Origin of the sequence: Burkholderia sp. 22PA0099 (assembly GCF_047497165.1) — a bacterium.
GTDB lineage: Bacteria > Pseudomonadota > Gammaproteobacteria > Burkholderiales > Burkholderiaceae > Burkholderia.
Genome location: NZ_CP163165.1, coordinates 4118010 through 4173537 on the forward strand (window position 1 = coordinate 4118010; position 55528 = coordinate 4173537).

The window sequence follows — 55528 nt, forward strand, 5'->3', positions numbered from 1 at the left end:
GAGCTTGTCGCCGAATTGATCGGCGTCGGAGGCGCGCACGCTGGCGAGGATCTGCTGCGAGAAGCCGGCGATGCGCGTGCCTTGCGCGGCGCCGAGCTGATCGATTTCCTCGATCGACATCAGGCGGTCGAGATCGACGAGCGGTGTGGCCGGCTGCGCGGGCGCGATGGCCTGGGCCGGCGCAGGTGTGATCGCAGTGGCTGGAGACGGCGACGGGGAAAGGCTCGGGCTGACCGTGGTGGACGGCTTGTCTTCGAACAGCGGCTTCATTTTCTGGTTCCCCGTTTCCCGTGTCGTGCTTCATGGCTGCCCGATTTCGGCAGCATGCCTCGTGCGAATAATCGAATTCCGCGACGCCCGCTCGCGCTCTCTCGCGGCGGTGGAATGCGGACGATAAAGGCCTGAAAGGCTGCCGTCAAGGCCAGGCTTTCGGTTTTCCAATCGATTTGGAGGCGGATTGTCGGGGAGAAGGGTGAAGGGGGCGTGACGGTGGGTGGGGTGGGGCGCGGCGGCTGGTCGGGAGGCGCGCGATTGCGGATGCTTGTCTCGATAATGAGGCGGGATTCGATACCGGTGGTGCTCGCTATTCCGTCATTCGTTATTCGCCATTGAAAATGCCGAATAAAAAAGCGGCCTCCATTGCTGGAGGCCGCTTTCTACTTCTGAACTGGTGCCGGCTGCAGGACTCGAACCCGCCACCTGATGATTACAAATCAACTGCTCTACCAGATGAGCTAAGCCGGCGTAGCCGCGGATTCTACCTCATTTCACGATCTTGAGGCGGGGTCGATTGCTCTTTCCCGCAGCCCCGCCTTCATCGTCCGGCGACGACGCAGGCACGTCCGCGCCTTCCGACGGCTCGTCCGAATCGCGCACCACTTCGGCGATCACCGGCGCGGTGGCGGCCGGCACCGCTTCGTCGGCGTCGTCCTCCACCGTCGTCTCGCCCGGCTCGTCGGCCGTCAAGTCCACCTGGAACGCCATGCCCTGCCCGTTCTCGCGCGCATAGATCGCCAGCACGTTGGCAACCGGCACTTCGAGCTTGTGCGCCTTGCCCGAGAATCGGGCGGTGAATTCGATCCATTCGTTGCCCATCTGCAGCGCGGTGGTCGCCTCGAAGCTGATGTTCAACACGATCTCGCCGTCGCGCACATACTGCCGCGGCACGCGCGTGGAATTGTCGACGCGCACCGCGATGTGCGGCGTGTAACCGTTGTCCGTGCACCATTCGTACAGCGCGCGCAGCAGATACGGCTTCGTGGAAGTCTCTTGCATCACAGTCCTCGTACAAGGCATGCGCGCGGCGGCACTGCCGGGCGCATGCCGATGGCCGCTGGCCGTTTAACGACGCATCACCTTTTCCGACGGCGTCAGCGCTTCGATATAGGCCGGGCGGCTGAAAATACGCTCGGCGTACTTCATCAGCGGCGCAGCGTTCTTCGACAGCTCGATGCCGTAGTGATCCAGGCGCCACAGCAGCGGCGCGATCGCGACGTCGAGCATCGAGAATTCCTCGCCCAGCATGTACTTGTTCTTGACGAAGATCGGCGCGAGTTGCGTCAGGCGATCGCGGATCGCGAGGCGTGCCTTCTCGTGGTTCTTCTCGGCGGCCTTGCCCTTCTCGTTTTCGAGCGTGCTGACGTGAACGAACAGCTCCTTCTCGAAATTCAGCAGGAACAGGCGCGCACGCGCACGCTGCACCGGGTCGGCCGGCATCAGTTGCGGGTGCGGGAAGCGCTCGTCGATGTACTCGTTGATGATGTTCGACTCGTACAGGATCAGGTCGCGTTCGACCAGAATCGGCACCTGACCGTACGGATTCATCACGGCGATATCTTCGGGCTTGTTGAACAAGTCCACATCGCGAATCTCGAAGTCCATGCCCTTTTCAAACAGCACCAGCCGGCAGCGCTGGGAGAAAGGACACGTCGTGCCCGAATACAGAACCATCATGATTAACGTTTCCTAATAAAAGCCGAGGGCCGGCACGCAGACAAACCTGCCAGCAGGTTTGCCCTTGCACCGGCCCCACGCCGGTCTTGGCGTGTTTACTTGATATCTTTCCAATACGCGGCGTTAAGCCGCCACGCGAAAAAGGTCAGGATGCCCAGGAACAGCAACACCCAGACGCCGATGCGTTTGCGCGTTTGCTGTTCGGGTTCGGCCATCCATCCCAGGTACGCGACGAGGTCGGCCACGGCAGCATCATAATCCACCGGCGAGAGCGTTCCTTGCGTGACCTGCGTATAACCGACGAGCTTGCGAACCTTCTCGCCACTCTCCATGTCGGTCGTTTCCTCGTATTTCGGCGTGCGCTGACCCTGCAACTGCCAGAGCACGTGAGGCATGCTGACGTTCTCGAACACCGCATTGTTCCAGCCGGTCGGCCGCGTGTCGTCGCGGTAAAAGCTGCGCAAGTACGTATAGAGCCAGTCGCGGCCCCGAGCCCGCGCCTCGACCGAGAGATCGGGCGGGGTTACGCCGAACCAGCGTTTGGCGTCGTCGGGGCGCATCGCGACGCCCATCGTATTGCCGACCTTGTCCGTCGTGAACAGGAGATTCGCCTCGATCTCCTTCTGGGAAATGCCCAGATCCGTCAGACGGTTGTAGCGCATCAGGTTCGCGCTATGGCAATTCAGGCAGTAGTTTACAAACAATTGCGCGCCATGTTGCAGGGCAACGAGATTTTCCGCGTTATCGGGCGCCCGGTCGAGCGGAATATTGGCCTCGTCGGCCCGCGCCGCCGCACCGCCCAGCACCAGCCATGCGGCGCCGATCAGCAGCAAGGCCTTCCACATCATTCTGATCATGGTGTTCTCCTCGCTCGCATTAATGGGGCCGGAAAGTGATGCGCTCGGGTGGACGTTTGAACGTGCCGAGCGGGGTCCAGAGCGGCATGCCGAGGAAGAATGCGAAGTAGATCAGCGCGCAGCCCTGCGCGATCAGCGTGCGCGCAGGCGACGGCGGCTGCGTGCCGAGGAACGCGAGCGTCAGGAACGCCAGCACGAAGATGCCGAGGAACACCTTGTGGAACGTCGGCCGGTAGCGGATCGACTTGACCGGGCTGCGGTCGAGCCAGGGCAGGAAGAACAGCGACACCACCGCCGCGCCCATCACCACCACGCCCCAGAACTTCGATTCGGTCAGCCCCATGAACACCACCACGGCGGCGGCCAGCACCGGCAGCCCGAGCCGCCATTTGCCGCGCGCGCGCCACAGCGCGGTTACGCCTAGCAGCGCGATCACCACCATCAGCACGATCTTGAACGGGTCGGTAGTGGCGCGCAGCATCGCGTAGAACGCCGTGAAGTACCACACCGGGGCGATCTCGGGCGGCGTCTGCAGCGGGTTGGCCGGCACGAAGTTGTTGGCTTCGAGGAAGTAGCCGCCCATCTCCGGCGCGAAGAACACGATCAGCGCGAAGATCATCAGGAACACGCACACGCCGAAGAAATCGTGCACCGAGTAATAGGGATGGAACGGGATGCCGTCGAGCGGGATACCGCGTTCGTCCTTGTGCTCCTTGATTTCGACGCCGTCGGGGTTGTTCGAGCCGACCTCGTGCAGCGCCACCAGGTGCGCGACCACCAGTCCGACCAGCACCAGCGGGATCGCGATCACGTGGAACGCGAAGAAGCGGTTCAGCGTGACGTCGGACACCACGTAATCGCCGCGAATCCACAGCGACAGATCGGGGCCGATGAACGGGATGGCCGAGAACAGGTTGACGATCACCTGCGCGCCCCAGAACGACATCTGCCCCCACGGCAGCAGGTAGCCGAAGAACGCCTCGGCCATCAGGCACAGGAAGATCGCGCAGCCGAAGATCCACACCAGCTCGCGCGGCTTGCGGTACGAGCCGTACAGCAGCCCGCGGAACATATGCAGATACACCACCACGAAGAACATCGACGCGCCGGTCGAATGCAGGTAGCGGATCAGCCAGCCCCACGGCACCTCGCGCATGATGTACTCGACCGAGGCGAACGCGAGCGTCGCATCGGGCTTGTAGTTCATCGTCAGGAAGATGCCGGTGACGATCTGGTTGACGAGCACCAGCAACGCGAGCGAGCCGAAGAAATACCAGAAGTTGAAGTTCTTCGGCGCGTAGTACTCGGTCACATGCTTGCGCAGCGTCGAGGTGAACGGGAAGCGCGCGTCGATCCAGCCGATGAGCCCTGTCGTGGAGACATTCTTGTTGTCGGTCGCCATCACGCTTCTCCTTTCTCGTCCTTGCCGATCAAGACCGTGTTGGCCGAGGTGAACATGTAAGGCGGAATATCGAGGTTCTGCGGCGCGGGCTTGTTCTTGAAGACGCGCCCGGCAAGATCGTAGGTCGAGCCGTGACAGGGGCAGAGGAAACCGCCCGGCCAGTCGTCGGGCAGGTTCGGTTGCGGGCCGGGGTTGAAGCGCGAGGTGGGCGTGCAGCCGAGGTGGGTGCACACGGCCATCACGACGAGGATGTTCTTGCGGTCGGCGCGCGAGCGGTATTCGTTCTCGCAGTACTCGGGCATCGGCATCGAGTACGTGGCCCGGCTTTGCGGGTCGGCCAGCTCGGGGTCGGCCTTCTTGACGTCGGCCAGCATCGCATCGGTGCGGTTCAGGATCCAGACCGGCTTGCCGCGCCACGCCACGGTGACGAGATCGCCCGGTTTGAGGCCGGAGATGTCGACCTCGACCGGCGCACCGGCGGCCTTGGCCTTGGTGGATGGCGCCAGCGAAGCCGCGAACGGGATGACCGTGGCGACACCCCCCACTCCGCTCGCCACGGAGGTCGCAATCAGCCAGGTACGGCGGCCGCTGTCGACGCGTTTCTCTTCTTTATCTCGCATCTCACGCCCCACTTCTGAGTTGGATTCACCGTCATGACTTCGCATATCGCCGATAGTGTGCGCGTTCGGCCTCGGCATTTTCAAGGCCTGAAACCCGATATTGCGCAGAAGTCATTGATCGGCAAGGGTTTTCACCCATCGCCGAACGGTGTTTTTCAATCAGTTATTAAGCGGATGCTTCATAAATGGAAACGGTGCGTCGCCGCAATTCGGCGGCCTCAGACCGGGTTCGGCACGTCGATGAACGTGTGTTCGAGGCCGAAGTGTTCCGCCAGATGGCGGCCGAGCGCCTGGATGCCGTAGCGCTCGGTGGCATGATGCCCCGCCGCAACGAAGGCCACGCCGCTTTCGGCGGCCGCGTGCGTGACGAATTCGGAGGCTTCGCCGGTCAGGAACACGTCGGCGCCGGCATCGATGGCCGCGTCGAAATAGCTCTGCGCGCCGCCGGTGCACCAGGCCACCCGGCGCAGCCGCTGATCCATGTCGCCGAGCACGAGCGGCGCGCGGCCGAGCGTCTGCTCGACCTTGGCCGCGAAGTGTTCGAGCGAAACGTCCATCGGCAGCGTGGCCAGCCAGCCGAGGTCGTGATCGCCGAAGCGCGTATCGGCGATCAGGCCGAGGCGCTCGCCGAGCTGCGCGTTGTTGCCGAGTTCGGGATGCGCGTCGAGCGGCAGATGAAACGCGAACAGGTTCAGGTCGTTGGCGAGCAGCAGTTTCAGGCGCTGGTACTTGCGGCCGGTGATCTGCGGCGCTTCGTTGCGCCAGAAATAGCCGTGGTGCACGAGCACGGCATCGGCACCCCATTCGAGCGCGCGTTCGAGCAGGGCCACCGAGGCAGTCACGCCGGTGGCGATCCGTTCGATGCGGCGCCGCCCCTCGACCTGCAGGCCGTTCGGGCAGTAGTCCTTGAACCGCGTAATGTCCAGGGTATTGTTCAAGTACAATTCGAGTTCGATCCGGTCCATATATTTCCCCTAATCTCTTCAAATGCTTAGACGCTTCTGGCTGTTCTTCGCTCAGGCTGTGACGGTTCTGCTCGCGCTGATGTTCATCGTCGCGACCCTCAAGCCTCAGTGGTTGCAGCGCCAGGGGCAACTCGGCAAGCAGCTCGCCGCGCCGATCGTGGCCCTGCGCGAAGTCGCGCCCGGCGTGGGCGGCGCGCCCGCGCAAGCCTCGTATGCCGATGCGGCGCAAAAGGCGATGCCGGCCGTGGTCAACGTGTTTTCGAGCAAGGATGGTTCGCTGCCGCCCGACCCGCGCGCGAAAGACCCGCTGTTCCGGTATTTCTTCGGCGATCGCAACCCGCGCCACCAACGGGAAGAACCGGCATCGAACCTGGGCTCCGGCGTTATCGTGAGCCCGGAAGGTTACATTCTAACTAACCAGCACGTCGTCGAAGGCGCCGATCAGATCGAAGTGGCGCTGGCCGACGGCCGCACCTCGACGGCCAAGGTCATCGGCAACGATCCCGAAACCGATCTCGCCGTCCTCAAGATCAACCTGACCAACCTGCCGACCATCACGCTCGGCCGCTCGGACAAGGCGCGCGTCGGCGACGTGGTGCTCGCGATCGGCAACCCGTTCGGGGTAGGCCAAACCGTCACGATGGGGATCATCAGCGCGCTGGGGCGCAATCACCTCGGCATCAACACGTTCGAGAACTTCATTCAGACCGACGCCCCGATCAACCCGGGCAATTCGGGCGGCGCGCTGGTCGACGTGAGCGGCAACCTGCTCGGCATCAACACCGCCATCTACTCGCGCTCGGGCGGCTCGCTCGGCATCGGCTTCGCGATTCCGGTCTCCACGGCGCGCACGGTGCTCGAAAGCATCATCACCAGCGGCGCGGTCACGCGCGGCTGGATCGGCGTCGAGCCGCAGGATCTCACGCCCGAGATCGCCGATTCGTTCGGCCTCGCGCAAAAGTCGGGCGCGATCGTGGCCGGCGTGCTGCAGGGCGGCCCGGCCGACAAGGCCGGCATCAAGCCCGGCGACATCCTGACCACCGTCAACGACGAGCCGATCACCGACACCACCAAGCTGCTCAACACGGTCGCGCAGATCAAGCCGGGCACGCCGACCAAGGTGAGCGTGGTGCGCAAGACGCGCAGCTTCGATCTGACGGTGGTGATCGGCAAGCGTCCACCACCGCCGAAACAGGCCTCGGACGATCAGAACAACGAGGAAGAGGAATAAAAAAGGCAGCCCGCGAGGCTGCCTTTTTTACGCACCCGGCCAGGCCGGGCTGCCCTGTCAACCCGCCGCTTCCGATCCTTCGTCCTTCACGACGCGCTTGTCGCCGATGAAGATGCGCGCCGCGATCAGGCCGACTTCGTAGAGCACGATCAGCGGCAGCGCCAGCATCAACTGCGAGAACACGTCCGGCGGCGTCACCACCGCCGACACGACGAACGCGCCGACGATCACGTAAGGCCGGATTTCCTTGAGCTTCTTGATCGACAGCACGCCCATGCGCACCAGCAGCACCACCACCACCGGCACCTCGAACGTCACGCCGAACGCGAGGAACATGCCGAGCACGAAGCTCACGTAGTTGTCGATGTCGGTGGTCATTTCCGCGCCGAGCGGCGCGTTGTAGTGCGCCATCACGCGGAAGATGGTGGGAAACACCACGAAGTACGCGAACGCCATGCCGCACAGGAACAGGAAATAGCTGCTGCCGACGAGCGGCATGACGAGCCGTTTCTCGTGCTGGTACAGCCCCGGCGCCACGAAGGCCCAGATCTGGTACAGCACCACCGGCAGCGCGATCACCAGCGCGACGAGCATCGTGACCTTCATCGGCACGAAGAACGAGCCGGTCACGTCGGTGACGATCATCTTGCCGTCGGCCGGCAGGTTCTGCATCAGCGGCCGCGCGAGCAGCCGGAAGATGTCCGGGGCCCAATACACCAGCCCGACGAACACCACGAACACGGCGGCGCCCGCCCGGACCAGGCGGGTGCGCAATTCGACGAGATGGGAAATGAAGGTTTCTTCCCGGGCTTCTTCCGGGTTGTGCAGGGGGTCGCTCACACCGGCCCTCGGTTCGAGTGATGGGCGCGCTTCATCGTGCTGAATCAGAAGAAACGCGTGGGACGGCGCAGGCTGTCGGGCTGATGACGCGCGACGCGCGCGGCGCCCGACTGCACGTGGGTGCGGCGCGTGGTGGCGCGCTTGTACCAGGCGGGCGTCGCCGTCTGCTTGACGCGCCAGTTGCGGCGCTTCGGCGTGAACGTGGTGCTGACCGAGCTGCCCTGCCAGAACGGCGCGGCGCCGTCCGGCTGGACCGAAACCGGCTCCGACGAGGTGCCGGCATCACCGGAAACCGCCGTGCTCCACGCTTCGTTGAGATCCTGCTCGTGCTGCCGCAGGTTGTCGTGAATGGTGTTTTCGACGTTGCGCGCCGCGCTTTCGAAGTCCGTCTTCATGGTGCGCAGCGCATCGAGTTCGATCTCGCGCGTCACCTCGGCCTTCACTTCGTTGATATAGCGCTGCGCGCGCCCGAACAAGGCGCCTGCCGTGCGCGCGACGCGCGGCAAGCGCTCGGGGCCGAGCACCACCAGCGCGACGACGCCGATCAGCGCCATCTTCGAAATACCGAGATCGAGCATCGTGCCGTTTCGTCAGGTCGTGGCTTACGCCTTGTGCGAATCGGACGAGCGCGATGCTTCCTTCGCGTCGACGTCGACTGAACCGTTGCGCGGCAGCTGCTGGCCGTCGGCCGACGGTTCGCCTTCCTTCATGCCGTCCTTGAAGCCCTTGACCGCACCGCCCAGATCGCCGCCCAGATTGCGCAGCTTCTTGGTGCCAAACACCATCACGACGATCAGCAAAACGATCAGCCAGTGCCAAATACTCAATCCGCCCATGATGCAACTCTCCTCAACCTCGCCGCCAATGGCGGCGTCAACTGCCGGCGGCGCCGGCCTCTTTCCCGAAGCGCGGCGGCACACGATGCGCCGCCACTCCGATCTGCTGATGCGTTCCGTCGACTCTTGTTGTGTTACCGCGATGCTGCCTTCTGCTGCTTTTTACTGCCTTCACTGCGTGACGGCCCGCTTCGAGCCGGCCCGCTTCCAGGAACCCGGCCCGGCGAACCGGCGCGCATGCCGATGATAGACCGCCAGACCGCTCACCGGCCCGAGAATGAATCCGGTCCGGAACCCGGTTTCGCCACCAGGGCTCAGAACCACGCCTTCGGATCGAGCGGTTTCTCGTCGTACAGGTACAGCCAGCCCTTGATGATACGGTACAGGCACCAGATTCCCGCCGCACCAAGAATGAAAAAGCCGACCACCACGAACACCAGCAGGAACCCGATCGCCGCCAGGATCAACGCGCGCCAGAACGTGCGGATCTGCCACTCGAAGTGCGCCTGGTAATGCGTGCCGACCACATCCTCGCGCTTCACGTAGTTGATGATGATCGCCACCAGCGCCGTGAAGCCGCCCGTGAAACCCTGCAGCGCATACAGAGCGTACAGCACATGCGTCAGGGTCTTCAGCGAACGCTCGCGTTCTCCGGCGGACCGGCCACCCGGAAAATTCACCGGCGCCGGCACGCCGCCCGGCTGGACTGATGGTTCGGTCATGATGCTACCCCTCTCAGATGACATGACTGATGCATGCGGCAAGCCCGTTCAGCCGCCGTCGTTTTCCTCGCGTTCGCGGCGCTTGCGCAGCGCCTTTTCCTCGAGGCCGGACAACCCTTCGCGACGCTCCAGCTCGGCCAGCACGTCGGCCGGGCTCAGGTCGAAATGCGACAGCGCCACCAGGCAGTGGAACCAGAGATCGGCCACTTCGCCAACCAGCGCGGTGGGTGCGCCACCTTGACGCACGTCCTTGGCGGCCAGCACCACTTCGGTCGCTTCCTCGCCGATCTTCTTGAGCACCGCATCATCGCCCTTGTGGAACAGACGCGACACATAGGATTGCTCGGGATCGCCGCCCTTGCGGCTGTCGATCACGGCCGCGAGGCGCAGCAGCGTGTCGTTGGTGGTTTGCGTCATTTGTAGATGTGCTCGGGATCTTTCAGCACCGGCTCGACGGCGACCCAGTCGCCGGCCTCCGCCGTGCCTTCGAATTTCTGGAAGAAGCAGGAATGACGGCCGGTGTGGCAGGCGATGCCCGACACCTGGTCGATCTTCAGCAGCACGACGTCCTCGTCGCAATCGAGGCGCACTTCGTGCACGTGCTGCACGTGCCCCGATTCCTCGCCCTTGAACCACAGACGCTTGCGCGAGCGCGAGTAATACACGGCGCGGCCGGTTTCGACCGTCTTCGCGAGCGCTTCGCGGTTCATCCACGCGAACATCATCACGTCGTTGCTGCCCACTTCCTGGGCGATCACCGGCACCAGGCCGTTGTCGTCCCAGCGCACCTTGTCGAGCCAGGCGGGCAGCGCCGCCGCTTGGGGTTTCGTCGTCATGACAGTCTCACCGGAATGCCGCGATCGGCCATGAAGCGCTTGGCTTCGCCGACCGTGTGTTCGCCGTAATGGAAGATGCTCGCCGCGAGCACCGCGTCGGCATGGCCTTCGACGATGCCGTCGGCCAGATGCTGGAGGCCGCCCACGCCGCCCGAAGCGATCACCGGCACCGGCACGGCGTCGGACACGCCGCGCGTGAGCGCCAGGTCGAAACCGGACTTGGTGCCGTCGCGATCCATGCTGGTCAGCAGGATCTCGCCCGCGCCGAGTTCGGCCATCTTGCGCGCCCATTCGATCGCGTCGAGGCCGGTGGCCTTGCGCCCGCCGTGCGTGAACACTTCCCAGCGCGGCGTTTCGCCGTCGGCCGACACGCGCTTGGCGTCGATCGCGACCACGATGCACTGCGAGCCGTACTTGTTCGCCGCGTCGGCCACGAGCTGCGGATTGGCCACGGCCGACGAGTTCATGCTGACCTTGTCCGCGCCGGCGTTCAGCAGGCGCCGCACGTCCTCGACGGCGCGCACGCCGCCGCCGACCGTCAGCGGAATGAACACCTGCGAGGCCACCGCTTCGATGATCGGCAGGATCAGGTCGCGCTGGTCGGAGGTGGCCGTGATGTCGAGGAACGTCAGTTCGTCCGCGCCTTGATCGTCGTAGCGCCGCGCGATTTCGACGGGGTCGCCCGCGTCGCGCAGTTCGACGAAATTGACGCCCTTCACGACGCGCCCGGCGGTGACGTCGAGACAGGGGATGATGCGTTTAGCTAGAGCCATGATGGTGCACGATTGCCGCTGGTAAGGCCGCCCGCGCAGGCGGGCGGCTCGGGCGAGGACGCAGCGCGGCGGCCGGCGGCACGCCGCCCGCGCTCGCGAGTCAGGCGTCGTCGAGTTCGCCGTTCAGTTCGTCGGCACGCTTTTGCGCCACCGAGAAATCGAGATCGCCGGAGTAGATCGCGCGGCCGCAGATCACGCCTTCGATGCCCTCGCTCTCCACGTCGCAAAGCTGCTCGATGTCGTTCAGGTTCGACAGGCCGCCGCTGGCGATCACCGGAATGCCGACCGCTTGCGCGAGCTTCACGGTGGCTTCGATGTTGATGCCCTGGAGCATGCCGTCGCGGCCGATGTCGGTGTAGATGATCGATTCGACGCCGTAATCCTCGAATTTCTGCGCGAGGTCGATCACTTCATGGCCGGTCAGCTTGCTCCAGCCATCGGTGGCGACCTTGCCGTCCTTCGCGTCGAGACCGACGATGATGCTGCCGGCGAACGCGGTGCAGGCATCCTGCAGGAAGCCCGGGTCCTTCACGGCGGCGGTGCCGATGATCACGTAGGACAGGCCCGCGTCGAGGTACTTCTCGATCGTCTCGAGGCTGCGGATGCCGCCGCCGAGCTGCACGGGGATCTCGTCGCCGACTTCGGCGAGGATCGCCTCGATCGCCTCGAGGTTCTTCGGCTTGCCCGCGAAGGCACCGTTCAGGTCAACCAGATGCAGACGCCTCGCCCCGAGATCCACCCATTTGCGGGCCATCGCCGCAGGGTCCTCGGAGAAAATCGTCGCCTGGTCCATATCGCCCTGTTTGAGGCGCACACACTGACCGTCTTTAAGATCGATGGCCGGAATCAGCAGCATAGCTATCGGGAGTCGTCTGAAAAAATGGAGGGTTGGCGCGCCGTAACCGGGCCGGGTGAGCCGGGCCGGACGGCGACGCTTGCTAGTTTAGTACAAGTCTTTCAGGGTTTTGACGCCAACGCCCCGCGCGACAGGCATTCGAGGCCCCGCCGGCGTGGCTTCGGCGCGACGTTCACGGTTTCCAGTGGACGAAATTGCGATACAGGCGCAGGCCCACCTCGGCGCTCTTCTCCGGGTGAAATTGGGTCGCGAAGATATTGTCGCGCGCCACCGCCGACACGAACGGCTCGCCGTAGGGTGTTTCGCCGGCCGCATGCGCGCGGTCGGCCGGCACCACGTAGTAGCTGTGCACGAAGTAGAAGAACGCCTCGTCGGGCACGCCGCTCCAGAGCGGATGCGCGAGCGTCTGGCGCACGCGGTTCCAGCCCATCTGCGGGACCTTGTAGCGCGAGCCGTCGTCCTGCAGCTGGCCGGCCAGATCGAAGCGCAGCACCTTGCCCGGCAGCAGGCCGAGGCCCGGCGTGTCGCCCTCGGCGCTCCAGTCGAACAGCATCTGCTCGCCCACGCACACGCCGAGCAGCGGCTTGCTGCGCGAGGCCTCGATCACGGCCTCCTGCAGGCCCGATTCACCGAGGCAGCGCATGCAGTCGGGCATCGCGCCCTGGCCCGGCAGCACCACCCGGTCGGCCGCGCGGATCTGCTCGGGGCGATCGACGATCGCCACCTCGGCCAGCGGCTCCGCCTTCATCAGCGCCTGGGCCACCGAACGCAGGTTGCCCATCCCATAATCCACAATCGCAATCGAAGTTTTCATTTCAGTGCAGGCAGTAACGCCTTCAGTCCGTCGACGATGAATTCCACCGCCAGCGCCGACAGCATCAATCCCATCAGCCGCGTCGCAATATTAATGCCGGTGCGGCCGATCCAGTTCGCGATCGGCTCGGCGAGCCGCATCGCGACGAAACAGAGGCCCGCGATCACCGCGCCGATCGCGATCAGCCAGAGCCGCTCGTACCAGTGCGCGGCGTTGGCCGAATAGATGATCACCGTGCTGATCGAGCCGGGGCCGGTCAGCAGCGGAATCGCGAGCGGCACCACGGCGATGCTGTTCTTCGATTCCGCCTCGTCGCGCTCCTCGGGCGTGGAGCGGGCGTTGCCCATCTGCGCGTTCAGCATGTTGATCGCCATCAGCAGCATGATGATGCCGCCGCCCACTTCGAGCGAGCCGACCGAAATCCCGAAGAAGTGGATGATCTGCTGCCCGAGCAGCGTGGTCACCACGATCACGCAGAACACCGAAACCGCCGCCACGCGCACCGTCCGGCGCCGTTCGTCGTCGCTTTGCGACGCCGTCAGGCTCAGGAAGAACGGCACCGCGCCGAGCGGGTTGATCAGCGCGAGCAGCGAGATGAACGATTTGAGCAGATCCATGTGCGGGTCGTGCGGGACGTGCAGCCTCGTCGGCGGCGTGCCGGCACGCGGGGCGGCCCTGCTTCAGCCGCGCCGCCGCGCACCGGGCGGGTTCTCGATCAGAGGCTGCCCTTGGTCGACGGAATCTGGCCGGCCGCGCGCGCATCGAGCTCGGTCGCCATCCGCAACGCGCGACCGAACGCCTTGAACACGGTCTCGAGCTGATGGTGCGCGTTGATGCCGCGCAGATTGTCGATATGGAGCGTGACGCCGGCGTGGTTCACGAAGCCGCGGAAGAATTCGATCGACAGATCGACATCGAACGTGCCGATCCGTGCGCGCGTGAACGGCACGTGGAATTCGAGGCCCGGACGGCCCGAGAAATCGATCACGACGCGCGACAGCGCCTCGTCGAGCGGCACGTAAGCATGGCCGTAGCGGCGGATGCCCTTCTTGTCGCCGACGGCCTTGGCGATCGCCTGGCCGAGCGTGATGCCGACGTCTTCCACCGTGTGGTGGTCGTCGATATGCGTGTCGCCGTGCGCTTCGATGTCGAGATCGATGAGACCATGGCGCGCGATCTGGTCGAGCATATGGTCGAGGAACGGCACGCCGGTCGCCAGCTTCTGCTGGCCGGTGCCGTCGAGATTGATCGACGCACGGATCTGCGTTTCGCTCGTATTGCGAACGACTTCCGCCACACGCATGGTGATTCCTTGAAATGGCTGGGTAAAGGGGGCTGGAAGGTACCGGCGGCGGGCGGTCCGCTCAGCACAGCACCTGTTGCAACGCCGCGAGCAGCGCGCGGTTCTCGTCAGGAGAACCAACCGTCAGCCGTACGCAATTGGCGAGCAACGGATGCATTTTACTCACGTTTTTAATCAAGACCCGCTCGGTCAGCAGCGTATCGAACACGGCGGCGGCGTCCGGCACCCGCACCAGCACGAAATTGCCGGCGCTCGGGAACACGGTCGTGCCGGGCAGCGCGGCCACCGCCGCCATCAATTGCTCGCGGGCGGCGCGCAATTCGGCGGCCTGCGCGTCGAGCACATCGAGGTGATCGAGCAGGTAATCGACGGCCGCCTGGGTCAGCACGTTGACGTTGTACGGCGGGCGGACCTTGTCGAATTCCGCCAGCCAGCGCGGCGCGCCGGCCAGATAGCCGAGCCGGACACCCGCCAGGCCCAGCTTCGACAGCGTGCGCATGACCACCACGTTGTCGAACTCCGGTACCCGCGCGAGCCAACTGCGGCCGGCGAACGGCTGGTAGGCCTCGTCGATCACGACCAGGCTGCCGGTGGCGGCGGCGACGATCCGCTCGATGTCCGCGTCGGCGAACAGCGTACCGGTAGGGTTGTTCGGGAACGCGAGGTGGATCAGCGCGGGACGGTGCGCGGCGATCGCCGCGAGCATCGCCTCGATATCGAGGGACATATCCTCGCGCAGCGGCACGCCGACGAAATCGAGCCCGGCGAAACGCGCGTACTGCTCGACCATCACGAAACCCGGCACCGGCATCAGCACCGAAGCGCCCGGCTTGGCGCAGGCCACGCAGAGGATGTTGATCAATTCGTCGGAGCCGTTGCCGAGCATCAGTTCGCAACCGGCCGGCACGGCCATCGCGGCGCGCAGCTTGTCGAGCAGCGCAGCCGGCCGCGGGGCCGGATAGCGGTTCAGCGCGACCTGCGCCAGATGCGCGCCGAGCCCGGCCGCCAGCGGCGCCGGCAACGTGTACGGGTTCTCCATCGCGTCGAGCTTCACGAAGCCGGTGGCGTCCGGCACCGGATAGCTCGTCATCGCGAGCACGTCGGGGCGAATGATGTCTTGTGGCGTCGTCATGATGTGCGCGGCGTGCAGCGCGCCGCCCTGTCTGCCTGGGGCCGCGCGGGAATCGGCGCGCGTTCCGGGGGGTTGCGGATCTTTTGGTGATTGCGGTTGTTGCCGATCGGACGGGCCGGGCGAATCGCTCACCGGCCTCGGCCCGTCGGCGCCGGCGCATCGAACACGGCGAGCGCCGCGCCGCCGGCCCGGCCGGCGCGACTGCGCAACGGTGTCAGTGGTTGCCGTGGTTGCGCATCCGGTATTCGGCGGCGCGGGCGTGGGCCTGCAGGCCTTCGCCGTAGGCGAGTTCCGAGGCGATCTCGCCGAGCGTCTGCGCACCGTCGGCGCTGACTTCGATCAGGCTCGAACGCTTGATGAAATCGTAGACGCCGAGCGGCGACGAGAAGCGCGCCGTGCGCGAGGTGGGCAGCACGTGGTTCGGGCCGGCGCAGTAATCGCCGAGGCTTTCGCTGGTGTAGCGGCCCAGGAAGATCGCGCCGGCGTGGCGGATATGCTTGCCCCACTGCTGCGGTTCGAGCGCCGAAATCTCCAGGTGCTCGGGTGCGATATCGTTGGCGATACGGCAGGCCTCCGCCATGTCGCGCACCTTGACCAGCGCGCCGCGGCCTTCCAGCGAGGCGCGAATCACGGCCTCGCGCGGCATGGTCGGCAGCAGTTCGACGATCGCCTTCTCGACGCGCTCGATGAAGGCGGCATCGGGGCACAACAGGATCGACTGCGCGAGTTCATCGTGCTCGGCCTGCGAGAACAGGTCCATCGCGACCCAGTGCGGATCGGTGGTGCCGTCGCAGATCACGAGGATTTCGGACGGGCCGGCGATCATGTCGATGCCGACCGTGCCGAACACGCGGCGCTTGGCCGACGCCACGTAGGCGTTGCCGGGGCCGCAGATCTTGTCGACGGCCGGCACCGTGGCGGTGCCGTAGGCCATCGCGGCCACGGCCTGCGCGCCGCCGATCGTAAACACGCGATCGACGCCGCCGAGATACGCCGCGGCCAGCACCAGGTCGTTGACGACGCCGTCCGGGGTGGGCACCACCATCACGATTTCACCCACGCCGGCCACCCGCGCCGGAATCGCGTTCATCAGCACCGACGACGGATAGGCGGCCTTGCCGCCCGGCACGTAGAGGCCGACGCGGTCGAGCGGCAGGACCTTCTGGCCGAGCACCGTGCCATCGGATTCGGTGTATTGCCAGCTATGGCTGCCGCACTCGATCTTCTGCTTCTCGTGATAGCCGCGCACGCGGGCGGCGGCCGCCTCGAGCGCCGCGCGGCGCTTCGGCTCCAGCCCTTCGAGCGCCGCTTCCAGCATGTCTTGGCGCAGCTCGAGCGCGGCCACGCTGGTGGCGTTCAGGCGATCGAAGCGGTTCGTGTAATCGAGCACCGCGGCGTCGCCGCGCGCCTTCACGTCGGCCAGGATGCCGGCGACCGAGCGTTCGATCGCCTCGTCCTCGCCCGCCTCGAAGGCGAGCACCGCGCGCAGGTCGGCGTGGAAGCCGTCGTTGCTGGAATCGAGCTTGCGAATCTTGATGGACATGATGCTTTCCGTTCGAGTAATGCGCCGGGGGCCTGAACGCGTCAGGCCGCGACCTGCTTCGACGCGCGTTCGAACGCGTCGAGAATCGGCTTCAGCGCGGCGCGCTTCAGTTTGAGCGCGGCCTGATTCACCACGAGGCGCGACGAAATCGGCATGATTTCCTCGACCTCGACCAGATTGTTGGCTCGCAGCGTGCCGCCCGAGCTGACCAGGTCGACGATCGCGTCGGCCAGGCCGACCAGCGGCGCCAGCTCCATCGAGCCGTACAGCTTGATCAGGTCGACGTGCACGCCCTTCGCGGCGAAATGCTCGCGCGCCACCTGGGTGTACTTGGTCGCCACGCGCAGCCGCGCGCCCTGGCGCACCGCGTTGACGTAGTCGAAGCCGGCCTGCACCGCCACCGACATGCGGCAGCGCGCGATGTTCAGGTCGATCGGCTGGTAGAGCCCGCCGCCGCCGTGCTCGATCAGCACGTCCTTGCCCGCCACGCCGAAATCGGCCGCGCCGTATTCGACATAGGTGGGCACGTCGGTGGCGCGCACGATGATCACGCGCACGTTCGGATCGTTGGTCGGCAGAATCAGCTTGCGCGACGATTCCGGATCCTCGGTCACTTCGATGCCCGCGGCCGCCAGCAGCGGCACGGTTTCCTCGAAGATGCGCCCTTTCGACAGCGCGAGGGTCAGCGGTGCGTTCATGCGGGACTCCCGGTGAGGCGGCGCACGTCGGCGCCCACTGCATTCAGCTTGGTTTCCATCCGATCATAGCCGCGATCGAGGTGGTAAATGCGGTCGATCACGGTCTCGCCGTCGGCGCACAGGCCGGCGATCACGAGGCTCGCGGAGGCGCGCAGGTCGGTGGCCATCACGTTCGCGCCGGACAGGCGCGGCACGCCGGTCACGAGCGCGGTGTTGCCGTCCACCACGATGTCCGCGCCGAGCCGGTTCAGCTCCTGCACGTGCATGAAACGGTTCTCGAAGATGGTTTCGACCACGTGTGCGGTGCCCGAGGCGACCGCGTTCAGCGTCATGAACTGCGCCTGCATGTCGGTCGGGAACGCCGGGTATTCCGAGGTGCGGATGGCGACCGCGCCGGGGCGGCGGTCCATCGTCACGCGCAGCGTGTCGGCGCGCTCGTCGAGCACGGCGCCAGTGTCGCGCAACTTGCCGAGCACCGCGTCGAGCAGGTGCGCGCGCATGCCGCGCAGCGTGACATCGCCGCCGGCCGCCGCCACCGCGCACAGGAACGTGCCGGCCTCGATGCGGTCGGGCACCACGGCGTGGCTCGCGCCATGCAGCCGCTCGACACCCTGGATCGTCAGGCAATCGGTGCCGATGCCGTCGATCTTCGCGCCCATCGCCACCAGCAGGTTCGCGAGGTCGGTCACTTCGGGCTCGCGCGCGGCGTTCTCGATGACGGTTTCGCCGTCGGCCAGCGCCGCGGCCATCAGCAGGTTCTCGGTGCCCGTCACGGTGATCATGTCGGTGACGATGCGCGCGCCCTTCAGGCGCGTCGCGCGGGCCTCGATGTAGCCGTGCTCGATGGTGATCTCGGCGCCCATCGCCTGCAGGCCCTTGATGTGCTGGTCCACCGGCCGCGCACCGATCGCGCAGCCGCCCGGCAGCGACACCTTGGCGTAGCCGAAGCGCGCCACCAGCGGGCCGAGCACCAGGATCGAGGCACGCATGGTCTTGACCAGCTCGTACGGCGCGACCGGCTCGGTCACGTCGGCGGCGTCGAGCACCACGCGCGCGCCGTCCACCTCGCTCTTCACGCCCATGCCGGCCAGCAGCGCGAGCATGGTGCGCACGTCCTGCAGATCCGGCACGTTCTCGAGCGCGAGCGGCTCGGCGCTGAGCAGGCTTGCACAAAGGATCGGCAGCGCGGCGTTCTTCGCCCCCGACACCTGGATTTCGCCGACCAGCCGCCGGCCGCCGGTCATCACGAGCTGTTCGCCGTGCGCCTGCCCGATCCGGGCAACGGCCGGGCTCGCGGTCGCGACGTGTCTGACCGCGTCGCGTTCGTTTACTGAAACTTGCACGAAGTTCGTCCGTTCTTTATGCGTTCTGCCATTCGGCGGGCGTCAGCGTCTTCATGCTGAGCGCGTGGATTTCCTGCTTCATGCGGTCGCCGAGCGCCGCATAGACGAGCTGATGGCGCTGGATCAGCCGCTTGCCGTCGAATTCGGCCGACACGATGGTCGCGAAGAAATGCTGGCCGTCGCCTTCGACTTCCAGATGCGAGCAGACGAGACCACCCGCGATGTATTGCTTGACCTGTTCGGGAGTCGGCAACATGAGAAAAGCTCCAGTCGATATCAGTGGCGCAGCTTGTAGCCGGAGGCGAGGAGCCGCATCGCGATCAACGCGAGCAGCACGAAGAAGCCGGCCACAATCGCGAGGCTTTCGAACGGGTTGATGTCGGCGATGCCGAAGAACCCGTAGCGGAAGCCGTCGATCATGTAGAAAAACGGATTGAGACGCGAAATCTCGCGCCACAGGGGCGGCAGCGAATGCGTCGAATAGAACACGCCCGACAGGAACGTGAGCGGCATGATCAGGAAGTTCTGGAACGCGGCCAGTTGATCGAACTTCTCGGCGACGATGCCGGCGATCAGGCCGAGCGTGCCGAGAATGGCCGAGCCGAACAGCGCGAACAGCACGATGAACAGCGGCGAGGCGAAGCCGATGGGGATGAACCACACGGTCACCACGAACACCCCGAGGCCCACCGCCAGCCCGCGCACCACGGCCGCCAGCACGTAGGCGCCGAAGATATCGGCGTAGGACAGCGGCGGCAGCAGCATGAACACCAGGTTGCCGGTGATCTTCGACTGGATCAGCGACGACGAGCTGTTGGCGAACGCGTTCTGCAACACGCTCATCATCACCAGGCCCGGCACCAGGAAGCTCACGTACTCGACGCCCGGATACACGTTGACGCGGCCCGACAGCGCATGGCCGAAGATCGTCAGATACAGCAGCGCCGTGACGACCGGCGCGAGCACGGTCTGGAACGACACCTTCCAGAACCGCAGCATTTCCTTGTAGAACAGCGTGCGAAACCCGCTCATGCCAACCCCTCGACCACATCGGCTCCGTTCATCACCTGGACGAACACGTCCTCGAGGTCGGCCTTGCGCACCTCGATCTCCTCGAACCCGCAGCCCGCCGCGCGGCAGGCCGACAGAATGCGTTCGACCTCGTCGTAGTTGTTGAGCCGCAGCAGATGCTCGCGCGCGCCGGACGGCGCCGGCTCGCTCGCGAGCGTACGCAACTCGGCCGGCAGCTCGCCCTGCGACAGCCGCAAGTAGAGCTGCAGGCCGGCGAAGCGGCGCAGCAGGGCATCGGTGCGTTCGAGCGCCACCACCTCGCCGCGGCGCAGCATGGCGATGCGGTCGCACAGCGATTCGGCTTCCTCGAGGTAATGGGTGGTCAGCACGATCGTGTGACCTTCGCGGTTCAGGCGCGAGATGAACTTCCAGAGCGTCTGGCGCAGTTCGACGTCGACCCCGGCGGTCGGCTCGTCGAGCACGATCACCGGCGGCCGGTGCACCAGCGCCTGCGCGACCAGCACGCGGCGCTTCATGCCGCCCGACAGCGCGCGCATGTTGGTGTCGGCCTTCTCGGTGAGATCGAGATTGGCCATGATCTCGTCGATCCAGTCGTCGTTGCGGCGCAGGCCGAAATAGCCGGACTGGATGCGCAGCGTTTCGCGCACGGAGAAGAACGGATCGAACACCAGCTCCTGCGGCACCACGCCGAGCGCGCGGCGCGCCCCGCGGAAATCGGTGACGACATCGTGGCCGCGCACCGAGATGCTGCCTTCGTCGGCGCGGGCAAGCCCGGCCAGGATGCTGATGAGCGTGGTCTTGCCTGCGCCGTTCGGACCGAGCAGGCCGAAGAATTCGCCCTCCTCGACGGACAGGCTGACGCCCTTGAGCGCCTGAAGCGACTGATAGCGCTTCTTGACGTTACGGATTTCTATGGCTGACATGACTGAGCGCGACGAACGAGCGCCGCGATGCCTGATTCTGGTCGTAAAACGGATGGGGAAAAACGGGGGCCGATTGGATGCCCCGCAAAACGGTTGATTATAGGGCAAACCGGCAGGGCGGTCCGGGGCGGCGAACCCGCAGCGGACCGGCGCCACCGCGCGCATCGCTGCGGCGGGGCGTGGCTCGGGCGAGCGTCAATGTCGCCCGGTCAGGAGGGTGTCGATGCCGTAGGCGTGCGCGAGGCTGGCGAGCTTCGGCGGCAAATTGAGGATGTCGAGATTCGCCCCGCGCGCCTGCACGGCGCGCTGCCAGGCGAGCAGCACCGCCAGCGCGGCCGAGTCGAACTGCGCGAGGGCCGCGCAGTCGACCACGGTGGCGCCCGAGGCGATCCGGCCGAGCCCGTCGTCGAGCGCGGCCTTCGCGCTCGCGTGGGTCAGCGTGGCGCCGGTGGCGAACTGGCTCACGATGCCTTGCCGTTGGCCAGTTGCTGGTTGCGTTGCGTCAGGAACTGGATCAGCCCGTCCACGCCGCTTTGCTGGATCTTCTCGTTGAACTGCTGCTGGTACGTCTGGATCAGCCAGGCGCCGAGCACGTTCAGGTCATAGACACGCCAGCCTTGCTGCGACTTGTACAGACGGTAATCGATCTGCGCCGGCTGGCCGTTGGTCTGCGCCAGCGTGCGGACCACCACGTCGGTGGCGCCCGGATCGGCGCGGAACGGCAGGTATTGGATCTGCTGATCGGCCTTCAACTGCGCGATCGCGCCCGAATAGGTGCGGATCAGCAGCATCTTGAACTGATCGATGACCTGGGCCTGCTGATCCGGCGTGGCGGCGCGCCAGCTGCGCCCCATCACGAGCTGCGTGGTGCGGCGGAAATCCGTGTACGGCAGGATGTCGCGATTGACGATATCGGTGATCTTGCCGATGTCACCAGGCTTGATCGATTGCGTGCGAACCTCGTTGAGCACTTGCTCGGTCGCGGTCTTGATGAGCGCCTGCGGGTTCGACTGGTCGACCTCGGCATGGGCCGCGCTGCCGAACGCGAGGAAGGCGGCGGCGACGGGGATCAGAAAAAACTTTTTCATGAGCGTGTCCTGCGAAGTGAACGGTGCGTCATTTTGCACCGGCAACGGGCTGCACGTTGCATCCGTCGCCGTCACAAACGTTTCTGGCTGTAACGAACCGGGGCCGGATCAGTGAAGACGCAGGCTCGGCCAACGGAAGCCGTTCGGCGACGGCGGCACCACGTTCTGCGCCGGCACGTGGGTGGCGCTGGCCGGATTCGGCTGCTCCGCCGTGGCGTCCGAGGCATTCGACGCAGGTGCGGCGGCAGCCGCCGAAGCGCCCGAGGCCGGCGTCGCGCCGTCGTCCGGTACGTCGTACTTCGGCAGCGCATCGCCGTAGTCGGGCACGGCTGCCGCCGCCCGGCCGCCGGGGCCGCCCGAGGCGGAGATCAGCGACTGGCGGCGTTGCAGGTAGGCGTTGCGCACGAACGAATACTTGTCGATCGCGGCCGCGTCGAGCACATCGCCCGCGCCGAGCAGGTTGGCGCGCGTGTTCAGCAGGTTCACGCCGAACAGGCCCCAGCTCAGCGAATCGGGGTTCACGTAGGTGAGCGGATTGCCGACGTAGTCGACGGCCAAGCCCGCCGTATCGCGCACCGTGCTCGGTCCGAGGAGCGGCAGCACGACGTACGGGCCGGCCGGCACGCCGTAGTGGCCGAGCGTGATGCCGAAGTCGCTCGAGTGCTTGGGCAGCTTCGCGACGGTCGCCACGTCGAACAGGCCGCCGACACCGAACACCGTGTTGATCACCACGCGCATGATGTCGCCCACGCCGTCGGCGATGCGCAGCTGCGCGAGGTTGTTGGCGGCGATATACACGTCGCCGATGTTCGAGAAGAAATTCGTCACGCTGTCGCGGACCGGCCCCGGCACCACCCACTGGTAGCCCTTCGCGGCGGGCTTCAGCGCATAGGTGTCGATCGTGTCGTTGAACTTGTACATCGTGCGGTTGAAGCCTTCCATCGGATCGCCCTTGGTGGGCGTCTGGACGGTGGCGCAACCGCTCATCGCGGCGAAGACCGCGGCGGCCAATGCCGCGTTCCTGAGGCGCATGGTCTGCATGGTTAAGTTCCCTCTTCTCTTTTGTCTTGTTTCGTCGTGGGGAGGATGGCGCCGCCTACTGCGCGCTCGCCCCCGAGGCCGCGGCCGCCGCCGGCGGCTTCGCACCGCCCGCATCCGCCGCCTTGCTGTATAAAAATTGTCCGATCAGGTTTTCCAGCACGATCGCGGATTGCGTCATCGTGATCGTATCGCCTGCTTTCAGCATTTCCGTGTCGCCGCCCGGCTCGAGCCCGATGTACTGCTCGCCGAGCAGGCCGGAGGTCAAAATTTTCGCGGACGAATCCTTCGGGAATTCGTACTGCTTGTCCACGTCGATCGTGACGACGGCCTGATAGGTATTGGTGTCGAAGCCGATCGCGCTGACCCGGCCGACCACCACGCCCGCGCTCTTGACCGCGGCGCGCGGCTTGAGGCCGCCGATATTGTCGAACTTCATCTTGACCGGGTAGGTTTGCTGGAACGACAGCGAACTCATGTTGCCGACCTTCAGCGCAAGGAACAGCAGGGCCAGGAAGCCCACCACCACGAACAGGCCGACCCAGAAGTCGAGAGCAGTCTTTTTCATCGTCATCTCTGAAATGGCCGACTCAGCTGAACATCAGCGCAGTCAGCAGGAAATCGAGGCCGAGTACCGCGAGCGACGCGTACACGACGGTTCGGGTGGTCGCGCGCGACACGCCTTCCGGCGTCGGCTTCGCTTCGTAACCCTGGTAGAGCGCCGTGAAGGTGACGGCGAAGCCGAACACCACGCTCTTGAGCACGCCGTTGCCGACGTCGGACCAGACGTCCACGCCACCCTGCATCTGCGACCAGAACGCGCCCGGATCGACGCCGATCAGGATCACGCCCACCACGTAGCCGCCGAGCACGCCGACCGCGCAAAAAATCGCCGACAGCAGCGGCATCGCGATGATGCCGGCCCACAGGCGCGGCGCGATCACCGTCTTGATCGGATCGATCGCCATCATTTCGAGCGCGGTGAGCTGCTCGCCGGCCTTCATCAAGCCGATTTCGGCCGTCAGCGAGGTGCCGGCGCGGCCCGCGAACAGCAGCGCGGTGACCACCGGCCCGAGCTCGCGCACCAGCGAAAGCGCCACCAGCAGGCCGAGCGACTGCTCCGCGCCGTAACGGTTCAGCGTGTAGTAGCCCTGCAGGCCCAGCACGAAGCCGACGAACAGGCCCGACACGGCAATGATCACGAACGAATAATTGCCGAGGAAGTGGATCTGTTTCGTGACGAGCCGCGGCCGGCGCAGCAGGGCGAAGAATTCGAACACGAGGCGCACGAACAGCCGGGAGGCATAGCCCGTGCGTTCGAAACCGCCGATCACGTAACGACCGATCGCGCTGATCATCGGCGCCCTCCGCCAAGGCCGAAATCCGCGTCGAGCGGCGGACTCGTGTAGTGAAACCGGAACGGGCCGTCGGGCACGCCGTCGATGAACTGGCGCACGCTCGGCTCGGTCGAGGCGCGCAACTGGTCGGGCGTGCCTTCGGCCAGCACGCCGCCGTTGCCGAGGAAGTAGACGTAATCGGCGATCGCGAACGATTCCGGCACGTCGTGCGTGACCAGGATCGAGGTCGCGCCGAGCGCCTCGTTCAGCGTGCGGATCAGGTTCGCGGTGATGCCGAGCGAGATCGGATCGAGGCCGGCGAACGGCTCGTCGTACATGATCAGTTGCGGATCGAGCGCAATTGCGCGGGCCAGCGCGATGCGGCGCGCCATGCCGCCCGATACCTCGGACGGCATCAGGTCGCGCGCGCCGCGCAGGCCCACCGCGTTGAGCTTCATCAACACCAGATCGCGGATCAGCGGCTCGGGCAGGTCGGTATGTTCGCGCAGCGCGAACGCGACATTGTCGAATACCGACATGTCGGTAAACAGCGCGCCGAACTGGAACAGCATGCCCATCTTGCGGCGCAGCGCGTAAAGGCCGTCACGCGATTGCGCGCCGAGATCGGCGCCATCGAACAGCACCTGGCCGCGCCGCGCGCGCACCAGGCCGCCGATCAGCCGCAGCACGGTCGTCTTGCCGCACCCGGACCCGCCCATCACCGCGACCACTTGGCCGCGCCCGAAGCGCAGGTTCAGATTCGACAGCACGAGCCGATCGCCGTAGCCGAAATCGACATCGCGAAGTTCCAGCAGGGACTCGGAAGGGGAGCTCACGGAGCTGTCAATCCTGTTACACAGAACGCCGAATTATAGGGCCTGCCTTGGATTGATGCCTGCAAGGTGTGCAGCGCGGCAATTTCCGCATCTGGGTAATCGTTACTCGATGTAACGGCGCGGCGCTCGGCGACGGCCGCCGCGACGCCCAGCACGGCTGGACGGGCGGCCGAAAGCCTTGCCGGGCACGGATTCCGGGGCGCCCGGCAGCGCCGGCCCGCAACGCTGCGTTGCGGCAATCACGGTAATCATAAGAAGAAACGGCGCGCCGCCCGCCGACGATCGCGCCCCGTAGCCGATCAGCGCGGAAAGCAGGCGTCGAGCGCCGCCACGGCCGCGCGCGGATCGTCGGCCGCGGTGATCGCGCTGACCACCGCGACGCTGCCCACGCCGGTGGCGATCACGGCCGGCAGCCGCTCGGCGCTGACGCCGCCGATCGCCACCAGCGGCGCGCGTCGGCCGGCGAAGCGCGCATAGCGTGCAATCCGCGCGAGGCCTTGCGGCGGCGCGGCGACGGCCTTGGTCGCGGTGGCATACACCGGGCCGAGCGCCAGATAGCTGGGCCGCATGCGCAGCGCCACCAGCATCTCGTAATAGCCGTGGCTCGACAGCCCGAGCCGCAGCCCGGCCGCGGCGATCGCGCCGAGATCGGCCGTCTCGAGGTCTTCCTGGCCGAGATGCACGCCGTACGCGCCCGCCTCGATCGCCAGCCGCCAGTGATCGTTGATGAACACGCGTGCGTCCGGGTAACGGCGGCCGGCCGCCACGGCGCGCGCGATTTCCGCGGCGAGCTGATCGGGCGTGGCGCCCTTCACGCGCAATTGCACGGTGCGCGCGCCGTAATCGAGCACGCGCTCGACCCATTCGGCCGACGGCACCACCGGATACAGCCCGAGCCGGGCCGGACACGGCGCGAACGCCGGTTCGGGCGCGGCCGGCGCGCCGGCGATCGACGGAAAACGGGCCGGATCGACCGGCCACGGATCACCCTCGCCCGCCGGGCCGTTCTCGTCCCCGTCGCGCCAGGCGAGCGCCAGCACCAGCGCATCGTGCGGCGCGAAGCCGCAGTCGACGAACGCGGCCAGCGCGGCGATCCAGTCGTCGGCCAGCGGCGCGGCAGCGGTCAGCGCGTAGCGCGCCTGCGCGGTCCTGAGCGTGGTATGCCGCTCGTCGATCTCGATCACCGCACCGCCCGCCGCGATCAGCGCGGCCGCGCGCGCGGCACCGGCTTCGGCTTCGGCATCGCGCGCTGTCGCCACGAGCAGGTCGCCCGCCTGCGAGTGTTCGGGTGCCGCGACACAGATTCGCGCCGGCTCGCTGCGCGCCGGCCACTCGCCGAGCCGCGCCCGAATCCGCTCGGCTGCTGCGGCGAGTTCGTCGGCCGGCGGCCAGAACAACGCGGCAAAACGCGAGGCGGGCGTGGCGGAGGTGGCCGTCATTGCGCGCCTCCGTCGTGGTGCCAGAACGGCATGCCGACCACCGGCGTGCTCGCGTGCGCGGTTTCGCGCGCATCCATCGGGCCGGCCAGATACGCGGCACGCCCCGCCTCGACGCCCTGTGCGAACGCGCGCGCCATGATCTCGGGATGCGTGGCCTGCGATACGGCCGTGTTCAGCAGCACGCCGTCGAAACCCCACTCCATCACCTGGCACGCATGCGACGGCACGCCGAGCCCGGCATCGACGATCAGCGGCACGTCCGGCAGCCGCTCGCGCAGCACGCGCAGCCCGTACGGGTTGATCACGCCCTTGCCGGTGCCGATCGGCGCCCCCCACGGCATCAGCGCCTCGCAGCCCGCGTCGAGCAACCGGCGGCCGATCACGAGATCCTCGGTGCAATACGGCAGCACCTTGAAACCGTCCTTGACGAGCAACGCCGCCGCCTCGATCAAGCCGACCGGGTCCGGCTGCAGCGTGTAGTCGTCGCCGATCAGTTCGAGCTTGATCCAGTCGGTCTCGAACACCTCGCGCGCCATCTGCGCGGTGTTGACCGCCTCGGCCACCGTCTGGCAGCCGGCCGTGTTCGGCAGCAGCGGCACGTCGTGACGCTTGAGCCGATCGAAGAAGCCGGCCTCGGCGGTGCCGGCGGTCATCTGCCGACGCAGCGCGACCGTGACCATGCCGGGCTTCGAGGCGGCAATCGAATCGGACAGCGATTGCAGCGACGGATAGCGGGAGGTACCGAGCAGCACGCGGCTCTGGAACGTGGTGCCGTACAGCGTCAGCGAATCGGGGGGAGCAAGGAGCGTCATGAGGAAGTCCTGTAATGGCGCGCGGCTCAGCCGCCCGCGACGGGATGCACGACGTCGAGCCGGTCGCCGGCCGCCAGCGCGTGCTGGGCGTGGCGCGTGCGCGCGACGAACGCACCGTTGACGGCCACCGCGAACGGCGGGCGGGCCTCGTAGGCGGCGAGCGCGTCGGCGACGGTCGCGCCGTCGGGGAGCGTCAGCGTCTGTTGATTGATCTGGATGTCCATGGCGGGATTCGGTAGGTCGGGGGCGGCGCCTTACGCATGCGCCGCGTCGGTCTGGAACAGGTCCGGCCAGCACGCGGCGGCACGCCAGGCGGCGAAGGCGTCGGCATCGGCGCGATGCAGGCCCGGCGCGCCGCCGAACCACGCCTGCACCCACTCGACGGCGGCTTGCGCCACCTCGGGCGCGATCATGAAGCCGTGCCGGTAGAGGCCGTTGACGGCCAGCGTCGCCTCGCCGCAACGGACGATCGCCGGGCGGTGATCCGGCAGCGTCGGCCGGCATTGCGAGCCGAGTTCGAGGATGCGCGCCTCGCCGAATGCCGGATGCACGGAAAACGCGGCACTGAGCAATTCGAGCGCCGAGCGCACGCTGACAGGCGACATGTCCTCGCCTTCCACCTCGGTCGCGCCGATCACGTACAGATCGTTCTGCTTCGGCGCGATGTAGAGCGGGTAGCGCGGATGCAGCAGCCGCACCGGCCGCGTCAGGCCGATGCCGGGCGCATGCACACGCGCGACTTCGCCGCGAATCCCGCGCAGCGCCGGCAGCACCGGCTTCGCACCGAGGCCGCGGCAATCGATCGTCAGGTGCGCGCGCGGTTCGGGCGCGACATCGACGGCGGTGTGCCAGTGGGTGTCGACGCCGCGCTCGGCCAGGCCCGCGGCCAGTGCGGCGAGCGTCTGGCGGTTGTCGAGCTGGCCTTCGCGCGGCAGCAGCCACCCGCGCCCGAAACGGCCGGCCAGCGCCGGCTCGGCCGCGTCCACCTGCGCGCCCGCCAGCGCGACGAAGCCGCCCTCGACGAGCGCGGCCGGCGCATTGGCGCGCACGCGCCGTTCGAACAGCGGCGCCTCGGCGCGGTCGGCCTGATGCCACACCACCAGCGTGCCGTTGCGCTGGAAAAACACTGGTTCGGGCAACTCGGCGAGCCAGCCGGGCCAGCGTTCGAGCGAGGCCGCGCCCAGTTCGGTGATCAACAGTTCGGCGCTCGCAGCCTCGGCGAGCGGCGCGAGCATCGCGGCCGCCACCCATGCGGCAGCACCCGAGCCGGCCGCGTCGCCGCGTTCGTACAACGACACGCGCAGCCCTGTGCCGGCGAGCCGCCACGCGATCAGCCGGCCGACCAGGCCGCCGCCGAGCACGGCGACATCGGCGCGTGCAGCGGATGCGCCGCTCATCGCCTCACCTCGGCACGCGCGCGAAACGCAGCCACAACGCATGCAGCCGCGCCGCACGCGACCAACGCGCGCGCATCGGCGGCCGACCACAACGGACGGCACGCAGCATCGAAACCGGGGGGACACAACAGGACAGGCAGAACAGACATGGGCTTCCTTCCGTAACGCGCGAGGGCGCAATCGAACGGACGAAACCAGCGGCCGGAGCCGACCGGACGACGCATGCCGGCACATCCCAAACGATGGCGGCGGGCGCGACCCGGTGGAATCGGAAACTTCCCGCGCCGGTATTACCCGGATCGGGTGCGAAGGGTCTCTCTCAGCCTTGCCGCCGCACGCCGTGCGATCCGTTACCGGACCAAGCTGGCAGCAAAGCACCCCTGTTTCGTCAGGCGGTCATTAGACCACAGAAGCCGAAACGGCCGCAAACCTCGGCCTGCGGCCGAAGCGCCGGTGCGCGCGGCGGCGCGGTGCTGGCACAATAGCCGCCAATGCCCGGCCGGCCTTGCTGACAAAGCGCTTGCGACACCGCGCCCGCCGCGGTTAAGAGCCGTTTAAGCGACGCGCCGCACAATCCGCGGCGAGCCGCTGTCATATGGCACGATTTGAGGTGCGCCGCCGCGCGCCTCGTTCCGACCCACCCCGGCATCGCGCCGCCCACCGCAGGAAGCCCATGACTCCCTCGTCCCCCGTCGCCCGCCCGAACGACGCGCCGCCAGGCGACGCCCGCATCTCCGCGTGGAGCCTCATCAAGCCCTTTTGGGTGTCTTCGGAATGGAAGATCGCATGGGGCCTGCTCGTCTCGATCATCGCGATGAACCTCGTGATCGTCTGGATCAACGTCCGGCTCAACAGCTGGAACGCCGGGTTCTACAACGCGCTCCAGCAGAAGGACGCCGCGCAGGTCCCGCACCTGCTGCTGGTGTTCTCCGGCTACGCGTTCGCGTTCATCATCCTGGCCATCTACCGCACCTACCTGAGGCAGATGCTCGGCTTCCGGTGGCGGCAGTGGATCACCAACCGGGCGCTCGACGACTGGTTCAACGATCGCGCGTTCTACCGCATCGAACGCGACCGCCTGACCGACAACCCGGACCAGCGGATCACCGACGACCTGAACTCGCTGTCCACCTCCACGCTCGCGCTGACGCTCGACCTGATCTCCACGGTCGTCACGCTGTGCTCGTTCGTGGTGATTCTCTGGTCGATCGCCGGCGCGCTGTCGATTCCGTTCGGCGGCTCGCAGGTCACGATCCCGGGCTACATGGTGTGGGCCGCCGCGCTGTACGCGCTGGTCGGCTCCTACCTGACGCACAAGGCGGGCCATCCGCTCGTGTCGATCAACTACCAGCAGCAGCGCGTCGAGGCCGATTTCCGTTTCGGCCTGATCCGGATCCGCGAAAACGCCGAGCAGATCGCGTTCTTCGACGGCACCTCGCGCGAAAAGCAGAACGCGCTCGGCCTGTTCGAGCGGATTCGCGACAACTGGTGGCGCCTGATGGCCTACACGCGGCGGATGAACTTCGTGTTGAGCTTCTACGGCCAGCTCGCGATCATCTTCCCGATCGCGGTGGCCTCGCCGCGCTACTTCGCGGGCGCCTATTCGTTCGGCGTGCTGATGCAGATCAGCAGTGCGTTCGGTACCGTCAGCGATTCGTTCTCGTGGTTCATCAACAGCTACCCGACGCTGGTGGAATGGCGCGCGACCGTCAATCGTCTGCGCGAATTCAAGCGCATCACGCGCGCCTCGCACCTGAAGGAAACGATGTCGCCGGCCACCGAGCACGGCGGCATCAACCTGCATCTGGTCGATACCGAAGCGCTGACCACCTCGGGCCTGCGCCTCGCGCTGCCCGACGGCCGGCCGCTGTCGACCATCGGCGACCTGACGATCGAGCCCGGTTCGCGCTGGCTGGTGCGCGGCGCGTCGGGCGCGGGCAAGAGCACGCTGATGCGCGCGCTGGCCGGCCTCTGGCCGTTCGGCGACGGCGCGATCGACGCGCCGGTGGGCGCCAGGATGATGTTCGTGCCGCAGCGCAGCTACCTGCCGATCGGCACGCTGAAGGCGGCGCTGGCCTACCCGTCGGCGGCCGAGCGGTTCGGCGACGACGAATGCCGCGCCGTGCTGCGCGATTTCGGCCTGGACGATTACGCGACGCGGCTCGACGAGTCGAACCACTGGACCCAGGTGCTCTCGCCGGGCGAGCAGCAGCGTCTGGCCGGCGCGCGCGCGCTGCTGCACAAGCCCGATTACCTGTTCCTCGATGAAGCGACCAGCGCACTCGACGCCGACAACGAAGCGCTGCTCTACGGCCTGCTGGCCGCGCGGCTGCCAAGCGCGGCGATCGTCAGCATCGCGCACCGCGAATCGCTGACGGCGTTCCACGATCGCACGTTCGACGTGCAGCGCGACGCCGCGTAATCTCGGCGCCGCAAAGCAAAAAGAGCACGCCAGGGCGTGCTCTTTTTTTCATGGCGCGCGGCGCGAATCCCGCATCGCGCGCCGCGCCTGCCGCCCGATCAGCGCGGCAGTTCCGAATGGCCCATCAGGAACGCGTCGACCGCACGCGCGCACTGGCGGCCTTCGCGAATCGCCCACACCACGAGCGATTGGCCACGGCGCATGTCGCCCGCCGCGAACACCTTGTCGACCGAGGTCGAGTAGGCGCGCTCGCCTTCGGTGGCAGCACGCGCGTTGCCGCGCGCATCCTTGGCGACGCCGAACGCGTCGAGCACCGGCGCGGCCGGTTGCGTGAAGCCCATCGCCAGCAGCACGAGGTCGGCCTTCAGCTCGAATTCGGAACCCGGCACTTCGGTCATCTTGCCGTCCTTCCATTCGACGCGCGCGGCGATCAGCTTCTCGACCTTGCCGTTCGTGCCTTCGAGACGCTTGGTGGCGACCGCCCAATCGCGCTCGCAGCCTTCGTCGTGCGACGACGAGGTGCGCAGCTTGATCGGCCAGTACGGCCACACCATCGGCTTGTTTTCCTGCTCGGGCGGCTGCGGCAGCAGTTCGAACTGCATGACCGATTCCGCACCGTGACGGTTCGAGGTGCCGACGCAATCCGAGCCGGTATCGCCGCCGCCGATCACGATCACGTGCTTGCCCTTGGCGACCAGTTGGTCGGGCAGGCTGTCGCCGGCGTTGACGCGGTTCTGCAGCGGCAGGAAATCCATCGCGTAGTGCACGCCCGCGAGGTCGCGGCCCGGCACCGGCAGGTCACGCGGCGTTTCGGAGCCGCCCGCGATCACGATCGCGTCGAACTCGTCCTGCAGCGTATCGGGCGAGATGGTTTCCTTGGCCAGGCTGCCGATCGATTCGGGCAGCGGGTCCTTGCCGATGAACACGCCGGTGCGGAACGTCACGCCTTCGGCTTCCATCTGGCGCATGCGGCGATCGATCAGCCACTTTTCCAGCTTGAAATCGGGGATGCCGTAGCGCAGCAGGCCGCCCACGCGATCGTTCTTCTCGAACACGGTGACGTCGTGGCCGGCGCGCGCCAGTTGCTGCGCGGTGGCCAGGCCGGCGGGGCCGGAACCGACCACGGCCACCTTCTTGCCCGTCTTGTGCGCGGCCTGCAGCGGCTTGACCCAGCCTTCGGCCCAGGCCTTGTCGATGATCGCGTGCTCGATCGACTTGATGCCGACCGGATCGTTGTTGATGCCGAGCGTGCAGGCCGCTTCGCACGGCGCCGGGCAGATGCGGCCCGTGAACTCGGGGAAGTTGTTGGTCGAGTGCAGGACCTCGATCGCGTGCTGCCAATCCTGGCGATACACGAGATCGTTGAAGTCCGGAATGATGTTGTTGACCGGACAGCCGTTGTTGCAGAACGGAATGCCGCAATCCATGCAGCGTGCGCCCTGGATCTTCGCGTCTTCGTCGGACAGCGCCGCGACGAATTCCTTGTAGTGCTTCACGCGAGTGAGCGGAGCCTCGTACGCCTCGTGGCGGCGTTCGAACTCGAGAAAACCGGTTGCCTTGCCCATAAGGTTCTCGTCTGAATCTGGGTGGTTCGGGAGGGGACCCGCGCCCGCCGCTGGCGGCGGACGCGTTCGCTAGTTGGTATCGATCGGTTGCGTCAGGCTGCGACGGCGGCTTGCTTGGCGGCCTTCGCCGCGGCCATTTCGCCGAGTGCGCGCTTGTATTCGTGCGGGAACACCTTCACGAACTGGCGGCGCGCCGCATCCCAGTTTTCCAGCAGCGACTTCGCACGCGGCGAGCCGGTGAACTGGAAGTGACGCTCGATCAGCCCCTTCAGCAGCGCTTCGTCGGTCTGACCGGTGTGCCAGAGGCCACGGTCGACGGTGCGTTCCTGTTCGGCCTGTTGCAGCACCGGATCGAGCGCGACCATCGCCTTGTTGCACTTGGCCGCGAACATGCCGTCCGGATCGTAGACATAGGCCAGGCCGCCCGACATGCCGGCCGCGAAGTTGCGGCCGGTTTCGCCGAGCACCACCACCACGCCGCCCGTCATGTATTCGCAGCCGTGGTCGCCCGTGCCCTCGACGACCGCCGTGGCGCCCGAGTTGCGCACGCAGAAGCGCTCGCCAGCCACGCCGCGGAAGAACGCCTCGCCTTCCAGCGCGCCGTACATCACCGTGTTGCCGCAGATGATGTTCTCTTCCGACTTGCCGCGGAAATCGTTGGTCGGACGGATGATGATGCGGCCGCCCGACAGGCCCTTGCCGACGTAGTCGTTGCCGTCGCCGACCAGATCGAGCGTGACGCCCTTCGCGAGGAACGCGCCGAAGCTCTGGCCCGCGGTGCCCTTCAACTGGATGTGGATCGCGTCGTCGTCGAGGCCGTCACGGCCGTACTTCTTGGCGATCACGCCCGACAGCATCGCGCCGACCGTACGGTTGACGTTGCGCACCGGCTGGATGAACGACACGTGCTCGCCGTTCTCGATCGCGCCCTTCGCCTTCTCGATCAGCGTGTGGTCGAGCGCGCGCTCCAGGCCGTGATCCTGCACGTCGAGGTGACGCGTCGAGGCGTTCTCGACTTGCGGCTGGTAGAACACGCGCGTGAAGTCGAGGCCCTTCGCCTTCCAGTGCTCGACGCCCTTGCGCGTGTCGAGCAGCTCGGCACGGCCGATCAGGTCGTCGAACTTCGCGATGCCGAGTTGCGCCATGATTTCGCGCACTTCCTCGGCCACGAAGAAGAAGTAGTTGACGACGTGTTCGGGCTGGCCCGAGAACTTCGCACGCAGCACCGGGTCCTGCGTCGCCACGCCGACCGGGCAGGTGTTCAGATGGCACTTGCGCATCATGATGCAGCCCTGCACGACGAGCGGCGCCGTCGCGAAGCCGAATTCGTCGGCGCCGAGCATCGCGCCGATCGCGACGTCGCGGCCGGTCTTCATCTGGCCGTCGGCCTGCACGCGGATGCGGCCGCGCAGGCCGTTCAGCACGAGCGTTTGCTGCGTTTCGGCGAGGCCCAGTTCCCACGGCGTGCCGGCGTGCTTCAGCGACGACAGCGGCGAGGCGCCCGTGCCGCCGTCATGGCCGGCGATCACCACGTGATCGGCCTTGGCCTTGGCCACACCGGCCGCGACCGTGCCCACGCCCACTTCCGAGACGAGCTTCACCGAGATGCTCGCGACCGGGTTGACGTTCTTCAGGTCGTGGATCAGTTGTGCCAGATCCTCGATCGAGTAGATGTCGTGGTGCGGCGGCGGCGAGATCAGGCCCACGCCCGGCACCGCGTAACGCAGCTTGCCGATGTATTCCGAGATCTTGTGGCCCGGCAACTGGCCGCCTTCGCCCGGCTTCGCGCCCTGCGCCATCTTGATCTGGATCTGGTCGGCCGACGACAGGTATTCGGCATTGACGCCGAAGCGGCCCGACGCGACCTGCTTGATCTTCGAGCGCAGCGAATCGCCATCCTTCAGCGGGGTGTCGCGCACGACTTCCTCGCCGATCACCGAGCGCAGCGAATCGCCGTTCTTGATCGGGATGCCGCGCAGTTCGTTGCGGTAGCGGTTCACGTCCTCGCCGCCTTCGCCGGTGTTCGACTTGCCGCCGATGCGGTTCATCGCGACGGCCAGCGTGGCGTGCGCCTCGGTGCTGATCGATCCGAGCGACATCGCGCCGGTGGCGAAGCGCTTGACGATCTCCTTGGCCGATTCGACGTCGTCGATCGGGATCGCCTTGGACGGATCGACCTTGAACTCGAACAGGCCGCGGAACGTCATGTGACGGCGGGTCTGGTCGTTGATCAGGTGCGCGTATTCCTTGTACGTCTGGTACGAGTTGCTGCGCGTCGCGTGTTGCAGCTTGGCGATCGAATCGGGCGTCCACATGTGGTCTTCGCCGCGAATCCGGAACGCGTACTCGCCGCCGGCGTCGAGCATGTCGCGCAGGATCGGGTTGTCGCCGAACGCGTCGAGGTGCAGGCGCAGCGCTTCCTCGGCCACTTCGAACAGGCCGATGCCGCCGACCTTCGAGGCCGTGCCCTTGAAGTACTTGTTGACGAGGCTGCTCGCGAGGCCCACCGCTTCGAAGATCTGCGCGCCCGTGTACGACATGTACGTCGAGATGCCCATCTTCGACATGACCTTGTACAGGCCCTTGCCGACCGCCTTCGTGAAGTTGTAGATCGCCTTCTCGGCCGACAGGTCGCCCGGCAGGCCTTCGGCCATCTTGGCGAGCGTTTCCATCGCGAGGTACGGGTGCACGGCTTCCGCGCCGTAGCCCGCGAGCAGCGCGAAGTGGTGCGTTTCACGCGCCGAGCCGGTTTCGACGACGAGGCCCGTGCTGGTGCGCAGGCCCTGGTCGACCAGGTGCGAGTGGATGGCCGAGGTGGCCAGCAGCGCCGGGATCGCGACCGTATCCGCGTCGGTCTTGCGATCCGACACGATCAGGATGTTGTAGCCCGACTTGACCGCATCGACGGCTTCGGCGCACAGCGAGGCCAGACGCGCCTCGATGCCTTCCTTGCCCCAGGCGGCCGGGTAGCAGATGCTCAGTTCGTACGCGCTGAACTTGCCGCCCGTGTACTGATCGATCGAGCGGATCTTCGCGATGTCCTTGAAGTCCAGCACCGGCTGGGACACTTCGAGCCGCATCGGCGGGTTGACGTTCTGCGTGTCGAGCAGGTTCGGCTTCGGGCCGATGAACGACACGAGCGACATCACCATGTTTTCGCGGATCGGATCGATCGGCGGGTTGGTGACCTGCGCGAACAACTGCTTGAAGTAGTTGTAGAGCGTCTTGTTCTTGTTCGACATCACCGCGAGCGGCGAATCGTTGCCCATCGAGCCGATGCCTTCCTCGCCGCTGACGGCCATCGGCGCCATCAGGAACTTGAGGTCTTCCTGGGTGTAGCCGAACGCCTGCTGACGGTCGAGCAGCGTCGACGCCGAACGGCGTTCCGCGGCGACTTCCTCGTCCTTCGCGTCGATCTCGTCGAGCTTGATGCGCACCGCATCGATCCAGCTCTTGTACGGCTTCGCGTTCGCGAGGTTGTCCTTCAGTTCCTTGTCGTCGATGATGCGGCCGTGTTCCATGTCGATCAGGAACATCTTGCCCGGCTGCAGGCGCCACTTCTTGACGATCTTCGATTCGGGGATCAGCAGCGTGCCGGCTTCCGAGGCCATGATCACGAGGTCGTCGTCGGTGACGATGTAGCGCGCCGGACGCAGGCCGTTGCGGTCGAGCGTCGCGCCGATCTGGCGGCCGTCCGTGAAGGCGATCGCGGCGGGGCCGTCCCACGGCTCCATCATGGCGGCGTGGTATTCGTAGAACGCGCGGCGGTTGTCGTCCATCAGCGTGTGCTGTTCCCACGCCTCCGGAATCATCATCATCATCGCGTGGACGAGCGGATAGCCGGCCATCACGAGCAGTTCGAGGCAGTTGTCGAACGATGCGGTGTCCGACTGGCCCGGGTAGATCAGCGGCCAGAGCTTCGGCAGGTCGTCGCCGAGCACGTGCGAGGCGATCGCGCCGGTGCGGGCGTTCAGCCAGTTGACGTTGCCCTTCACCGTGTTGATTTCGCCGTTGTGGGCAATCATCCGGTACGGGTGGGCCAGTTCCCAGGCCGGGAACGTGTTGGTCGAGAAGCGCTGGTGCACCAGCGCCAGCGCCGACACCACACGCGCGTCCTGCAGGTCGCGGTAGTACACGCCGACCTGGCCGGCCAGCAGCAGGCCCTTGTAGACGATGGTGCGCGCCGACATCGACGGCACGAAGTATTCCTTGCCGTGCTGCAGCTTGAGCGCCTGGATGCGGTGGCTCGCCGTCTTGCGGATCACGTACAGCTTGCGTTCGAGCGCGTCGGTGACGATCACGTCCTTGCCGCGGCCGATGAAGATCTGGCGGATCAGCGGCTCGGACGCCTTGACCGTGGGCGAAATCGGCATGGTCGAATCGACCGGCACGTCGCGCCAGCCGAGCACCACTTGGCCTTCGGCCTTGACGGTGCGCTCCAGCTCCTGTTCGCAGGCGATGCGCGAGGCGCTTTCCTTCGGCAGGAACACCATGCCGACCCCATATTCCCCTTCCGGCGGCAGCGTCACGCCCTGCTTGGCCATGTCCTCGCGATAGAACGCGTCCGGGATCTGGATCAGGATGCCCGCGCCGTCGCCCATCAGCGGATCGGCGCCCACCGCACCGCGGTGATCGAGGTTTTCGAGAATCTTCAGGCCCTGCTCGACGATCTCGTGGCTTTTCTTGCCCTTGATGTGCGCAACGAAGCCGACGCCGCAAGCGTCGTGCTCGTTCTGCGGATCGTAAAGACCTTGCGCGGCGGGAACCGCGCCCTGCGGCTCTTGGTGGTCGTTCATGGGGACACCGTCTGAGTAGGGGCCTTGCGGCCGTTGAAACATGTACTTGTCGCCCGCCGCTTCGGCGGCGGCGTGGCGGGCTGGCGCCGGGCGCACTTTCGCCCGGCATGCCGGAAATCGGAATATACGCGACGAATCAACGGAATAGCAACAAAAACCGTTTGGTCTGACACCAATTATTTGGATGTTTCGGATTGGTGCCTTTTTATTGGGGACGTATCAATTTGGTGCAAAAAAAGGGCGGCACCCGAAGATGCCGCCGTGGTCCCCCCGCTGCCGTTATTACTGATGGGCGGATGGGTTGTGCGGACCATTGTTTTCACGTACCTTACGCGGCCGTCCGCGAGGCAGCGGCGAGACGCGACGGTTCGCGGTGCGGGCCGCCCACTCACGATACGTTTCGCTGCCGAGCACCCAGCCCTTGAGCGTGGCCTGCTGAAGCTGGTCGGTCTGGCGCTCGTCGAGCGGCTGTTCGCACAGCTCCTTGTAGGCGCGCTGCCGTTCGAACGGCGTGTTGCCGAGCGCCCAGTACAACGGGTGATCGGTGATCAGGCTGTCGACGGTCAGGCCGATATGGTGACGGTAGCTCGCCCAGCGGTAAGCCTCGGGGGCCTGCGCGAGCTGCGCACGCACCGGGCTCAACTCCACCACCCGGCTCGCCAGCAGGAAGTAGCGTTCGCCCTCGATCACGGTGGCGCGATAGCGGCCTTCCCACAACGTGCCGCGCCGCGAATAGCGGCGGTTGAAATGCGCAACATAACGTCGGCCGACCGCCTGCATCGCCTTCGGCAGGCTTGCCTCGTCGCTGGGCGTGACGAGCAGCTGAACTTGTCGCGGCAGCAGCACATAGGCATGCACTGCCAGTTGATGATCGCGCGCCGCCGCCTTCAGACAATCGATGAAAAGCTCGTAATCCTGATCGTCGACGAACGCAGGTTGCTGATCCAGGCCGCGCAGGATGACGTGCTGCGGCTGATCGGGAACGTAGAGTCGTGCTAGCCGTGCCATGCTGAATGTCCGTTTGATCGCGTTAGGAAATACCCGAAGGCCCGAAAGACTGCATCCGCGCAGAGCCCCGCGCGGCAGGGAGGATTCGTACGTTCGTGCGAATCCTAGGGAGATTGCTCTAGCTTACAAGCCTGTTCCGTTTGAAACGCCGTGGTCATAATGAGCACGCCTTTTATCAAGGAGGAGACAAACCGATGAAACAACAATTGGCCATTACGGGGACCGTTGCACTTGCACTCATGACTGCGGGCTCCCCCGCGCAAGCGCAATCGGCTGGAAGCTTCTATGTCACCACGGGCTGGTTTCATCTCGCCCCTCAGGATTCGAGCGACCCACTGAAAATCATGAGCGTGGGTGGAACCCCTGTGAATCAATCGGTCCCGAACACCGGCGCCGGCATTTCGGACGCCGACACGTTCGGCTTCACCGCCGGCTATTTCGTGACCGACCACATCGCTACCGAATTCGTCTACGGGGTGCCGCCAAAGTTCAATATTGAAGGCGAAGGATCGTTGTCGCGGTTCGGCACGATCGGCCGTGCCTACCAGTGGAGCCCGGCCCTGCTGCTCAAGTACTACTTCAACAGCGCCGAGGCGAAATTCCGTCCGTACGTGGGCGTCGGCGCGACCTACATCTACTTCACCGGTGCGAAGATCACCAACAGCGCCTTCGAGAACGGCGCCCTGGGCGGGCCGACCAGCGCCACGACCAGCAACCAGTGGGCGCCCGTGTTCAACGCCGGCTTCAACTACAACTTCAACAAGCATTGGTTTGCCGGCCTGTCGATCTCGTACATCCCGGTCAGCCTGACCGCCACCCTGACCACCCAACGCGCCAGCCAGGTCGGCACGCTCACGCAAACCTCTCAAGCCCACATCAAGCTGAATCCGATCGTGAGCTACGTGAACGTCGGCTACCGCTTCTGAACGACGTGCTTCTAAGCGTAGTCGAATATTTGGGGAATGGTTAATCTCGCAGCAATTTGTAGCGATTTTTTCCTGACGTAACGAAAGCGGGATGTGAACTTGCTTTACATCCCGCATCGTACGGAGCATTTTCATCGCCAACCGCGCGAATTCGATATTTTTATTTTCCGCTTGGTTGGGTTCCGGCCCGAAAAACATTCTCTTTCGAGGTGATCCTCGAAGGCGGCAACCGCCGAATGCGAGCTCAATCGCGCGCGTCAGCCTTGCGCTGTGGCGAAATCGGGGCCGATCAAATCGATACGATCGGTACAGATCAGATCCACACCCCACCCGATCAGTTCGCGCGCACGCGCCGGATCGTTGACCGTATAGGCCAGCGTACGCAGCCCGGCCGCGCGGATCGCGGCCACGCGCGCCGCGTCGAACTCGCGATGGTTCGCATGCAGCGCGACGCAGCCGAGCCGGGCGGTGAGCGCCTGCCAGTCGTCCGGCAGCGTGTCGAGCAGCAAGCCGCGCGGCAACGCCGGCGCCGCGCGCTGCGCAGCCGCCAGCGCGTCCACCGAAAACGACGACAGCAGCGGCGGCACCGCCGCGCCGCACCAATAGCGCGCCGTGTCGCGCGCCACCCGCTCGCCGGTTTCGGCCTCGCGCCCCGGGCACGGCTTGATCTCCACGTTGGCCGCCAGGCCGAGCGCGAGGCAGCGCGAGGCGGCTTGCTCCAGCGTCGGCATCCGTTCGCCGGCGAAGCGCGCGTCGAACCAGCTTCCCGCATCGAGCGCGGCCAGCGCGGCGTAATCCATGCCGGCCGCCGCACCCTCGCCGTTCGAAGTGCGCGCGACCGTATCGTCGTGCAGCAGGAAGCTGATGCCGTCGGCCGACAGCTTCGCGTCGAACTCCACCATCCGGTGCCCGCGCCGCGCCCCCTCCTCGAGGCCGGCCAGCGTGTTTTCGGGCGCCAGCTTGCCACCGCCGCGATGCGCGACGATGCGCGCGACAGACGCATACGGCCAGGATTGCGGATCGTGCTCGGGCATGACGGTGTCCTCGTTCGACTGCGGGGTGGAATCGGAGATCAGTTGGCGCGGTGGCCCGTGTCCGGGTCGAAGAAATGCAGCCGGTGCGCGGGCAGCGACACCTGCAGCGCCGAGCCGGTCGGCGGGCGCTCGGCGTAGGGCAGCCGCACCGCCACGTCGTAGTCGCCCCAGCGGCCGTGCGCGAGATTGTCGGCGCCGAGCAGCTCGCACGAATCCACCGGCAAGGTGGCGGCCGGCATGCCGGGCTGCGGCGTCATGTGTTCGGGCCGCATGCCGAGCACCCACTCGCGGCCCGGCGCCACCTCGCGGCCGATGCCGGGCGCGCCGGCCACCGGCAGGCGCGGCCCGCCGCCCGCCACCTCGAACAGCGCGCCGTCGGCCGAGAGCCGCCCGCGCAGCAGGTTCATGGCCGGCGAGCCGATGAAGCCGGCCACGAAGGTGGTCGCCGGCTTTTCGTAGACGTCGACGGGCGCGCCGATCTGCTCGGCCCGCCCGCGGTTCATGACGATCACGCGCTGCGCCAGCGTCATCGCCTCGATCTGGTCGTGCGTGACGTACACGCTGGTGGTGCCGAGCCGTGCATGCAGGCGCTGGATCTCCAGCCGCATCTGCACGCGCAGCTTGGCGTCGAGGTTCGACAGCGGCTCGTCGAACAGGAACACCGCCGGCTCGCGCACGATCGCGCGCCCCATCGCCACGCGCTGCCGCTGCCCGCCCGACAGCTCGCGCGGCCGCCGCGCGAGCAGCGCCTCGAGTTCGAGGATCTTCGCGGCGGCCGCCACCCGCGCGTCGATTTCCGTGCGGGGAAGGCCGCGGATCTTCAGGCCGTAGCCCATGTTCTGCGCGACCGTCATGTGCGGGTACAGCGCGTAGTTCTGGAACACCATCGCGATATCGCGATCCTTCGGCTCCAGCGCGTTGACGACCGTGCCGCCGATCGCGATCTCGCCTTCCGTCACGCTCTCCAGCCCGGCGATCATCCGCAGCAGCGTCGATTTCCCGCAGCCGGACGGCCCGACCAGCACGATGAATTCGCCGTCGGCGATGTCGGCGTCGATGCCGTGCAGGACGGTGTGTTTGCCGTCGTAACTCTTGCGGACGCCGTTCAAGCTCAGTGCAGCCATGCTTCGACACTCTCCAGACAGATGCTTATTTTTCGGTATCCACCAGGCCGCGCACGAACCAGCGCTGCATGGCCAGCACCACCACCAGCGGCGGCAGCATGGTCAGCAGCGTCGCGGCCATCACGAGATGCCACTCGGTGGCCGCGTCGCCGCTGGCGATCATGGTCTTGATGCCGACCACGGCGGTCGACAGCGCGCCGTCGGTGGTGATCAGGATCGGCCACAAATACTGGTTCCAGCCGTAGATGAAGGTGATCACGAACAGCGCCGCGATGCTGGTGCGCGACAGCGGCAGCACCACGTCCCAGAAGAAGCGCAGCGGCCCGGCGCCGTCGATGCGCGCGGCGTCCATCAGCTCGTCGGGCAGCGTCATGAAGAACTGCCGGAACAGGAAGGTGGCGGTGGCCGAGGCGATCAGCGGCAAGGTCAGGCCCGCGTAGCTGTTGGTCATGCCGAGGCTGGACACCACCTGCACGGTCGGGAAGATCCGCACCTCGACCGGCAGCATCAAGGTGACGAAGATCAGCCAGAACGCCGTGTTGCGGAACGGAAAGCGGAAATACACGATCGCATAGGCCGACAGGATCGACACGGCGATCTTGCCGAGCGCGATCACCAGCGCCATCACGAGGCTGTTGATCAGCAGGACGCCGAACGGCGTGACGGTCGCGCCGCTGCCGCGATGCCAGATGGTGGCGATGTTCTCGAACAGGTGGGTGCTGGGGATCAGCGACAGCGGCACCGTGAACACTTCCTGCGCGCTCATGGTGGCGGCGCAGAAGCCCACGTACACCGGAAACAGCAGCATCACCACGCCGGCGATCAGCACCGCGTGACAGAACCGGTCGAAGCCCTTGCGATTCTCGATCATACGTATTGCACCCTGCGTTCGACGAAACGGAACTGCACCACGGTGAGCGCCACCACGATCGTCATCAGCACCACCGACTGCGCGCCGGAGCTGCCGATGTCGAGCCCCTGGAAGCCCTCGGTGTAGATCTTGTAGATCAGCGTCTTGGTGCTCTGGCCGGGGCCGCCCGCGGTGGCCGCGTCGATCACCGGGAAGGTGTCGAAGAACGCGTACACCAGGTTCACGACCAGCAGGAAGAAGCTGGTCGGCGACAGCAGCGGCAGCGCGATGTTGAAGAAGCGCCGCACCGGGCCGGCGCCGTCGATCGCGGCCGCCTCGATCAGCGAGCGCGGGATCGCCTGCAGGCCGGCGTAGAAGAACAGGAAGTTGTAGCTGACCTGCTTCCAGATCGAGGCGATCACGACCAGCGTCATCGCCTGGCCCGGATACAGCGCGTGATTCCAGACGATGCCGAGCTTCGCCAGCGCATAGGTGACGATGCCGATGCTCGGGTTGAACAGGAACGCCCACAACACCGCGGCGATGGTCGGCGCGACCGCGTACGGCCAGATCAGCAGCGTGCGGTAGACGCGCGAGCCGCGCATCACGCGGTCGGCGCAGGCGGCCAGCAGCAGCGACACGACCAGCCCGCCGACCGTCACGAGCGCGCTGAACAGCAGCGTGGTCTTGAACGAATCGAGGTAGAGCGGATCGCCGAACAGGTGCGCGAAGTTGGCCAGGCCGACGAACTCGCTGGTGGTGCCGAACGCGTCCTGCGACTGGGTCGACTGCCAGAGCGCGACGCCGGCCGGCCAAAGAAAGAAGATCGCGGTGATCGCCAGTTGCGGCGCGACCAGCAGATACGGCAACACGCTCGTGCCGAATCGGGAACGGGATGACATCGGTGGAATTCCGTCGACAAAGAAGCCGCTTCGCCGCGCCGCCGTGTTGCTGCCACGGCGGCGCAACGGCGCGGCGGAACCGCGCTCAGGAGCCTTGCTTCTCGAAACGGCGCAGCAGTTCGTTGCCGCGCGCCACGGCTTCGTCGAGCGCGGCTTGCGGCGTCTTCTTCTGCGCCCAGACCTGTTCCAGCTCCTCGTCGACGACGGTGCGGATCTGCGGCATGTTGCCCAGGCGCAGCCCCTTCGTGAACGGCAGCGGCGGCTTGTTCAGCATCTGCTTGGTGGCCGTGTCGGCACCCGGGTTCTTCGCGTAGAAGCCCTGCTCGCGCGTCAGGTCGTAGGCGGCCGTGGTGACCGGCAGGTAACCGGTGTCCTGGTGCCACTTCGCGGCCACCGGCGCCGAGCTCAGGTAGGCCAGGAACTTGGCGACGCCCTTGTAGGTGTTCGCATCCTTGCCGTTCAGCACCCACAGGCTCGCGCCGCCGATGATCGCGTTCTGCGGCGCGCCCTTCACGCCGGCGTCGTACGGCATCATGCCGGTGCCGAAATCGAACTTCGCGTACTTGCGGATGGTGGCCAGCGCGCCCGACGAGGTCGTCATGATCGCGCAGTCGCCGCTGTAGAACTTGGCGGTGGCTTCGTCCTTGCGGCCGGCGTAGCTGAACGTGCCTTCCTTGGCCATGTCCTGCAGGAACGCGATGTGGGCGACCTGCTGCGGCTTGTTGAATTCGAGCACGGCGTCGGTGCCGTCGAAGCCGTTGTTGCGCGTCGCGAACGGCAGGCCGTGCCACGCGCTGTAGTTCTCGAGCTGAATCCAGCCCTGCCAGCCGGTGGTGTAGCCGCAGGTCGAGCCGGCCTTGCGCAGCTTCTCGGCGTCGGTCTTCACCTCGGCCCAGGTTTTCGGCGGCTGGTTCGGATCGAGCCCGGCCTTCTTGAACAGATCCTTGTTGTAGTACAGCACCGGCGTCGAGCTGTTGAACGGCATCGAGACGAGGTGGCCCGTTTTCGCGTCGCTGTAGTAGCTGGCCACGGTCGGCACGAAGGACTTTTCGTCGAGCGGCACGCCGGCCTGGCGGAACACGTCGGACACCGGCAACACCGCCTTCTTGGCCTGGATCATGGTGGCCGTGCCGACTTCGTACACCTGGAGAATCGCCGGCGCGTTGCCGCTGCGATAGGCCGAGATGCCGGCGGCCAACGCCTGGTCGTAGGTGCCCTTGAACACCGGCACGATCTTGTAGTCGCTCTGCGATGCGTTGAACTGCTCGGCGATCGCATTGACCTTGTCGCCCAGCGCGGCTTCCATCGCGTGCCAGAACTGGATTTCGGTCGCGGCGAACGCGCTGCCCTGCATGCCGAACCAGATCATCCCGCCCGCAGCCAGCGAACGAACCAGGGTGTTGACTCTCATCGACGCATCTCCATGTTGTGCGGCCTGGCTCCCATGGCCGGCCGCTTGTGTTTGCCCGTGGCGGGCGGCAGCGCAGTCTAGTTCTCGTCCATGACAAACAGGCGTTGATATTCCTTCAGCGCGAAGCGGTCCGTCATGCCGGCGATGTAGTGCGCGATGAGCCGCGGCTGGGCCGCCGGCTCGGCGCTCTGATAGGCCGGCGGCAGCAGGCGCGGGTCGCCGGTGAAGGCGTCGTACAACCCCGTCACGACGCGCTGCGCCTTGTTCGCCATGCGCATCACTTTGTAGTGGCGATAGAGGTTGTGGAACAGGAAGCGCTTGAGCTCGGCGGCCTCCTCGGCGATCACCGGGCTGTGCGCCACCAGTTGCGGGCAGCGCCGCACGTCGTCGAGCGAGGCCGGCGCGTATTCGGCGAGGTTGCGCGTGGTGGCGTCGATCAAATCGACGATCAGCGTATTGATGATGCGGCGCACCGTTTCGTGCACCAGCCGGCGGCCTTCGAGCGACGGAAAATCGCCGAGCGCCGCGTCGTAATGGCGGCGCCAGAGCGCGATGCCGGCCAGTTGCGCAATCGTGATCAGGCCCGAGCGCAGGCCGTCGTCCACATCGTGGTTGTTGTAGGCGATCTCGTCGGCGATGTTGGCGATCTGGGCTTCCAGCGACGGCCGGCCGCCTTCGAGGAAGCGCTCGCCGAGTTCGCCGAGCTTGCGCGCATTCTCGCGCGAGCAGTGCTTGAGAATGCCCTCGCGCGTCTCGAAGCAGAGGTTCAGGCCATCGAACGCGCCGTAGTGCTCTTCCAGCTCGTCGACCACCGCGAGGCTCTGCAGGTTGTGCTCGAAGCCGCCGTGTTCGCGCATGCATTCGTTCAGCGCATCCTGCCCGGCATGGCCGAACGGCGTATGGCCGAGATCGTGGGCCAGCGAGATCGCCTCGACCAGATCCTCGTTCAGGCGCAGGTTGCGCGCCACCGAGCGCGCGATCTGCGCGACTTCGAGGCTGTGCGTGAGGCGGGTGCGGAACAGGTCGCCTTCGTGATTCACGAAGACCTGGGTTTTGTATTCGAGGCGGCGGAATGCCGTCGAATGGACGATGCGGTCGCGGTCGCGCTGGAATTCGGTGCGCGCGGCGGGCGGCGTTTCGTGGTGCCGGCGGCCTCGCGTGCCGATCGAATGGGCCGCGTAGGGCGCGAGGTGCGCTTCGAGCGCGGCGACGGTCGGCGCGGCGACAGGCCCGCCGGTTCGGCCGGGCCGCGCCTGCGACGCGTCGGTGGGGTGTGGCAACTCGCGGGGTGTTTCGCTCACTGTCTCCTCCACTGCTGGGGCGCCGGACGATCCGGCGCCACGTTACCGGATTGCGGCGGCGAGCGTGGCCTGGACCAGGTCGTCGGGCGCCGAGGTGATCGAGGCGGCGCCGAGCCGCTCGAGCACGATGAATTTGATCGCGCCGGCTTCGGCCTTCTTGTCGACCTGCATCATCTCGACATAGCGGGCCGCGCCGAGATCGGGCGCGCGCACCGGCAGGTGCGCGGCGGCGATCACGCGGTTCAGGCGCTGGCGCGACGCGTCGTCGAGACGGCCGAGCCGCACCGACAGATCGGCCGCCATCACCATGCCGCAACCGACCGCCTCGCCGTGCAGCCATTCGCCGTAGCCGAGGCCGGCCTCGATCGCATGGCCGAACGTGTGGCCGAAATTGAGGATCGCGCGCAGCCCGCCCTCGCGCTCGTCGGCGGCCACCACGCCGGCCTTGATCTCGCACGAGCGCTTGACGGCTTCGGTCAGCGCGGCCGGCTCGCGGCGGTTCAGCGCCTCGATGTCGGCCTCGATCCAGTCGAAGAACGCCGGGTCGGCGATCGCGCCGGTCTTGATGACCTCGGCGATGCCGGCCGCCAGCTCGCGCTCGGGCAGCGTGCGCAGCGCGCCGATATCGGCGATCACCGCTTGCGGCTGGTAGAACGCGCCGATCATGTTCTTGCCGAGCGGGTGGTTGATGCCGGTCTTGCCGCCGACCGACGAATCGACCTGCGACAGCAGCGTGGTGGGCACCTGGATGAACGGCACGCCGCGCATGTAGCAGGCAGCCGCGAAACCGGTCATGTCGCCCACCACGCCGCCGCCGAGCGCGATCAGCGTGGTCTTGCGGTCGGCGCGCGAGCCGAGCAGCCCGTCGAAGATCAGGTTCAGCGTTTCCCAGTGCTTGTAGGCTTCGCCATCGGGCAGCACCACCGTCTCGACCTGCTTGCCGAGCGGCGCGAGCGCGGCGCGCAGCGCATCGCCGTAGAGCGGATCGACCGTGGTGTTGGTGACGATGGTGACGGAAGCGCCCTTGATATGCGGCGCGAACAGTTCGGTGCGGCCGATCAGGCCATCGCCGATATGAATCGGGTAGGCGCGATCGCCCAGGTCGACATTGACGGTAATCATGCTTGTAGCGGCTTGGCGACGATGCCGGCCAGTTCGAGCTGCATCAGCACCATGTTGACGAGACCATTGACGGACGGACGGCCGGTTTCGATCACGAAATGCGCGCATTCGCGATAGAGCGGATCGCGCACTTCGTAAAGCGCTTCGAGCCGGGCCTTGGGATCTTCCGTCTGCAACAGCGGGCGGTTCTTGTCCTTGCGGGTACGCAGCCAGAGATCGTGCGGATTGGCGCGCAGATAGATGACGATGCCGCGTGAATTCAGTGCGTTGCGATTTTCGGGGCGGATCACGGCACCGCCGCCGGTAGCCAGCACCACATTACTGCGCTGGCTCAACTCGGCAATCATCTTTTCCTCGCGATCGCGAAAGCCTGCCTCGCCTTCGAGTTCGAAGATGACCGGGATGCGCGAGCCGGTGCTGGCCTCGATTTCGTGATCGGAATCGAAGAACGGCCGGTCGAGACGGCGCGCGACCGCACGACCCACGGTGGTTTTACCCGCCCCCATGAGTCCGACGAAAAATACGCTTGCGTGTGGGTCCCGCGCTTGCAACGGCTTCCTCTGCTTCAATCTTGCTGGTGTGTGGCGCAGCTTACTGGCAAATCGCCGGCCTTGTCGAGCGTGGCCGGCCGGCACTCGGCCGGCGGCTGCGGCGCCGTGCGGGCCGGCCCGCCTGCCCCGGCCGGCTCGCCGACCACGCGCGGCGTGATGTAGACGACCAGCTCGCTCGACTTCTCGCGCCGCGCCTTGTGGCGGAACAACGCCCCCAAAACCGGTATTTTGCCCAAGACCGGCACCCGAGTCACATCGTCCCACTCGTTTCGCTCGTAAATTCCGCCGATCGAGACCGTCCCCCCATTTTCGACCTCGACGCGCGTGCGCACGTGTTTGGTGTGAATCGCCGGCCCGGCGTCGGTTTCCTCGCCCACGCTGTCCTTGGCGATATCGAGGTCGAGCACCACCTGCCCGTCGGGCGTGATCTGCGGCTCGACTTCGAGCTTGAGCGTGGCGCGGCGGAACTGCACGCCCGACACGCCACGCCCGACCTTGGCCTGATACGGCAGCTCGGTGCCCTGCTCGACCAGCGCCGGCGCGCGATCGGCCGTGACCACGCTCGGCCGCGACAGGATCTGGCCCCGCCCTTCCGATTCGAGTGCACTCAACTCGATATCGAGCAAGCGCGTGGCGCCGGCGACGAACAGCGTGAGGCCGGCCGTGGCGGCCTCGAAACCGGACAGCGGACGCGCGGACAGATCGACGAGACGCCCGCCCGGGCCGCCGACCAGGCCGGTGGCAAGCGGATTGCCGCCACCCGCCACGTCGGACGGGCCGTCGCCGCTTGCCGCGCCGCCTTTCCCCTCCTTGCCCAGGTTGCGTGTGCGCAAGGCCAGCCGAGCGCCCAGTTCACGCGAGAACCCGCGCTCGCCCTCCACGATCCGCGCCTCGATCAGAACCTGGCGGGCCGGCCGGTCGAGCTGCGCGACCAGCGCGGCGATCTGCGCGAGCCGGCCGGCGAGATCGGTGACGAACAGCAGGTTGGTGCGCGGATCGGCCAGCACCGAGCCGCGCCGGGACAGCACACGCTGCCCCGCGCCGCCCGCCAGCAAACGCGCGACATCGTTGGCGCGCGGGTAGCGCAGCACGAAGGTGCGGCTCGCCAGCGGCTCCAGGTCGGCTGCACGCGCATGGGCCTCGAAACGTTCCCGCTCGCGCGCGGCCAGCTCGGCGACCGGCGCGACCCAGATCACCTCGCCACGCGTGGCCATCGCCAGGCCGTTCGCGTCGAGCAGCGCATCGAACGCGTCGCGCCAGCGCACGTCGTGGATGCGCAGCGTGACGCTGCCCTGCACCCGGCCGCTCAGGACCACGCTCTTGCCGGTGAAGCGCGCGAACGCATCGAAGGCCGCCGCGAGCGGGGCTTGCCGCAGATCGAGGGAGATCCGGCGGCCGTCGGCAGCAGCGCCCGGTTTCGACGGCAGGCTGGACAAGCGCACGGGGGGCGGCAAGGGCGTGGGGGGACCTTCCAGCGCGGGCTGGGGCGCGATGGCGGCCGGTGCTTCCGGGGGGTTCTCCGCCTCACCGCCGGCAGCGGATTGCGAGGCATCGGCAGAGGGTGGGAACGGCGTCCCACTACCGACTGCCAGCGCGCTCGTTCCGGCGATCCGGCCGCCATCGCCATCGAAGAACCCCGGCCCGCCACCGCCCGCAACCGGGGCCGATCCCGCCATGCCCGTGCCCAGCCGGGCCGCGATGGGCATGACGAGCGGCAGCGGCGGCGGCAACCTGGCCGCTGCGGGCAACGCCCCGTCGCACATCAGGGCGAGCGCCATCGCCAGCCTCGCGATATCTCGACGAGCGCCGTTCATGATTGCCCTTCCCCGGCCAGCATGACGCGATGCTCGCGGCCGTCGCCCGAGCCGAACCACACCCCGCCGCCATCGATACGTGCGATGCGTTCGCCTCCGATACGCTCACCGGGCGCGGCGCACCAAGGCCCGCTCTCGGCATCGAATACGGCCAACGCGTGCCGCGCGTTACCGACGATCCCGGCCAGCCGTGGCGACGGCGCCGCTTCGCGGCCACCGAAATCGGCATCGGCGGGCAAACCGACCGTCAGGACGTCGAACGGATCGGGCAACATCAGCGCGCCTTGGCCCCGTGCCGCCGCCCCCGGCGACACCGCCAGCCGCGCCGAAAACGTCGCACCCGCCGCCTGCCGTTCGATGTCGAGCCGGACCGGCGCAACGTTCAGCGGCAACGCCGCCAACGCGCGGACCCAGCCCGCGATCGCGCCGATACGGCCATCGCCGGCAATGTCGTAGCGCGGCTCGGCCTCGTTTCCCGCATCTTGCACACCACCGGGGGCCGGCGCGAGATGCCGGATGTGCAGGCCCTGCTCATGCGCGGCGAGCGCGAGCTGCCATAGCGGATCCTGCGAGTCGGGCGAACCGGCTCCATCGCTCGATTCGCGAACCTTGGCGAGACGCGGGCCGGCTGCCGCGTCCGGTTCGACGTCGGCCGCATGAGGCTGGCGCTCGATCCGTTGCTCGACGTCGGCCCGCTTCGCACTCGCCGTTTCATGCATGGCACGCGCTCGCGTCACGCCGCTCCAGTCACGCTCGTTCGACATAACGCATAGCACCAGAAACGCTGCCACGGCTGCCGCCACGAGTACGGCCAGCCGGCGCACACCGGCATGACGCCCATCGCTTGTCTGATTGCCGATCCGCGTGTTCATCCTCGGCCTCCCGATTCATGCGCGCCGCCGATTTGCGCGGTCTGCCGCTGCGCGGCCGGCTCCGGCCAACGAATGCGCACCGCGAAGCGCAATGCCGCCGCGCCCTTCGACGCACCGACCGCAAGCGGCGCGTCGGCGGCGGCCTTCACGCCCGACATCTCGATCCGCCACTCGGGCCGCCGCTCGCGCAAGCGTTCGAGCCACCGTCGCGCCGCGGCCGGATCGTGCGCCCGCACCTCGAGTTCGGCCCGATCGCCGGCGTGACGCAACGCCAGCAGCATCACCGTGCGGTAGTCGAGTGCGCGCAACACGTCGAGCAGCGCGACGAGCCGGGCGAGTGGCCTGGCGCGTTCGATGGCGGCCCGCTCGCGGGTGCGCCGCGCCTCGCGCGTCTGCACCGCCGCCTCTGCCAAACGCACGCGCGGCGCCCACGCGGCAAGCTGTGTTTCGATCGCCGCGCGCTGCCCGTCGAGCCGCACGCGCTCGGCCGCCTGCACGGCGCAAACCAACGCGGCACAGACAAAACCGAACCCAACCGCCCCGGCAAACTCCGCCACCCCTCGCCGCCGCGCCAGCCTCGCGTCGCGCTGCCGGTAAGGCAGCAGATTGAAGCCGCCGAGCCACGCACGCCGCTGCGCCGCATCGCGCGCCAGCGCCTGCGCAGGCAACCCCCGCCGCGCGCTCATTCGCACACCCCGCGCAGGCCCAGGCCGAACGCCACCGCGAACCGGCCGCCCGCGCGACCTTGCTGCACCTCGGGGCGCTCGCCGCCGCCGGCCGCGCAATACGTGGCGCAATAGGTGGCGCAATCGAACGGCAGCGCGAGGCAGCCCAGCAGATCGGCGATCTCCGCGAACACGGGCGGCGACGCGCCGTTGCTCGCGCCCGATTCGCCGGCCGCCCCCACATAGGCGTAGTGCAGCTCGCCCCGGCTCGCCAGGTCGCGCAACAGGTCGGACAGATCGGCGTATTCGGGCGACGGCATGCGCAGATGCGCGGTGACGGCCAGCCCCTCGACGCGCCAGGCATCCACGCTGCCCTCGCCGATCCAGAGCGCCGCATAGGCCTGCGTCGGGGCGATTTCTCCATAGGCGATCTGCCGGATCGCGCGCAGCGCCGCATAGGGCTCGCCGTCGATGCCGGTCAGCAGGAAGCCCGCGGCCGCCACCGCTTCGAGCCGCAATTCGACCCGCGCGCGCTCGGCCGAGGCCACCAGCAAACGGCCCGGATAGAGGATGTCGTTGACGCACCAGTCGATCGCCAGCGCCTCGCGCGACAGCCCGGTCACGCGCTCGGCCTCGGCATGCACGGCCGGCTCCACCGGCCCCTGCGCGGCAATGCGCGGATCGAGCGCGGACATCGTCACCTCGCGCGACGGCAACGCCATCACGGCCGACATCCCGCGCACCGGCAAGCGCCCCGCCATGCGCTCGACGATCGCGCCGAGCGCCTGCGTCACGCACGACCAGTCGCCCCCCGCCAGATCGCACGGCTGCGCATAGTGCTGCGCGTCCAGCGCTTCGATCGTCGGCGTATTGCCGCGCCGGCTCACGAATGCCACGCGCACCGCGTCGTGTCCCACGTCGATCCCGGCGGCAACGCGCCGCCCGGCCATCCATCGTCGATATCTCGCCATCGGTCCTCCCCAGCGCCGCGCGGCAGGGGCGCGGCTCGACGACCATTCTCGCGAGCGGCCCGCACCGCCGACAGTCGGCCGGATGGCCAGCAAAGCGGCGAAATTTCCCGTCGTCTTATCCGTTCGGACAGGCACCATGAACGTGCATACCGGGCGTTTATAATCGCGTGTCCGTTTTTCGGTATGCCTATGCAACCCACGAATCCCTCGACGCCGCCGCAGGCGAGCGAACCGACCTGGCCCCGGGCTGGCGAGACGCCGTCGGCCGGCGAGCCGCCGCAGCCGCCGCCTCCGCTCCCCCCGGCGGCGGAACCACCACCGCCGCCGCCGCCCCCGCCCCCGCCCCGCAAGCGGCCGTGGTGGCTGAAGCTGCTGCTCGCCCTGGTGGGGCTGTGCGTGGCGGCCGTGGTGTGCGCGGGCCTCGTGCTCGGCTATGCGCTCGTGGTCGCGTGGCCCAACATGCCGTCGCTCGAGGCGCTGACCGACTACCGGCCCAAGGTGCCGCTGCGCATCTACACGTCCGATCACGTGCTGATCGGCGAATTCGGCGAGGAGCGCCGCGACATCGTCCATATCCAGGACGTGCCCGATTCGCTGAAGAAGGCGATCCTCGCCATCGAGGACGCGCGCTTCTACGAACACGGCGGCGTCGATCTGACCGGCATCGCGCGTGCCGGCGTGGTGGCGCTGACCAACGGCCACGCCACGCAGGGCGCCAGCACGATCACGATGCAGGTCGCGCGCAACTTCTTCCTGTCGAGCGAGAAAACCTACACGCGCAAGATCTACGAAATGCTGCTCGCGTACCGCATCGAGCGTGCGCTGACGAAGGATCAGATTCTCGAGGTGTACATGAATCAGATCTATCTCGGCCAGCGCGCGTACGGCTTCGCGAGCGCCGCGCGCGTGTATTTCGGCAAGGACCTGAAGGATCTGACGCTCGCCGAGGCCGCGATGCTGGCCGGGCTGCCGAAGGCGCCGTCGGCCTACAACCCGGTGGTCAATCCGAAACGCGCGAAGGTGCGCCAGCAGTACATCCTGCAACGCATGCTGGAGCTGAACTTCATCACGCGCGATCAGTACGACGAAGCGGTTGCGCAGCCGCTGGTGGTCAAGAGCGCGACGCGCGAATACAGCGTGCACGCCGAATACATCGCGGAAATGGTCCGGCAGATGATGTACGCGCAGTACAAGGATGAAACCTACACGCGCGGGTTCAACGTGGTCACCACGGTCGATTCGGCCGACCAGACGCTCGCCTATCAGGCGCTGCGCCGCGGCCTGATGGACTACGAGCGCCGTCACGGCTATCGCGGCCCGGAAGCGTTCATCGAATTGCCGGCCGATGCCTCGCAGCGCGAGCAGGCGATCGACGACGCGCTGCTCGACCATCCCGACAACGGCGAACTGATCGCCGCCGTCGTCACCAGCGTCGATCCGAAGCAGATCCAGGTCAGTTTCATGGACGGCAGCAGCGCCACCGTCGGCGGCACCAACCTGCGCTTCGCCTCGGCCGCGCTGGCCGCCAACGCCCAGCCGAACCGCAAGATCCGGCCCGGCGCGATCGTGCGCGTGGTCAAGACCGACAGCGGCGACTGGGCGATCACGCAATTGCCGCAGGTCGAAGGCGCGTTCATCTCGATCGTGCCGCAGAACGGCGCGATCCGTTCGCTGGTGGGCGGCTTCGATTTCAACAAGAACAAGTTCAACCACGTCACGCAGGCGTGGCGGCAACCCGGTTCGAGCTTCAAGCCGTTCATCTATTCGGCCTCGCTCGACAAGGGCCTCGCGCCGTCGACCATCATCAACGACGGCCCGCTCTACTTCAGCGCCGCCGAAACGGGCGGCCAGCCGTGGGAGCCGAAGAACTACGGCGGCGGCTTCGACGGCCCCGAGCCGATGCGCACGGCGCTGATGCGCTCGCGCAACCTGGTGTCGATCCGGATCCTGAACTTCATCGGCACCAAGTACGGGCAGCAATACATCACGCGCTTCGGCTTCGACGCCGATCGTCACCCGGCCTATCTGCCGATGGCGCTCGGCGCCGGCCTCGTCACGCCGCTGCAGATGGCGGGCGCGTACTCGGTGTTCGCCAACGGCGGCTATCGCGTCAATCCGTACCTGATCGCCGAGATCACCGACGCGAACGGCAGCGTGGTGGCACGCGCGCAGCCGCTGGTGGCCGAGCAGAACGCGCCGCGGGCGATCGACGCGCGCAACGCCTACGTGATGAACAGCCTGCTGCAAAGCGTGGCGCAGCACGGCACCGGCGCGAAAACCAACGTGCTCAAGCGCACCGATCTCGGCGGCAAGACCGGCACCACCAACGATTCGCGCGATGCGTGGTTCGCGGGCTTCCAGCACACGCTGGCCGCGATTGCCTGGATCGGCTACGACAGCCCGCGCAGCCTCGGCGATCGCGAAACCGGCGGCGGCCTTTCGCTGCCGGTGTGGATCGACTACATGGGGCCGTCGCTGAAAAACGTGCCCGAATACACGATGCCGAAGCCGGACGACGTCACCGTGATCGGCGGCGAGCTGTTCTTCAGCGACTTCACGCCGGGCCACGGCTTCGTGCCGACCGTCGGCGTCGCGCAGGCGGCCGCACCGACCGATGCCTCGATCCCGCACGTCGATTCGCAGGAGCGGCAGGACATCATGAACCTGTTCGAGGGCGGCAACTGACGCGGCTCGCGTTCATGCCCCGCAACGCAAAAGAGCGACCCACGGGTCGCTCTTTTGCTTGATGCCGCCCGATTTCCGAACCGGGCAGCGGGCTGCGTGATCGACGCTCAGGCGCTGAACGGCACCGGCTCCCCGGCCTGTTCGCTCGCGTAGCGCGTGAGTGCCTCGAAGAACTCGTCGCCCGAGCGCGTGTCGCGCCAGGCGCCGTCGACGAAGCGGTAATGGAAGCCGCCCGATTTCGCGGCGATCCACACTTCCTTCATCGGAGGCTGCAGGTTGATGATGATCTTCGTGCCGTTCTCGAAACTCAGCGTGATGACGCTGCCGTTGCGGCCCAGATCGATGTCGAGATCGCCTTCGTTGGCGGTGTCCACGCAGCGCTCGACGGCCGCCAGAACAGCCTCGGCGCGGGTCAGGTATTCAGTATCGCTCATGCTAAACTCTGTCGATTCAATTGTTTAGGGACGATCATGCGTGTCGTTTTCCAGATGAGCGCGATTGTAGCGGCTTTGGCGCTGGCCGGCTGCGGTCAACGCGGCGCGCTCTATCTGCCCGTCGTGCCGCCGTTGCCCCCGAAGCCCGTCCTCGAGACGCAACCCGGCCTGCAACCCGACGCATCCGATACGGCCCCGAGCGCCGCGTCCGATGCCGCCGGCACCTCGGGCACGTCCCTGCAGCTTTCGCCCGCGCTCTCCGCGCCGGCCCCGGCGTCCGCCGCCAATCCCACTCGATGATTCCGGATGACTCACCCCGCATTTGATTACGCCAACGGCACGCTGCACGCCGAAAGCATCCCCGTCGACAAGCTCGCCGAACACTTCGATACCCCGCTCTATGTCTATTCGCGCGCCGCGCTGACGGCCGCCTATCAGGCCTACGCGAA

At 66.8% G+C, this 55528-nt stretch carries 58 protein-coding genes, 1 tRNA gene and 1 riboswitch (2 of these 60 only partly in view); of the genes, 7 read left to right on the forward strand and 52 right to left on the reverse strand.

The features are described 5' to 3' along the window. From AB4851_RS33685 to AB4851_RS33720, 8 genes are all read right to left on the reverse strand, one after another. A protein-coding gene (locus AB4851_RS33685) for a toxic anion resistance protein (protein ID WP_414450471.1) crosses the window boundary here: on the reverse strand, positions 1-270 show its 5' end (the start). The gene continues 840 nt to the left of window position 1, outside the view; the window shows 270 of its 1110 coding nt (coding positions 1-270); it begins with the start codon at positions 268-270; its stop codon lies beyond the left edge, outside the window. Positions 271-668: 398 nt separating this feature from the next. Next, a tRNA-Thr gene (locus AB4851_RS33690) sits at positions 669-744 on the reverse strand. A gap of 18 nt (positions 745-762) precedes the next feature. After that, positions 763-1275: a ClpXP protease specificity-enhancing factor gene (locus AB4851_RS33695; protein ID WP_414443754.1), complete on the reverse strand. Its 513-nt coding sequence runs from the start codon at positions 1273-1275 to the stop codon at positions 763-765. 66 nt (positions 1276-1341) lie between these two features. Continuing rightward, entirely contained in the window at positions 1342-1953 is a 612-nt protein-coding gene (locus AB4851_RS33700) for a glutathione S-transferase N-terminal domain-containing protein (RefSeq protein WP_012734444.1), read from the reverse strand. A 95-nt stretch (positions 1954-2048) separates the two neighbouring features. Next, positions 2049-2798, reverse strand: a complete 750-nt coding sequence (locus AB4851_RS33705) for a cytochrome c1 (protein ID WP_414445687.1) — start codon at positions 2796-2798, stop codon at positions 2049-2051. A 31-nt stretch (positions 2799-2829) separates the two neighbouring features. Continuing rightward, positions 2830-4212 carry a cytochrome b gene (locus AB4851_RS33710; RefSeq protein WP_414450472.1) on the reverse strand — a complete coding sequence of 461 codons (1383 nt, stop codon included), beginning with the start codon at positions 4210-4212 and terminating at the stop codon, positions 2830-2832. After that, on the reverse strand, positions 4212-4832 hold the full coding sequence (gene petA / locus AB4851_RS33715) for a ubiquinol-cytochrome c reductase iron-sulfur subunit (RefSeq protein ID WP_414450473.1): 621 nt from the start codon (positions 4830-4832) through the stop codon (positions 4212-4214). Before petA ends, AB4851_RS33710 begins: the two co-directional genes overlap by 1 nt. 218 nt (positions 4833-5050) lie before the next feature. Further along, positions 5051-5797, reverse strand: coding sequence for a Nif3-like dinuclear metal center hexameric protein (locus AB4851_RS33720; RefSeq protein ID WP_414450474.1), 747 nt, complete (start codon positions 5795-5797; stop codon positions 5051-5053). A 22-nt stretch (positions 5798-5819) separates the two neighbouring features. On the opposite strand from AB4851_RS33720, the gene AB4851_RS33725 reads away from it, so the two are divergent. After that, complete coding sequence (locus AB4851_RS33725; protein ID WP_414450475.1) at positions 5820-7028, forward strand: Do family serine endopeptidase; 1209 nt, start codon at positions 5820-5822, stop codon at positions 7026-7028. A 57-nt stretch (positions 7029-7085) separates the two neighbouring features. On the opposite strand, the gene tatC is transcribed toward AB4851_RS33725, so the two are convergent. The 3 genes from tatC to tatA are packed head-to-tail and all read right to left on the reverse strand — an operon-like array spanning position 7086 to position 8704. Next, the gene (gene tatC, locus AB4851_RS33730) at positions 7086-7868 is read right to left on the reverse strand and encodes a twin-arginine translocase subunit TatC (protein WP_414443749.1); all 783 of its coding nucleotides are present in this window, start codon (positions 7866-7868) and stop codon (positions 7086-7088) included. A gap of 44 nt (positions 7869-7912) precedes the next feature. Continuing rightward, positions 7913-8446, reverse strand: a complete 534-nt coding sequence (tatB, locus tag AB4851_RS33735; protein WP_414443748.1) for a Sec-independent protein translocase protein TatB — start codon at positions 8444-8446, stop codon at positions 7913-7915. A 24-nt stretch (positions 8447-8470) separates the two neighbouring features. Further along, positions 8471-8704, reverse strand: a complete 234-nt coding sequence (gene tatA, locus AB4851_RS33740; protein WP_414443747.1) for a Sec-independent protein translocase subunit TatA — start codon at positions 8702-8704, stop codon at positions 8471-8473. Between tatA and AB4851_RS33745 the strand changes: the two genes are divergently transcribed. After that, positions 8703-8951, forward strand: a complete 249-nt coding sequence (locus tag AB4851_RS33745) for a hypothetical protein (RefSeq protein ID WP_414450476.1) — start codon at positions 8703-8705, stop codon at positions 8949-8951. The genes tatA and AB4851_RS33745 overlap by 2 nt on opposite strands. Before the next feature lie 67 nt (positions 8952-9018). Here the strand turns inward: AB4851_RS33745 and AB4851_RS33750 are convergent, their stop codons facing one another. The 25 genes from AB4851_RS33750 to AB4851_RS33870 form a co-directional block, all read right to left on the reverse strand. Beyond that, complete coding sequence (locus AB4851_RS33750; protein WP_414443745.1) at positions 9019-9426, reverse strand: DUF4870 family protein; 408 nt, start codon at positions 9424-9426, stop codon at positions 9019-9021. Between the two features lie 48 nt (positions 9427-9474). Beyond that, a complete protein-coding gene (locus tag AB4851_RS33755; RefSeq protein ID WP_206126231.1) occupies positions 9475-9843 on the reverse strand; it encodes a phosphoribosyl-ATP diphosphatase in 369 nt (122 codons plus the stop codon). Further along, positions 9840-10262: a phosphoribosyl-AMP cyclohydrolase gene (gene hisI / locus AB4851_RS33760; RefSeq protein ID WP_414450477.1), complete on the reverse strand. Its 423-nt coding sequence runs from the start codon at positions 10260-10262 to the stop codon at positions 9840-9842. The genes AB4851_RS33755 and hisI overlap by 4 nt, the downstream gene beginning before the upstream one ends. Then, a complete protein-coding gene (gene hisF, locus AB4851_RS33765; RefSeq protein WP_414443743.1) occupies positions 10259-11035 on the reverse strand; it encodes an imidazole glycerol phosphate synthase subunit HisF in 777 nt (258 codons plus the stop codon). The genes hisI and hisF overlap by 4 nt, the downstream gene beginning before the upstream one ends. 100 nt (positions 11036-11135) lie before the next feature. Further along, on the reverse strand, positions 11136-11891 hold the full coding sequence (hisA, locus tag AB4851_RS33770; RefSeq protein WP_414443742.1) for a 1-(5-phosphoribosyl)-5-[(5-phosphoribosylamino)methylideneamino]imidazole-4-carboxamide isomerase: 756 nt from the start codon (positions 11889-11891) through the stop codon (positions 11136-11138). A gap of 172 nt (positions 11892-12063) precedes the next feature. Beyond that, positions 12064-12705, reverse strand: a complete 642-nt coding sequence (hisH, locus tag AB4851_RS33775) for an imidazole glycerol phosphate synthase subunit HisH (protein ID WP_414443741.1) — start codon at positions 12703-12705, stop codon at positions 12064-12066. Beyond that, the gene (locus AB4851_RS33780) at positions 12702-13322 is read right to left on the reverse strand and encodes a MarC family protein (protein ID WP_414443740.1); all 621 of its coding nucleotides are present in this window, start codon (positions 13320-13322) and stop codon (positions 12702-12704) included. Before AB4851_RS33780 ends, hisH begins: the two co-directional genes overlap by 4 nt. A gap of 98 nt (positions 13323-13420) precedes the next feature. After that, positions 13421-14008, reverse strand: a complete 588-nt coding sequence (gene hisB / locus AB4851_RS33785; protein WP_414443739.1) for an imidazoleglycerol-phosphate dehydratase HisB — start codon at positions 14006-14008, stop codon at positions 13421-13423. 61 nt (positions 14009-14069) lie between these two features. Beyond that, on the reverse strand, positions 14070-15140 hold the full coding sequence (gene hisC, locus AB4851_RS33790) for a histidinol-phosphate transaminase (protein ID WP_414450478.1): 1071 nt from the start codon (positions 15138-15140) through the stop codon (positions 14070-14072). Between the two features lie 214 nt (positions 15141-15354). Next, the gene (gene hisD / locus AB4851_RS33795) at positions 15355-16683 is read right to left on the reverse strand and encodes a histidinol dehydrogenase (protein WP_414450479.1); all 1329 of its coding nucleotides are present in this window, start codon (positions 16681-16683) and stop codon (positions 15355-15357) included. 41 nt (positions 16684-16724) lie between these two features. Further along, the gene (gene hisG / locus AB4851_RS33800) at positions 16725-17381 is read right to left on the reverse strand and encodes an ATP phosphoribosyltransferase (RefSeq protein ID WP_414443736.1); all 657 of its coding nucleotides are present in this window, start codon (positions 17379-17381) and stop codon (positions 16725-16727) included. Continuing rightward, complete coding sequence (gene murA / locus AB4851_RS33805) at positions 17378-18724, reverse strand: UDP-N-acetylglucosamine 1-carboxyvinyltransferase (protein ID WP_414450480.1); 1347 nt, start codon at positions 18722-18724, stop codon at positions 17378-17380. The genes hisG and murA overlap by 4 nt, the downstream gene beginning before the upstream one ends. Positions 18725-18740: 16 nt before the next feature. Beyond that, positions 18741-18980 carry a BolA family protein gene (locus AB4851_RS33810; RefSeq protein ID WP_206126242.1) on the reverse strand — a complete coding sequence of 80 codons (240 nt, stop codon included), beginning with the start codon at positions 18978-18980 and terminating at the stop codon, positions 18741-18743. A gap of 20 nt (positions 18981-19000) precedes the next feature. After that, positions 19001-19756 carry an ABC transporter permease gene (locus AB4851_RS33815; RefSeq protein WP_414443734.1) on the reverse strand — a complete coding sequence of 252 codons (756 nt, stop codon included), beginning with the start codon at positions 19754-19756 and terminating at the stop codon, positions 19001-19003. Further along, complete coding sequence (locus AB4851_RS33820; RefSeq protein ID WP_414450481.1) at positions 19753-20679, reverse strand: ABC transporter ATP-binding protein; 927 nt, start codon at positions 20677-20679, stop codon at positions 19753-19755. Before AB4851_RS33820 ends, AB4851_RS33815 begins: the two co-directional genes overlap by 4 nt. A gap of 195 nt (positions 20680-20874) precedes the next feature. After that, positions 20875-21144: a lipid asymmetry maintenance protein MlaB gene (locus tag AB4851_RS33825; RefSeq protein ID WP_414443732.1), complete on the reverse strand. Its 270-nt coding sequence runs from the start codon at positions 21142-21144 to the stop codon at positions 20875-20877. Beyond that, positions 21141-21767, reverse strand: a complete 627-nt coding sequence (locus tag AB4851_RS33830; protein ID WP_414450482.1) for a phospholipid-binding protein MlaC — start codon at positions 21765-21767, stop codon at positions 21141-21143. The genes AB4851_RS33825 and AB4851_RS33830 overlap by 4 nt, the downstream gene beginning before the upstream one ends. 108 nt (positions 21768-21875) lie before the next feature. Next, positions 21876-22808, reverse strand: coding sequence for a VacJ family lipoprotein (locus AB4851_RS33835; protein WP_414450483.1), 933 nt, complete (start codon positions 22806-22808; stop codon positions 21876-21878). Positions 22809-22863: 55 nt separating this feature from the next. Then, positions 22864-23379: an outer membrane lipid asymmetry maintenance protein MlaD gene (mlaD, locus tag AB4851_RS33840; protein ID WP_414450484.1), complete on the reverse strand. Its 516-nt coding sequence runs from the start codon at positions 23377-23379 to the stop codon at positions 22864-22866. A 16-nt stretch (positions 23380-23395) separates the two neighbouring features. Further along, the gene (gene mlaE / locus AB4851_RS33845; RefSeq protein WP_414443728.1) at positions 23396-24163 is read right to left on the reverse strand and encodes a lipid asymmetry maintenance ABC transporter permease subunit MlaE; all 768 of its coding nucleotides are present in this window, start codon (positions 24161-24163) and stop codon (positions 23396-23398) included. Next, positions 24160-24978, reverse strand: a complete 819-nt coding sequence (locus tag AB4851_RS33850) for an ABC transporter ATP-binding protein (protein ID WP_414443727.1) — start codon at positions 24976-24978, stop codon at positions 24160-24162. Before AB4851_RS33850 ends, mlaE begins: the two co-directional genes overlap by 4 nt. Before the next feature lie 299 nt (positions 24979-25277). Continuing rightward, the gene (gene thiE / locus AB4851_RS33855) at positions 25278-26417 is read right to left on the reverse strand and encodes a thiamine phosphate synthase (RefSeq protein WP_414450485.1); all 1140 of its coding nucleotides are present in this window, start codon (positions 26415-26417) and stop codon (positions 25278-25280) included. After that, entirely contained in the window at positions 26414-27229 is an 816-nt protein-coding gene (locus AB4851_RS33860) for a thiazole synthase (RefSeq protein ID WP_414450486.1), read from the reverse strand. The genes thiE and AB4851_RS33860 overlap by 4 nt, the downstream gene beginning before the upstream one ends. A 26-nt stretch (positions 27230-27255) precedes the next feature. After that, entirely contained in the window at positions 27256-27453 is a 198-nt protein-coding gene (gene thiS, locus AB4851_RS33865; protein WP_206131798.1) for a sulfur carrier protein ThiS, read from the reverse strand. A gap of 30 nt (positions 27454-27483) precedes the next feature. Next, on the reverse strand, positions 27484-28626 hold the full coding sequence (locus AB4851_RS33870) for an FAD-dependent oxidoreductase (RefSeq protein ID WP_414450487.1): 1143 nt from the start codon (positions 28624-28626) through the stop codon (positions 27484-27486). Between the two features lie 259 nt (positions 28627-28885). Further along, positions 28886-29018: riboswitch (TPP riboswitch) on the reverse strand. Positions 29019-29299: 281 nt separating this feature from the next. Between AB4851_RS33870 and AB4851_RS33875 the strand changes: the two genes are divergently transcribed. Beyond that, a complete protein-coding gene (locus AB4851_RS33875; RefSeq protein WP_414450488.1) occupies positions 29300-31048 on the forward strand; it encodes an ABC transporter ATP-binding protein/permease in 1749 nt (582 codons plus the stop codon). A 98-nt stretch (positions 31049-31146) separates the two neighbouring features. Here the strand turns inward: AB4851_RS33875 and AB4851_RS33880 are convergent, their stop codons facing one another. The 3 genes from AB4851_RS33880 to AB4851_RS33890 all read right to left on the reverse strand — a co-directional run bounded on the left by AB4851_RS33880 (position 31147) and on the right by AB4851_RS33890 (position 38417). Continuing rightward, positions 31147-32613: a glutamate synthase subunit beta gene (locus AB4851_RS33880; RefSeq protein ID WP_414450489.1), complete on the reverse strand. Its 1467-nt coding sequence runs from the start codon at positions 32611-32613 to the stop codon at positions 31147-31149. A gap of 92 nt (positions 32614-32705) precedes the next feature. Further along, positions 32706-37409 carry a glutamate synthase-related protein gene (locus AB4851_RS33885; RefSeq protein WP_414450490.1) on the reverse strand — a complete coding sequence of 1568 codons (4704 nt, stop codon included), beginning with the start codon at positions 37407-37409 and terminating at the stop codon, positions 32706-32708. 282 nt (positions 37410-37691) lie between these two features. Then, complete coding sequence (locus tag AB4851_RS33890) at positions 37692-38417, reverse strand: transposase (protein ID WP_414443720.1); 726 nt, start codon at positions 38415-38417, stop codon at positions 37692-37694. A 194-nt stretch (positions 38418-38611) separates the two neighbouring features. Here AB4851_RS33890 and AB4851_RS33895 point away from each other — a divergent pair, with 194 nt between their 5' ends. Next, positions 38612-39343 carry an OmpW/AlkL family protein gene (locus tag AB4851_RS33895; protein WP_414443719.1) on the forward strand — a complete coding sequence of 244 codons (732 nt, stop codon included), beginning with the start codon at positions 38612-38614 and terminating at the stop codon, positions 39341-39343. A 257-nt stretch (positions 39344-39600) separates the two neighbouring features. On the opposite strand, the gene ugpQ is transcribed toward AB4851_RS33895, so the two are convergent. From ugpQ to AB4851_RS33955, 12 genes are all read right to left on the reverse strand, one after another. Beyond that, positions 39601-40377 (reverse strand): glycerophosphodiester phosphodiesterase, encoded by a 777-nt coding sequence (gene ugpQ, locus AB4851_RS33900; RefSeq protein ID WP_414450491.1) that lies wholly within the window; start codon positions 40375-40377, stop codon positions 39601-39603. A 38-nt stretch (positions 40378-40415) separates the two neighbouring features. Beyond that, positions 40416-41501, reverse strand: a complete 1086-nt coding sequence (locus AB4851_RS33905; protein WP_414450492.1) for a sn-glycerol-3-phosphate import ATP-binding protein UgpC — start codon at positions 41499-41501, stop codon at positions 40416-40418. Between the two features lie 25 nt (positions 41502-41526). Continuing rightward, the gene (ugpE, locus tag AB4851_RS33910) at positions 41527-42372 is read right to left on the reverse strand and encodes a sn-glycerol-3-phosphate ABC transporter permease UgpE (protein ID WP_414450493.1); all 846 of its coding nucleotides are present in this window, start codon (positions 42370-42372) and stop codon (positions 41527-41529) included. Continuing rightward, on the reverse strand, positions 42369-43253 hold the full coding sequence (gene ugpA / locus AB4851_RS33915; RefSeq protein WP_414443715.1) for a sn-glycerol-3-phosphate ABC transporter permease UgpA: 885 nt from the start codon (positions 43251-43253) through the stop codon (positions 42369-42371). The genes ugpE and ugpA overlap by 4 nt, the downstream gene beginning before the upstream one ends. 85 nt (positions 43254-43338) lie before the next feature. Next, positions 43339-44664, reverse strand: coding sequence for a sn-glycerol-3-phosphate ABC transporter substrate-binding protein UgpB (gene ugpB, locus AB4851_RS33920; RefSeq protein ID WP_414443714.1), 1326 nt, complete (start codon positions 44662-44664; stop codon positions 43339-43341). 77 nt (positions 44665-44741) lie between these two features. Further along, positions 44742-45965, reverse strand: a complete 1224-nt coding sequence (locus AB4851_RS33925) for a deoxyguanosinetriphosphate triphosphohydrolase (protein WP_414450494.1) — start codon at positions 45963-45965, stop codon at positions 44742-44744. A 42-nt stretch (positions 45966-46007) separates the two neighbouring features. Further along, positions 46008-47087: a 3-dehydroquinate synthase gene (gene aroB, locus AB4851_RS33930; RefSeq protein ID WP_414450495.1), complete on the reverse strand. Its 1080-nt coding sequence runs from the start codon at positions 47085-47087 to the stop codon at positions 46008-46010. Then, positions 47084-47638, reverse strand: a complete 555-nt coding sequence (locus tag AB4851_RS33935) for a shikimate kinase (RefSeq protein ID WP_414445686.1) — start codon at positions 47636-47638, stop codon at positions 47084-47086. Before AB4851_RS33935 ends, aroB begins: the two co-directional genes overlap by 4 nt. A 14-nt stretch (positions 47639-47652) precedes the next feature. Then, a complete protein-coding gene (locus AB4851_RS33940) occupies positions 47653-49452 on the reverse strand; it encodes a type IV pilus secretin PilQ (RefSeq protein WP_414450496.1) in 1800 nt (599 codons plus the stop codon). After that, entirely contained in the window at positions 49449-50324 is an 876-nt protein-coding gene (locus AB4851_RS33945) for a hypothetical protein (RefSeq protein WP_414450497.1), read from the reverse strand. Before AB4851_RS33945 ends, AB4851_RS33940 begins: the two co-directional genes overlap by 4 nt. After that, positions 50321-51010, reverse strand: a complete 690-nt coding sequence (locus tag AB4851_RS33950) for a pilus assembly protein PilN (protein WP_414450498.1) — start codon at positions 51008-51010, stop codon at positions 50321-50323. Before AB4851_RS33950 ends, AB4851_RS33945 begins: the two co-directional genes overlap by 4 nt. Then, positions 51007-51960 carry a hypothetical protein gene (locus AB4851_RS33955; protein ID WP_414450499.1) on the reverse strand — a complete coding sequence of 318 codons (954 nt, stop codon included), beginning with the start codon at positions 51958-51960 and terminating at the stop codon, positions 51007-51009. The genes AB4851_RS33950 and AB4851_RS33955 overlap by 4 nt, the downstream gene beginning before the upstream one ends. Before the next feature lie 183 nt (positions 51961-52143). On the opposite strand from AB4851_RS33955, the gene AB4851_RS33960 reads away from it, so the two are divergent. Continuing rightward, positions 52144-54645 carry a penicillin-binding protein 1A gene (locus AB4851_RS33960; protein ID WP_414450500.1) on the forward strand — a complete coding sequence of 834 codons (2502 nt, stop codon included), beginning with the start codon at positions 52144-52146 and terminating at the stop codon, positions 54643-54645. A gap of 107 nt (positions 54646-54752) precedes the next feature. Here the strand turns inward: AB4851_RS33960 and cyaY are convergent, their stop codons facing one another. Next, on the reverse strand, positions 54753-55079 hold the full coding sequence (gene cyaY, locus AB4851_RS33965; RefSeq protein WP_414443706.1) for an iron donor protein CyaY: 327 nt from the start codon (positions 55077-55079) through the stop codon (positions 54753-54755). Positions 55080-55115: 36 nt separating this feature from the next. Between cyaY and lptM the strand changes: the two genes are divergently transcribed. Further along, the gene (gene lptM, locus AB4851_RS33970) at positions 55116-55379 is read left to right on the forward strand and encodes an LPS translocon maturation chaperone LptM (protein WP_414450501.1); all 264 of its coding nucleotides are present in this window, start codon (positions 55116-55118) and stop codon (positions 55377-55379) included. Positions 55380-55385: 6 nt separating this feature from the next. Further along, positions 55386-55528 carry the 5' end (the start) of a diaminopimelate decarboxylase gene (gene lysA / locus AB4851_RS33975; RefSeq protein ID WP_414450502.1) on the forward strand. Its footprint extends 1129 nt past the window's final position, so 143 of the gene's 1272 nt are visible here — the first part of the coding sequence; its start codon is at positions 55386-55388; the stop codon falls past the right edge of the window.

Bases quoted from the DNA above. Each gene is read 5' to 3' on its own strand.
- hisC (WP_414450478.1), bottom strand. From the start codon at position 15,140: ATGACGACGCCACAAGACATCATTCGCCCCGACGTGCTCGCGATGACG.
- lptM (WP_414450501.1), top strand. From the start codon at position 55,116: ATGCGTGTCGTTTTCCAGATGAGCGCGATTGTAGCGGCTTTGGCGCTG.
- AB4851_RS33830 (WP_414450482.1), bottom strand. From the start codon at position 21,767: ATGAAAAAGTTTTTTCTGATCCCCGTCGCCGCCGCCTTCCTCGCGTTC.
- mlaD (WP_414450484.1), bottom strand. From the start codon at position 23,379: ATGACGATGAAAAAGACTGCTCTCGACTTCTGGGTCGGCCTGTTCGTG.
- AB4851_RS33835 (WP_414450483.1), bottom strand. From the start codon at position 22,808: ATGCAGACCATGCGCCTCAGGAACGCGGCATTGGCCGCCGCGGTCTTC.
- thiE (WP_414450485.1), bottom strand. From the start codon at position 26,417: ATGACGGCCACCTCCGCCACGCCCGCCTCGCGTTTTGCCGCGTTGTTC.
- AB4851_RS33700 (WP_012734444.1), bottom strand. From the start codon at position 1,953: ATGATGGTTCTGTATTCGGGCACGACGTGTCCTTTCTCCCAGCGCTGC.
- tatA (WP_414443747.1), bottom strand. From the start codon at position 8,704: ATGGGCGGATTGAGTATTTGGCACTGGCTGATCGTTTTGCTGATCGTC.
- AB4851_RS33750 (WP_414443745.1), bottom strand. From the start codon at position 9,426: ATGACCGAACCATCAGTCCAGCCGGGCGGCGTGCCGGCGCCGGTGAAT.
- AB4851_RS33880 (WP_414450489.1), bottom strand. From the start codon at position 32,613: ATGGGCAAGGCAACCGGTTTTCTCGAGTTCGAACGCCGCCACGAGGCG.
- AB4851_RS33780 (WP_414443740.1), bottom strand. From the start codon at position 13,322: ATGGATCTGCTCAAATCGTTCATCTCGCTGCTCGCGCTGATCAACCCG.
- hisH (WP_414443741.1), bottom strand. From the start codon at position 12,705: ATGAAAACTTCGATTGCGATTGTGGATTATGGGATGGGCAACCTGCGT.
- AB4851_RS33875 (WP_414450488.1), top strand. From the start codon at position 29,300: ATGACTCCCTCGTCCCCCGTCGCCCGCCCGAACGACGCGCCGCCAGGC.
- AB4851_RS33950 (WP_414450498.1), bottom strand. From the start codon at position 51,010: ATGAGCGCGCGGCGGGGGTTGCCTGCGCAGGCGCTGGCGCGCGATGCG.
- cyaY (WP_414443706.1), bottom strand. From the start codon at position 55,079: ATGAGCGATACTGAATACCTGACCCGCGCCGAGGCTGTTCTGGCGGCC.
- AB4851_RS33810 (WP_206126242.1), bottom strand. From the start codon at position 18,980: ATGTTGCCGACTCCCGAACAGGTCAAGCAATACATCGCGGGTGGTCTC.
- AB4851_RS33705 (WP_414445687.1), bottom strand. From the start codon at position 2,798: ATGTGGAAGGCCTTGCTGCTGATCGGCGCCGCATGGCTGGTGCTGGGC.
- thiS (WP_206131798.1), bottom strand. From the start codon at position 27,453: ATGGACATCCAGATCAATCAACAGACGCTGACGCTCCCCGACGGCGCG.
- AB4851_RS33940 (WP_414450496.1), bottom strand. From the start codon at position 49,452: ATGAACGGCGCTCGTCGAGATATCGCGAGGCTGGCGATGGCGCTCGCC.
- AB4851_RS33905 (WP_414450492.1), bottom strand. From the start codon at position 41,501: ATGGCTGCACTGAGCTTGAACGGCGTCCGCAAGAGTTACGACGGCAAA.
- ugpB (WP_414443714.1), bottom strand. From the start codon at position 44,664: ATGAGAGTCAACACCCTGGTTCGTTCGCTGGCTGCGGGCGGGATGATC.
- AB4851_RS33895 (WP_414443719.1), top strand. From the start codon at position 38,612: ATGAAACAACAATTGGCCATTACGGGGACCGTTGCACTTGCACTCATG.
- ugpE (WP_414450493.1), bottom strand. From the start codon at position 42,372: ATGATCGAGAATCGCAAGGGCTTCGACCGGTTCTGTCACGCGGTGCTG.
- AB4851_RS33955 (WP_414450499.1), bottom strand. From the start codon at position 51,960: ATGGCGAGATATCGACGATGGATGGCCGGGCGGCGCGTTGCCGCCGGG.
- AB4851_RS33960 (WP_414450500.1), top strand. From the start codon at position 52,144: ATGCCTATGCAACCCACGAATCCCTCGACGCCGCCGCAGGCGAGCGAA.
- hisB (WP_414443739.1), bottom strand. From the start codon at position 14,008: ATGCGTGTGGCGGAAGTCGTTCGCAATACGAGCGAAACGCAGATCCGT.
- hisI (WP_414450477.1), bottom strand. From the start codon at position 10,262: ATGACGACGAAACCCCAAGCGGCGGCGCTGCCCGCCTGGCTCGACAAG.
- AB4851_RS33820 (WP_414450481.1), bottom strand. From the start codon at position 20,679: ATGTCAGCCATAGAAATCCGTAACGTCAAGAAGCGCTATCAGTCGCTT.
- AB4851_RS33755 (WP_206126231.1), bottom strand. From the start codon at position 9,843: ATGACGCAAACCACCAACGACACGCTGCTGCGCCTCGCGGCCGTGATC.
- tatB (WP_414443748.1), bottom strand. From the start codon at position 8,446: ATGCTCGATCTCGGTATTTCGAAGATGGCGCTGATCGGCGTCGTCGCG.
- AB4851_RS33720 (WP_414450474.1), bottom strand. From the start codon at position 5,797: ATGGACCGGATCGAACTCGAATTGTACTTGAACAATACCCTGGACATT.
- hisD (WP_414450479.1), bottom strand. From the start codon at position 16,683: ATGTCCATCAAGATTCGCAAGCTCGATTCCAGCAACGACGGCTTCCAC.
- mlaE (WP_414443728.1), bottom strand. From the start codon at position 24,163: ATGATCAGCGCGATCGGTCGTTACGTGATCGGCGGTTTCGAACGCACG.
- AB4851_RS33885 (WP_414450490.1), bottom strand. From the start codon at position 37,409: ATGAACGACCACCAAGAGCCGCAGGGCGCGGTTCCCGCCGCGCAAGGT.
- AB4851_RS33945 (WP_414450497.1), bottom strand. From the start codon at position 50,324: ATGAACACGCGGATCGGCAATCAGACAAGCGATGGGCGTCATGCCGGT.
- AB4851_RS33695 (WP_414443754.1), bottom strand. From the start codon at position 1,275: ATGCAAGAGACTTCCACGAAGCCGTATCTGCTGCGCGCGCTGTACGAA.
- AB4851_RS33890 (WP_414443720.1), bottom strand. From the start codon at position 38,417: ATGGCACGGCTAGCACGACTCTACGTTCCCGATCAGCCGCAGCACGTC.
- aroB (WP_414450495.1), bottom strand. From the start codon at position 47,087: ATGATTACCGTCAATGTCGACCTGGGCGATCGCGCCTACCCGATTCAT.
- AB4851_RS33725 (WP_414450475.1), top strand. From the start codon at position 5,820: ATGCTTAGACGCTTCTGGCTGTTCTTCGCTCAGGCTGTGACGGTTCTG.
- AB4851_RS33710 (WP_414450472.1), bottom strand. From the start codon at position 4,212: ATGGCGACCGACAACAAGAATGTCTCCACGACAGGGCTCATCGGCTGG.
- hisF (WP_414443743.1), bottom strand. From the start codon at position 11,035: ATGGCTCTAGCTAAACGCATCATCCCCTGTCTCGACGTCACCGCCGGG.
- petA (WP_414450473.1), bottom strand. From the start codon at position 4,832: ATGCGAGATAAAGAAGAGAAACGCGTCGACAGCGGCCGCCGTACCTGG.
- ugpA (WP_414443715.1), bottom strand. From the start codon at position 43,253: ATGTCATCCCGTTCCCGATTCGGCACGAGCGTGTTGCCGTATCTGCTG.
- ugpQ (WP_414450491.1), bottom strand. From the start codon at position 40,377: ATGCCCGAGCACGATCCGCAATCCTGGCCGTATGCGTCTGTCGCGCGC.
- AB4851_RS33870 (WP_414450487.1), bottom strand. From the start codon at position 28,626: ATGAGCGGCGCATCCGCTGCACGCGCCGATGTCGCCGTGCTCGGCGGC.
- AB4851_RS33745 (WP_414450476.1), top strand. From the start codon at position 8,703: ATGATGCAACTCTCCTCAACCTCGCCGCCAATGGCGGCGTCAACTGCC.
- AB4851_RS33860 (WP_414450486.1), bottom strand. From the start codon at position 27,229: ATGACGCTCCTTGCTCCCCCCGATTCGCTGACGCTGTACGGCACCACG.
- hisG (WP_414443736.1), bottom strand. From the start codon at position 17,381: ATGAACGCACCGCTGACCCTCGCGCTGTCGAAAGGGCGCATCTTCGAG.
- hisA (WP_414443742.1), bottom strand. From the start codon at position 11,891: ATGCTGCTGATTCCGGCCATCGATCTTAAAGACGGTCAGTGTGTGCGC.
- AB4851_RS33815 (WP_414443734.1), bottom strand. From the start codon at position 19,756: ATGAGCGGGTTTCGCACGCTGTTCTACAAGGAAATGCTGCGGTTCTGG.